The following is a 56,748-nucleotide window of genomic DNA, read 5'->3' on the forward strand; positions in this document are numbered from 1 at the left end:
CTGCAGGGCCCATCCTGGGCCCCAGCGCTTGACGGGCATCCATGCCCGTCACCTCCCTCCGCAAGGCCTGCGTTCGGCCTCCTGAAGTCGCGAAGTTACGAGCGGCGCCTGGGCTGACGCAGCTGTCGCTAGCGGGCTATGGCGCTAGGCTCTTGATCGGCAACGGCAACGGCAACGGCAACGGCAACGGCAACGGCACAGCGCCGAGCTTGCCTCGTGGGGACGCCGGCGCGTCTCAAGCCACCTTGCGTAACGCCTCGATCAATTCTCCCTTGCGCATGGTCGAGCGCCCGGCAATGTGCCGCTTGCGCGCACGGTCCATCAGTTCGGCCTTGGTCATGTCCTCCAGCCGCTGGCCGGGGCGAGGCACGCCATGCTTGGTCGCCACCGCGCGCCGGGCCGATGAAGCCCGCGCCTTGGCCTTGGCCGCCGGGCTTTTCTTCTGCCCGGAACCGCCTTTGCGCTCGCCGCCCCCGGACTGCTTGTTGACCGTGGCCCAGGCGCGGGCCTCAGCTTCGTCCTTGGACACGCCCTTGTCCTCGTAGCTCTGTTCGATATGCTCGGCCTTGCGTTTCTGCTTGTCTGTGTACTTGTCTTTGTCTCCACGTGGCATGGTCGTTCTCCTCTGCGTCAGTGAGTCTGCCAGACCCCATTGTTGCGCTCGCAATCGCTGCGTGCCTGGCCCAGGCTCGGGGTGTCGTAGTAATAGGTGATGATCCGCGCATCCTTGGGCACGGCTGGGCGGGTGGAGGGCTCGTCACGCCCTGCGGAATCGGGGTTGGCCAGGGTCTCCTGGGTCAGCGGCGCGATGCAGCTGCCGACGCTGCCATCGGCGCAACGCTCGACCCGGCGTTTCTGGCTGTTGAGCATTTCCTTGCTTTCGTTGCTGCACGACCAGGCGATCGCTTCGGCCGGCATGTTGCCGTAGCTGTAGCAGGTGTGCTGCTGCACCGGCTTGACCGCCTCGCTGGATGAGCGGGTGACCACATCGCAGCCTTCGGCCAGCACCTGCCCGCTGGCCAAGGTGCCCAGCAGTGCCATACACAGAATGAACCGCATGATGTACCTCCCGGGCCCGACGGCCCATCAGCGCTTGTCGAGGGCCGGACCGGTCTGTTGGCGCAAGGCCTTGGCCCGCTTTTCGAGGATCAGGTAGGTGACCACCGCCAACAGCAGCGGAATCAGGTAGTACAACGTTCGATAACCCAGCAGCGCGGCGACCAGCGTGCCCTGGCCGAGCTGGCCATGGAGCAGGGCGAGGAACACGGCCTCCAGCACGCCGAGCCCGGCGGGTATATGCGCGACCACGCCCGCCACGCAGCTGATCAGCAATACCCCCAGCACCGAGGGGTAGAGCAGTTCCGGCGGCAGCAGCAGGTGGATCAGCGCCGCCATCAGCGCCCAGTTACTGGCCCCCAAGGCCACCTGGCACAACGCCAGGCGCAGGCTCGGCAGGGTGACCTCATGCCCTCGCAGGTCCCATGTGCGCCGCTTGGCGAAGGCGCAGGCGAACAGGTAAGCCAACGCGACCGCCACCATCAGTACGCCGATCAGTCGCAGGCCGCTGGCGCCCACCGCCCAGCTATCCGGCAGCTTGACCAGGCCCAAGGCGAAGACCGTGCCGGCCAGCAGCAGGTAGCCCATCCAGTTGGTCAACAGGCCCAGGGTGAGGATGCGAGTGATGGTCGGGGTATCAAGACCCAGCCTGCCGTACAGGCGATAACGCAAGGCCACGCCACCGACCCAGGTGGTGAAGTTGAGGTTGAACGCATAACACACGAATGCCACCGGCAGCACCTGGCGGGCCGGCAGGCGATGGCCGGTGTAGGCGCGGGCGAGCAGGTCGTAGCTGGCGAACACCAGGTAGCTGCACAGGGCCAGCAGCAACCCCAGGGCCAGGGTCGAGGGTCGGTAGGCCAGCAGCGACTGGCGGACTTCGTTCCAGTCCAGGTTACGCGCCAGGGTGAACAGCAGCACCGGGATCAGCACCAGGAACAGCACGGTCAGCAGGCGTTTGCCCCAGGTCTTCCAGCGTGGCGTGGCCATCAGGTCTTGCCCCCGTGGTAGCCGGCCGGGGCCTCGCTGTCGGCTTGCAGCGACTGCAGGCGTTGCCGGTGCGCCGGGAACCAGCCGGCGATGCGCGGGAAATAGCGGGTGATGTGGAAGCCCAGGAAGATCAAGGGTGCGCGCCACCAGTAGCCACGCACCATGCGCTCCAGCGTCACGGTCTTGCAGTGCTCGCGGGTCAGTTCGCTCAAGTGCTGGAACAGATGTTCGTTGAACGCACGGTCGCGGATCAGCAGGTTGGCCTCGAGGTTGAATGACAGGCTCAGCGGGTCGAGATTGCTCGAACCCACGGTGGACCAGTCGTCGTCCACCAACGCCACCTTGCCGTGCAGCGGGCGCTGGCAGTACTCGTGGATGTGCACGTCGTCACGCAGCAGGTAGTTGTAGAGCAGTCGCGAGAGGGCGCGTACCCAGCGCATGTCCGGCTGCCCCTGGAGGATCAGGGTCACCTCGACCCCGCGCCGGGCGGCGTTGCGCAGTTCGCGCAGCAGGCGATAGCCGGGGAAGAAGTAGGCGTTGGCCACGACGATACGTTGCCTGGCTTCACGGAAGACCTGCAGGTAGCAGACCTCGATATCGTTGCGATGGCGGCGGTTGTCGCGTTCCACCAGCACGGCGCTGGCCGTGCCTGCGGTGGTGCAGGTCGGCTGGACCTGGCTGGCGACGTCCAGCACCGCTGCGAGCATACGGCACGAGGAAGTGTGCACCTGGGCCACCACCGGGCCGACGACCTCCACGGCGTAGTCCTGCTTGGCCTGCGGACCGAAATCGCCGAGGTGGTCGGCGCTGTAGTTGATGCCGCCGATGAACGCGCGCTGCCCGTCGATCACCAGGATCTTGCGATGCAGACGGCGGAACAGGTTGGTGCGCATGCCGGCCAGCCGGGGTTGCGGATCGAACGAATGGAAGCGCACCCCGGCCTCGGTCATCGAGGCGATGAAATCGTCGGGCAGGTCCGCGGTGCCGTAGCCGTCCACCGCCACCTCGACCCGCACCCCTCGCCGCGCGGCATCGATCAGGGCCTGGCGCAAGGGTTGGCCGACCTTGTCGTCATAGATGATGAAGGTCTCCAGGAGGATCTCCTCCCGTGCCTGGGCCATGGCTTCGAACACGCGCGGGTAGTACTGCTCGCCGTTGATCAACAGTTCGACGTGGTTGCCGTCGCTCCAGGACTGCTTCATAGCGTCACCTGCGCCACCAGCGGGGCATGGTCGGAGAGGTGTGACCACGGGTATCGGGACAACACCTGCGCTTCGCAGGCTTGTGCATTGCGCAGGTAGATGCGGTCCAGGCGTAGCAGCGGCAGGCGCGCGGGAAAGCTGCGCGCCGGCTTGCCAAAGGCTTCGCGCAGATGCCCCGAAAGTCGCGCATCGGCTTTCAGGCGCCAGTCGTTGAAGTCGCCGGCGACGATGACCGGCTCGTCCGGCGGCAGGCTGTCGAGCAACGCCAGCAGCAGGCCGACCTGGCGCTGACGATGGTTTTCGCGCAGCCCCAGGTGCACGCAGATCGCGTGCACTTGCTCATGGCCGGGCACTTCGAGGAGGCAGTGCAATAGACCGCGCTCCTCGTTGCCGTGGATCGTGACGTCGAGGTTGTCGTGGGCGCGGATCGGAAACTTGGACAGCAGGGCGTTGCCATGGTCGCCATGGGGATAGACCGCGTTGCGCCCGTAGGCGAACTGCGGCCACATGCTGTCGGCGAGGAATTCGTATTGAGGTGCCGTCGGCCAGGTCGGATGGCGTTCGGCATGCCGCTGGTGGCTGCCGTGCACTTCCTGCAGGAACACCAGGTCGGCTCCGCTGGCACGGACCGCCTCGCGCAGCTCCGGCAGGATGAAGCGGCGGTTGAACAGGGTGAAGCCCTTGTGCACGTTGAGGGTCAGCACCGTCAGGCGGTGCACGGCGGTCACTTTGTCGATGATGCAGCGGGGGGCAGGCAGGGTCCCGTTCATAGCGCCTCCTGCGGCTCGACGCCAGGCTCGGTCACCAGCTCGCCGTCAAGGCCGAGCTTGGCCAGCAGGCGGCGGGCATCGTAGGGGGCATGCACTTTCTGGTCGTTGTCGAAGTAACAGTACACGTCACGAGAGGCGCGTTTTGCCGGAGCGCGGGCTACCACGCGCTGGGCATCCTCCGGCTGGCCGCCGGCAGCCCAGGCCTGGATGCGCAGACGCCAGCGGCGTAGTGCGCTGGCGGTATAGCCGCTGCTATAGAGTTCGACATCGCCATGCAGGCGCAGGTACACGAAATCGGCCGTGACCTCCTCGACATATGGCCATTTGCCCGCGCTGTCAGCAACCACCAAGGCAATCTTGTGCTTGCGCAGCAGGCTGATGAAAGTGTCGCAGAGGAAGCTGGGGTGGCGAATCTCCACGGCGTGGCGCAGGCGTGCGTTACCTCGGATGGCAGTGCCGCCGTTGCCTTGCAGGCGCTCGGCCGCCTGGCGGGCGAGGAGGCGGGCGGCGTTGCGGTCACGCGGCAGCTTGGCCAGGAAGTCGCTGAAGCGTTGCGCGTCGAACTTCAGGTTCGGCGGAAACTGCCAGAGAAATGGCCCCAGCTTGTCGCCCAGCAGCAATGGGCCCGATGCGAAAAAGTTGGCAAGCGCTTCATCGATCTCGCGAAGCCTGCGCACATGGGTGATGTAACGCGGAGCCTTGACCGAGAACACGAAACCCTGCGGTGTCTGGTCACGCCAATGACCATAGCGTTCCGGTGTCTGCAGCGCGTAGAACGAACCATTGATCTCGATGCTGTTGACCGCCCGCGAGGCGAACGCCAGCTCGTCGTCCTGGCGCAGTCCCTTGGGGTAGAAGTCCGTGCGCCATGGGCCATAGCGCCAACCGGAAATGCCAATGCGGATCTCGCTCACGAGAGCCCCCTGCGTTCGAGTACTCATCAGTAGCGACTGGTAGCGGGGCGGTAGGGTTCAGCAGGATTGACGAGTGGCGCTGGCGGGAATGCCCTGGCCGAGCCTGGCGAAGCTTTGTTCGCGACAAAGCACCGCGGTTTGGATCTTTCTATGACTGATAAGTCAGCGAAAAGTCGCCCAACGTTTTGAAAGGGTTCCAAAAAATCGATCGGTGGTCAGCCTAGTTTCCGACAATGTGTCTTACTTAGATCTCACCGTGGGAGAACGTGATGAGAGAAAGAGGTCAGACGTATTGGGATTGGATGGATGCGCAGCTACATTGCCGTACGCACACTGAAATACTTGATACCGGCTGGACTATCGATGTCCAGGTGCGCCTTTCACGTGTCGGAACCACACAGTTGTTCATGGGCATCTATCGCCAGGACGGTGCATTGATCCACGAAGAAGCCTATGGGACGCGCCCGGGGCAGTCCATGACGACCGCCCTGCTATGGGGTGTTGCCAGGGCGCGTGAGCTGGCCTGTTCTCAATCCTCTTCCGATGCCGCTTCCCACTGACGGAACGAAGGACTGCCTAGCTACTGGCCAGCGCCTTGATCAACTGCTCGTTGAAGGCCGGAATATCGTCTGGCTGGCGACTGGTAATCAGATTGCCGTCCACCACCACTGCTTCATCTACCCAGTTGCCGCCGGCGTTGCGAATATCATCCTGCAAGGTCTTGTAGCTGGTCATCCGTCTGCCTTTGGCCAGATCACTCGATACCAGCAGCCAAGCGCCATGGCAAATGACCGCCAGGGGTCTGCTTGCCGAGTCGTGGCTTTTCACCAATTTCTGCGCTGCGGGTATCAGGCGAATGGTATCGGAGTTCTGTACGCCCCCCGGCACCACGATGGCATCGTAAAGATCAAGGTGGGCGCTCTCGAAGGTGGCGTCCACCGCAAACTCATCGGCAGGCTTGTCGTGGTTCCAGCCGCGAACGGTTCCCTCCTTGTCACTCAGAATGTCGATTACCGCTCCATTTGTTTCGAGCGCTTCGCGAGGCCCCGTCAATTCCACCTGTTCAAAACCATCAGTGACCAGGAAGGCGACGCGCTTGCCATTCAGTTGAGCAGTCATTTTTCGATCTCCGTTTTCGATGGACCCTGGGAGGCGAAGGGCTGTGCTCCTGCCGCCCAAGGTCAAGGTGCGGTCATCCGTCGGATTGTTCCTCGGGTGCCACTTGGCCTTCCGGCCAGTCGGATGCCTCGTGTTCCGGATCGGGCGGCGGTACCTTGTCGCCGGGGTCGTGCGGTATTTCATCGACATAAGGATCTGGATGATCGGGGCCTATCATGGGCTTTACCTCGTCAGCTAAAGCGCGGCCTTGCTTCGTGCTTGTGCCGCAACTGTCCAATACCTCCCCAGGGCGAACGCTGTCGCCCTGGGGAACGCCTTTGCAATCAGCGTTCCTTGTCCATGCGTTGGCCTGGGTCACGTTGTTGGCCGCCGACTGTTCCGGTGTCGGAGAGGTTTTCCTTGTCCTCAGGCTGCTCCAGCGATTGCCCGCCTTGTCGCCCGGTGTCCTGGGATTGCGCCCACTCCTTGTCGGTCTTGTCTTCAGGTCGTTGGCCACCTTTCTGCCGGTCGGTCATGTCGCCCGCCGAGCCGTGGCCCCCTTGCTGGCCGGCGTTGCCCACGTTGGTGTCGGCGCCATGGTCGCCGCCCTTGTCTTGATTGTTGGCCATGATGGCTTACCTCTGGTCGAACACAGGAAGGTCTGTGTTCAGTTATGACTGGGCCGTGAGTCATCGCACTGCAAAGATTCTCCGTTTTTCGGACCGGTTGCCTGAAGGACTGCGAGGCAAACATTTAGCGGGTGAACAACCGCGGTACAGCGCGTGGTTGGCGAGAAAAACTGGAACTTTGCTCGCCTTGCGAGCCTCCACCGCATGCCGGCGCGCAAACCGAGGTGAGTCATGAACAGCGAAAACGCTTTCGACGACGATCAACCGCAAGCCACGGCGAAACCGGGCAAGCGGCCTGCAGGAGACCCAACGCATGAAATTCGACCGGTTTGCCCAATGGCTGGCCAACCACAGTGGACGCCCGGTGACCTTCGTCATCGCATTGATGCTGATCATTGCCTGGGGCGTCAGCGGGCCATTGTTCCACTTCAACGACACCTGGCAACTGGTGATCAATACCTCGACCACGATCATCACCTTCCTCATGGTGTTTCTGATCCAGAACACCCAGAACCGCGACAACGATGAGCTGCACATCAAGATCGACGAGCTGCTGCTCACCACCAAGCGGGCGCACAAGGCCCTGCTCGACCTCGAGGACATGGGGCCGGCCGAACTGCACGCGCTGCGCAAGCATTACCAGCAGATCGGCGAGCACGACCTGGCGGCGCCGGGCAGCGACCCTGCGCAAAAGCACACGCCTGACTGACCTTGGAGGACGACATGGCCAGACATATCATCCACTACACCGGCCCGATCAACTCCGCGACCTGCGGCAACCTGATCAATACCTGCTCCAAGGCCCTGCAGCAGGGCGCCGAGCTGTTGCAGGTGAACATCGCCACCATGGGCGGCGAATGCAGCTACGGCTTCACCCTGTACAACTTCCTGCGCGCCTTGCCGGTGCCGGTGCATACCCACAACCTGGGCACGGTCGAATCGATGGGCAACATACTGTTTCTGGCCGGTGTTCACCGTACCGCCTGTGCCTTCAGCAAGTTCCTGTTCCATCCGTTCCACTGGACCTTGCACGGCTCGGTGGACCATGCGCGCATGGCCGAATATGCCATGAGCCTGGACTACGACCTGCGCCTGTATGCGCAGATCGTCGCCGAACGGACCGAAGGCGCCAGCGACGTGCTGGACGTGCCGCGTTACTTGATGGCCTATCCGCGTATCCTGGGGCCGGAGGAAGCGCTGGCCAGTGGGATGATCCATGCCATCGACGAATTGCCCATCGCTGCGGATGCGGTGCAATGGAGCGTGCATGCGTGAGTGGGGCAGGGGGCGATGGAATGCGTCTTGACGACACTGTGCCAGCTCAATAGGGCTCCGATCCGCACAATGTCTCTATGGCCTCGACCAGGTCGTCGTACCCCACCGGTTTGCTCAGGTGCCGGTCGAAGCCTGATTGGCGTGAGCGGTACTGGTCGGCGCTGGCACCATAGCCGGTCAGGGCAATGGCCGGCGTGTAGCGCAGGTGTTCCAGGGCACGCAGCGCCTTGATCAGGGCGTGGCCGTCCATCACCGGCATGCCGATATCGGACAGGATGATATCGTAGCGCCCGCTGGCAGCGGCCTCCAGCGCCGCTTGCGGATAGCTATAGGCCTCGACTTGCGCGCCTTCCATCTCCAGCAACTGCTGCATGACCTCGAGAATTTCCACCGAGTCGTCCACCAGCAGCACCTTGACACCGTCCAGGCGGCCGTCGCTGGTCTGCCCGGATGCCTCTGTCGGGGCCTGACGTCCGGGCGCGCACAGTGGCAGGCAGACCGTGAAGGTCGTGCCGCAACCCAGCCCCGGGGAATACGCCGCCACCGTCCCGCCATGGGCCTCGACCAGCTGGCGTACCAGTGACAGGCCGATACCCAGGCCGTCGCGGTTGCCGGACAGCTGTGGGGCGGCCTGGGTGAACAGGTCGAAAACGCTCTCCAGGCTGTCCTCGGTCAGGCCGACACCCTGATCGATCACCTCCAGGCGGGCATGGGCGTCCTGTCTGGCGAGTACCACGCGAATCTCGCTGCCTGCGGGGCTGAATTTCAATGCGTTGTTCAGCAGATTCCAGATGATCTGCTCGAGCCGCGTGCCATCGGCCTCAACGTGAACAGGCGCGCCATCCGCAGGCAGTGCCAGGCGCACGGCGCAAGGATGCTGTTCGTTAAGCACCACGGCATGGATCCCCTGAAGCACCGCGCCCAGGTCGATCACCTGGGTCTTGAGCTTGAGTTTGCCGGTGCGGATGCGAGCGACATCAAGCAGATCGTCGATGATCCGCGCTTGACTGGAGACCGCGTCGCAGATGACGCCGATGGCCTTGCTGGCAGCGCTGGCGGCTTTCACCGACGGCGACCGCCGCAGGATCTCGGCGTTGAGCTGGATCAGGTTCAGCGGGTGCTTGAGTTCATGGGACATGACGGCGAAAAACTCGTCCTTCATGTGACTGGTGCTCTGCGACTCGGCCAGTTGCTTGCTCTGCTCGTCGTGCAGGCGCTTGTGGCCGGTGAGGTCGCGGGCGATCTTGACGTAGCCCCGCAAGCTGCTGCCCTTGAGGCGCGACACCTCGCCGCTGCAATAGAAACGGCTGCCATCCTTGCGTACGTGCCAGCGCTCGTCCTGACCACGACCATGGAGGCGGGCGCTGCGCAGTTCACGCTCCGGCACGCCGCTGGCCTGGTCCTGCTCGGTGAAGATCAGCTGGTAGTGGCGGCCGAGAACCTCGTCCTTGCCATAGCCGAAAATCAGCGCGGCCCCCGTGTTCCAGTCGGTGATCAGGCCTTGCTCGTCAAGCAGGATGATGGCGAAGTCATGGGTGCTTTCCGCCACCAGGCGCATGCGTTCCTCGCCCTGGCGCAGGCGTTCCTCCGCGGCGCGGCTCTGGCTGATGTCGATGAAGGTCAGTACGGTGCCGTCGACGTTGCGCTCGCTGGCCCGGTAGGGCAGCAGGCGGGCAAGGTACCAGTGCTGGTTGTGGCCGAGCACTTCGCGTTCGATGGTGGTCTCGCGCTCGACCACCGCACGGGCATCGTCAGCCAGGCCTGGGTAGTCCAGGCGATGGGTGATGTCGAGCAGCGAACGGCCTGTGTCCACCGGCAACATGCTGAAGATGTCGGTGGCTCGGGGGGTGAACCAGCGGATGCACAGGTTGCGGTCGACGAACACCGTGGCGATGTCGGTCGAGGCGATCAGGTTGCTCAGGTAGTCGTTGACCTTGTCGGTCTCCTCGACCTTGGTCTTGAGCTCGTAGTTGACCGTCAGCAGCTCTTCGTTGATCGACTGCAGCTCTTCCTTGCTGGTTTCCAGCTCCTCGCTGGCCGAGCGCAGCTCCTCGTTGATCGCCTGCATTTCCTCGTTGGAAGCGGTCAGCTCCTGGCTGGAAAACTCCGATTGCTCGATGGTTTCCTGCAGTTGCAGCCGTGTGCGATGCAGTTCGCGCTCCAGGTTGGTCAACAACATGCCTTCGCTCTGCTCGAGAGCAGGGCTGGGGCCTGTATTGCCGTCGACTTCGCTGCTCTGGAACACCACCAGAAGGCAGTCGGTGCCACTGGGGTCATCCTGGTGGGGTTGGATCAGGATCTGCACCGAGGTCGAGCATTCGTCGAGGTTGACCTCGACCCTGCGCGAGGTCACCGCCTGGCCGCTGCCTTGCGCTTGCAGCAAGGTGCTGCGCAGGGCGGGCCGTAACGGGGCGATGACCAGGTTGAGCAGGTTGTGGCTGAGCTCGCCACCCGCGTGACGCAGGAAGCGTCCGACGCCTTCGCTCATGTGCAGGATATTGCCCTCGGTATCGACCACCAGGCTGGGCGGCGTGCAGCGGGCGAGGGCGCGGTGATGGATCTCGGCGTAGGACAAGCGGCGACTGCTACGTGCCCGGGCAGGTGACGCGAGCGCAGGTTCCGGGGCCTGCAAGCGCGCCGGATGGCTGGTGGTCTGCACCTCCCGGGCGCGGAAGATGCGGTTGCGTTTGTCCACGGCGACGAACAGGTCGGCCGCAAGGTCCGTCGACTCGGAGCTGCCCAGGAACAGATGGCCGCCTGGACGCAGGGCGAAATGGAACAGGCGCAGGATGTCGCGTTGCACATCGCGGTCCAGGTAGATCAGCAGGTTGCGGCAAACGATCAGGTCGAGTTGGGAGAACGGTGGATCGGATAGCAGGTTATGACGGGCGAACAGAACCTTTTCCCGGATTTCCTTGCGCACCCGGAAGTGCTGATCCTCCTTGATGAAGAACTGGCGCAGGCGCGCCGCCGACACGTCGGTGGCGATGGCGTCCGGATACTGCCCGGCACGGCCGAGGCCGATGGCGCGTTCGTCGAGGTCGGTCGCGAATACCTGCACCTGGACGCTACGCTGCTCCACCGCCAACTGTTCGGCCACCAGCATCGCCAAACTGTAGGCCTCCTCGCCGGTGGAGCAGCCCGCCGACCAGATGCGCACTTCGTGCGCCGACTCTTCACTGGCATCCGTGTTGACCAGGCCGGGCATCACATGGCGCTGCAACGCTTCGAACGCCTCGCGGTCGCGGAAGAAGTTGGTCACCCCGATCAGCATGTCGGCCAGCAGCGCCCGCGATTCCTCTGGGTGGCGTTGCAGGAAGTCGAGATAGCCGGCCAGGTCTGTCTGGCCGGTCACATGCAGGCGGCGCTCCAGGCGACGCAGCACGGTGGCACGCTTGTAATGGCTGAAGTCGTGCCCGGTCTCGCCTTGCAACGTCAGCAGGATCTCATCCAGCAACGGGTCACTCGCCGCCGGGTCGCCCTCTCGCTCTCCCAGTGGCGGCGGCAGGCTGTCGTCTTCGATTTCCGGTAACTTCACCTGGCGCGCCGTACGCCACAACTCGACCAGGCGCGCAGGCATTTCATCCACCGGCAGCAGCAGGTCGACCATGCCGGTGGCCAGCGCCGCACGGGGCATGTCGGGGTACTCGGCATCCTCGGGTGCCTGCACCAGGGTCAGGCCACCTTGCTCCTTGATGCGCGACAGGCCTACGGCGCCGTCGCTGCCGGTTCCCGAGAGCACCACGCAGAAAGCGTGATCCTTGTGCACGTCGGCCAGGTCGCGGAAGAACAGGTCGATGGCCACATGATCGCCGCGGTTGCGCTTGGCCGGGCTGACCCGCAGGTAGCCGTCGTTGGTCGACAGGCGATTGGCCGGCGAGATCACGTAGACATGGTTGCGTTCGATCGGCACCGGCTCGCTGACCTGGCGCACCGGCATGCGGGTGACGGCCTGGATGATCCGGTCGGCCTGGCTCTGGTGGTCCGGGGACAGGTGCAGCACGACGACGAACGCCATGCCGGAATTGTCCGGGGTGTGCTGGAAGAACCGGCGGATCGCCTCCAGGCCGCCGGCCGAGGCACCGATGCCGACCACGGGGAAGTCCAGGTGGCTGGGGCTGAGCGCCGGATTGTGCGGCGAGGCGAGGGGCGATTTGCTGGACGACTTCATGGCATCAGCCTTGTACGGACCTGGAAATGGCCCAGGGTGAATCGCCGGGCACTGGGCGCAGATTATAGGCTGCCGCTCACTTTGGCGACGAGCGGGTACCTTGAATCAGTGCCAGGTGTTCGATGGTTTCCTGATAGCGCACGGCAGCCCTGCTCCTACGAGCAGGACAATGGCGGCATGATCGAGTTGGTAGGCGCTGGCGAACAGCCGGCGATTCTGCTCAAGCGCGAGCGCGTGGCAGCCGTGTGTCATGGGCATGAAAACTCCGTTGTGCGAAGTGGGCATTCAGCGTTGTGACCGCAGGCTACGCGAATAAGTGCAAATGATTTGCCCGGTGTCGAGCCCATGCACCCTGCACGCTGGTTACCGTTTGTCAGGCACGGCAAGAATGGGTGGGATGTGGCGGATCGAGACGGCTCAAAACGGTTGCACGGTGGCACGGCTGCCACCTCCAACCCAGCCATGGGGCGGCAGCGATGTGTAATGGGCTGGCCCTTCCTTCACCGTGCCTGGCAATTTTTTTGAATTTTCATGATGCACCACGATCAGTCAAAGAGTCATCCATGGAGAAGAGGAGGGCCTGCGGCGATGCCTAGTCCCCAGCTGTACACCATTGAATACCGGCTGCACGGAGAGCCACGGCGGTTCATCATCCGCCAGGAACACATGGACAATGCCGAAGCCTGGCACTGGGCCAGTTGCGACGCGGGGTTGGGGATCATTCCGAAGTTCGGGCGGGAAAAGATCAAAAAGGTCAGCCGACCGCTGGCCGAGCGGCATGGCATCACCGATGTGCACTGGCGGGGCTGATTCACGCCCTTGACAGTGCGCAGGCCCTTGGCCAGCGGGCAAGTCCGCGCCAGGCCCTAGGCCCCGGATTCCGGATCGCTGGCCGGCACGCCGGGGCGGTTTTCTTCCTCGGTAAGGTCAGGGGCGGCATCCGCATCATCGGGCTGGTCGTTGCGTCGGTCTGGCTCCAGTTCCGGCCAGTCGCTCTGCACGTCACCACCACCCATCCGGTGTTTCTCGTTCATGCCGGCATCCTCCTTCAACGCGTGCGGCGGAACATTCGCTGCTCATGCATTGGGATCGTGCAGGGGGTGGGAAGGTCTATCTCACCCCTTTCTTGGCGACAAGCGGTCGTTCAGTTTCCGGAATACTTCACGGCCGCCGCCGTGCGGGTCGGTACGTTGAGGGTCTTGAGCAGGGACGACACATGGATGCGTACGGTAAACGGCGAGATATCCAGCGCCCGTGCGATCTCCTTGTTGGTCTTGCCCTGGGCAATCAGGCGCAGCACGTCCTGCTGGCGTTCGGTGAGCTGTTCCAGTTCGCTGGAGGCCTCCCGTTGCGGCAGCAGGCCGCTGGGCACATAGTTGACCACCACCTCGCCGGCGCGAATGGCGAGGATGGCCGCGCCGATTTCCCCAGGGCTTACGCTCTTGCCGATGAAGCCATCGACACCCGCAGCCATGACTTCGCAGATGACCTGCGGGTCATCGACCATCGACACCACGATCAGCGTGGTGCGCGGCAACTGCCGGCGCAGCTCGGCGAGGCGACCGATGCAGGTAAGGCCGGGAAAGCGCAGGTCGAGGATCAGGGTGTCGGGCGTCTCGCCCAGTGTGGCCAGGCGCAGCACATCGGCCAGGCTGCCGGCTTCCTCCAACCGGGCGTCGGGCAGGATGCGCCGCACGGTGTTGACCATGGCTTCCCTGAACAGCGGATGGTCATCCGCCACGATGATGCGGCAACTCACGTCGAGGAACTCCCTGTAGTCCTGCACATGCTAATTTAGCAGTCAACTGCGGCATTTTCTTATGATGCATGCCGCAAATGCCGACTGGCGCACAAGGACGTTACCCCATGAGGTTCGAGAAGAACAACGAACTGGACCAGGCCAACCTGCGCATCATCGTCGCCTCCTGCGCGATCAGCTATGTGGCGCTGCTGGGCTTCCTGCCGGGACGCTCGCCGACCACCTACCTGCCGGTACTGCTCTACTACGCAGGTTTTGTAGTGGTGTCGATCGGCATGCGCCAAGCCATCAAGCGCTGGCCGGGGCATTACCCGGCGCGGCGGATCTTCGGCATGCTCGGCGACTACACCGGTACCTGCTTCGGCCTGGTGGTCGGCGGCGAGACCGCATTGCCGCTGTATGCGGTGATGGTATGGATCAACCTGGGCAATGGCATGCGCTTCGGCTCGCGCTACCTGGCCATCGCCACGGTGCTGGCCCTGGCCGCGCTGCTGGTGGTGTGGCGGCTGACGCCTTACTGGCAGGAACAGCCGTTCCTGCTGCCGATGCTGCTGACCACCAGCACCTTGATCCCGTTCTACGCCCACCTGCTACTGGAGCGCACGCGCAAGGCCACGGCCCTGGCCGAGGCCGCGACCCGCGAGAAATCCCGCTTCCTGGCCCAGGCCAGCCATGACCTGCGCCAGCCGATCCACTCCATCGGCCTGTTCACCGCCTGCCTGCGCGAGGCGCGCCTGGGCGAGGAGGAGCGGCGCCTGGTGGACAGCATCGACCGTTCGCTGCTCAATGTCTCGCAGCTGTTCCGCTCGATCCTCGACCTGTACACCCTGGACAACGGCCGGGTGCAGCCGAAGTGGGAGGCTTTCGCGGTGGACGGCTTCCTGCGCGAACTGCTGCGCCAGAACAGCGAGGCGGCGCGCTGGGCCGGGGTCGAGATGCGCCTGGTGCCCAGCCGTCACTGGATTCGCGCCGACCCGGGCATGCTGGCGACCATGATGCAGAACGTGCTGTCCAACAGCTTCAAGTACGCCTCCGGGCGCCCGCTGCTGATCGGCGTGCGGCCTCGCGGCCAGGGCCTGGCCATTGTCGTCTGCGACCAGGGCAGAGGGATCGCCGAGGAGCACCAGGGCCGAGTGTTCGAGGAGTTCTACCGGGTGCGCGAAGTGCGCGACAAGGATGTCGAGGGCGTAGGCCTCGGCCTGGCCATCGTCAAACGGCTGGGGCGGTTGATGGGCCTGGAGGTCAGCCTGCGCTCGCGCCTGGGGCATGGCACCTGCGTGACCTTGAAGGGGCTGTGCAGAGCCCCCGCGCAGGTGTTGCGGGCCACGGTCGACCAGGCCGTGCAGGCGGGCCTGCTCACGGGGCTGCGGGTGTGCCTGGTGGAGGATGACGACAACGTGCTGCAAGCCACCAGCGCCTTGCTGCAGCGCTGGGGATGCGAGGTGCAGGCCGAGCCTTCGCCCTTTGGCCTGGTCAGTGACTGCGATGTGATCGTCGCCGACTACGACCTGGGCCCGCAGGCCACCGGCATCGACTGTATCGACCAGCTGCGCGCGCAGCGCGGCGCCGATGTGCCGGCGCTGATCATGACCGGTCACGACATCGACAGGCTGCAGGGCGCCTTGCAGGCACGGGGCATCGCGGTGCTGGCCAAGCCGGTGCGACCTGCCGAGTTGCGCGCGGCGTTGCGCGCCCTGCGCGAGAGGGGAACGGCGCCCGTGGTTCAGGCCGAGGCCTGAGGGGGTCACTGGAAGACGGGGGCCTGGCCTTCTTTCCAGCAGGTCGGTGATGGGGTGATAAGGCCCATGCCAGCGACCGCGACCAGGCCTCCGCTGGCCACCTGGCAGTCATACTGGCCCTTGGCGGTGCTGGCGCTGAAGTAGGTGGTGTTGGAGTCGCTGCGCAGGTTGCTGACCTTGTTCACCGGCACGCCAAGGGTGACTTCGGCGCGCTGCTTGAGGGTGTCGGCGCTGGGGCTGGCGGTCTGGCAACCGGTCAGGGCGGCGAGGCCGGCGAGCAGGAACAGGGACTTGAAGGGGAGGGACATGGGGATCATCGCGTTGCTTCCTTGGCATTGTTCTCGGTACGGCGCACCCACCGCCAGGAAGGGGCTGGCGGTGGGGCGGTGGGGCGACTATAGCGCCGAGGGGCGTTGCACGATGTAGGGCGGATGTGCGAAGTGGCATATTGCCTTTAGTGTCGCGTCTTTCAATGTGTTGAGTAGTGACGTCAGGCTTGGACATGCCGGGGCTGCTTTGCAGCCCTTTCCGACCGGTCCGGCGCCCCGGCAAGGCCGCTCAGGGGGCGCGAATCGCCACCCAATCGCGCTTACCGCTTCACCACCAATGTCAAGATGTCATAACTGGCCACCAGCTCGCCCAACTGGTTGGTTACTTCCACATCCCAGGCCACCACCCCTTGAGCCTGCCCTTGCGGGCTGGTCTTGCCCTGGTCGATCTTGCGCTTGCAGGTCAAGCGCGCCTGGATGGTGTCGCCGATCCCCACCGGTGTGATGAAGCGCAGCGTGTCCAGGCCATAGTTGGCCAGCACCGGCCCTTCGCCAGGGCTGACGAACAACCCGGCCGCCGCCGACAGCACGAAGTAACCGTGTGCGATGCGCTTGCCGAACTGCGACTGCTTCGCCGCGATCTCGTCGAAGTGCATGTAGAAGTGATCGCCCGACAGGCAGCCGAAGTTGACCAGGTCGGCCTCGGTCACGGTGCGACGGTGGGTCAGCAGCGATTCGCCGATGTGCAGGTCGTCGAAATGGCGACGGAACGGGTGCACCTCGGTTTCGATCACCTCGGCGCCGCGCACGTATTCACCGGTCACCGCCATCAGCATGCTTGGCGAGCCTTGCACGGCGGCACGTTGCAGATAGTGCTTGACCGCGCGCAGCCCCCCCAGCTCCTCGCCGCCGCCGGCACGGCCGGGGCCGCCATGCTTGAGCTGCGGCAATGGCGAGCCATGGCCGGTGGATTCCTTGGCCGCCTCGCTGTCGAGCACCAGCAGCCGCCCGTGCCAGGCCGCCGCCACCGGGATGGCCTTGGCCGCTACACAGCGGTCAGCGGTCACCAGCGATGCCACCAGGCTGCCCTTGCCACGCGCGGCCAGGGCCAGGGCCTCGTCGAGGTCGTCGTAGGCCATCAGCGTGCTCACCGGGCCGAACGCCTCGATGTCATGGGCGCCGCCCTCGGCATGCGGGTCGCGGGCCAACAGCAGGGTCGGGGCGAAGAACGCGCCCTCGGCCACGCCATCGCCGACCGGGGAGAAGCCGTCACTGGCGCCCAGCAACTGGTCGCAGCTGTCCAGCAACTGGCGCACGCGCTCGGCGACATCGCGCTGCTGGTCGTGGGAGGCCAGCGCGCCCATGCGCACGCCCTCGACCGCAGGGTCGCCCACCACCACCTTGCGCAGGCGCTCGCGCAAGCGGCTGGCCACCGCGTCGAGGTGTCTGGCCGGGACGATGGCGCGGCGGATCGCCGTGCATTTCTGCCCGGCCTTGGTGGTCATCTCCCGCGCCACTTCCTTGATGTACAGCTCGAACTCCTCGCTGTCGGGGCTGACGTCCGGGCCGAGGATGGCGCAGTTCAGCGAGTCGGCCTCGGCGGTGAAGGGCACCGAATGGCGGATCAGGTTCGGGGTCACGCGCAGCTTGGCCGCCGTGTCGGCGGAGCCGGTAAAGGTCACCACGTCCTGGCCCTGCAGGCGCTCGAGCAGATCGCCCGTGCTGCCGATCACCAGTTGCAGGCTGCCGGCCGGCAACAGGCCCGATTCGTTCATCAGGCGCACCACGGCTTCGGTCAGGTAGCTGGTGGCGGTGGCGGGCTTGACGATGCACGGCATGCCGGCGAGGAAGGTCGGGGCGAACTTCTCCAGCATGCCCCAGATCGGGAAGTTGAAGGCGTTGATATGCACGGCCACCCCGGTGCGTGGCACGAGGATATGGCTGCCGGCGAAATGGCCTTGCTTGCCCAACGGGATCGCCGGCCCTTCATGCACCAGGTTGCCCGACGGCAGTTCGCGCCGGCCCATGCTGGAATAAGCGAACAGCGTGGCGTTGCCGCCCTCGATGTCGATCCAGCTGTCGGCGCGGGTGGCGCCGGAATGGTGGGACAGGGCGTAGAGCTGCTCCTTGCGCTCGGCCAGGTACAGCGCCAGGGCCTTGAGGCGGGCGGCACGCTGCTGGAAATCCATGGCCAGCAACTGCTTGAGGCCCTGGGCCCGGGCGAAATCCACGGCCTCGGCGAAATCCGGGCGCTCTTCGTGGCTGTAGGCCAGGACGTGGCCATCGAGGGCGCTGCGCAGGGCCTGGGCGCCATGCTGGCCGATCCAGCGGCCGGCGATGAAGCTTTGCAGGGTAGGGGCGGCGGACATGCTGTTCTCCTTTAAGGGGCGCGGTTACCAGAGCGCCAGGGTGTAGCCGATGATCAGGCGGTTCTCGTCCACGGCGTTGGTCAGGCCGTTGCCGGAACGGAAGGTGACGTTGCGCCAGCGCAGGCTGACGTCCTTGAACGGGCCGCTCTGGATGACGTAGGTGATGTCGGTGTCGCGCTCGCGCTCGCGGCCGTTGCTGAGCGTGGCGGTTTCGGCGTGGCGGCCGTCGGTGTAGCGGGTCATGAAGCTCAGCCCGGGGATGCCCATCGCCACGAAGTCGTAGTCGTAGCGCACCTGCCAGGAGTCGAGCCCGGCGCGGGTGAAGGTGTTGTAGGTGACCAGGTTGACGGTGTAGGGATCGCCGCCATTGAGGAACGGGAAGGCGCTGTCACCGGACATCTGCTGCCAGGTGGCGGTGAACTTGTGGGCCTTCACGCCCAGGGTAAACATGGCGTTGAAGTTGCGGTTGTCGATGCGCCCGGCGCGCTCGGCGCCGTCGCCGCGGCTGTCGAAGTAGCGCAGGTCGCTGCGCAGGCTGACACCTTCGGCCAAGGGTTGGGTATGCAGAAAACCGAGGTATTGCTGGCGGTAGATGTCCTCGAGCTTGGCGTAGTAGTAGCTGACGCTGGCCTGCGGGGTGATGGCGTAGCTGCCGCCGCCGAAATCGAAGTGGTCGCTGCTGGCGGCGCCGTAGCCGATGTCGTCGCGCCCGGAAGAGTCGCGCAGATTGGCCTTGGTCAGGCGGCCGCCGTTGAAGGTCAGCCCGTCCAGCTCCTGGCTGGTCAGCAGGCCGCCCTGGAAGGTCGAGGCCAGCAGGCGGGTGTCGTTGTACACCACCACCGGCAAAACCGGCTGCAAGGTGCCCAGGCGCAGGGTGCTCTTGGACACCCTCAGTTTACCGGTCAGGCCCAGTTCGCTGTAGTCGTCCACCGGCTCCAGGCTGCGCGGCCCGTAAGGCAGCAGGCCGGTGTTGCGTCGGTCGCGGCTGGAGTCGAGCTTGATGCCCAGTTGGCCCATGGCGTCCACCCCGACACCGACCGGCCCCTCGGTGAAACCCGATTCGAAGCGCGCGGTGAAGCCCTGGCCCCATTCCTCGGCCTTGCTCTGCGGGGCGCTGCCCTGGCGGAAGTCGCGGTTGATGTAGTGGTTGCGCAGTTCCAGGCGTGCGTGGCTGTCAGCGATCAAGTCCGCCATGGCCGGCAAGGGCAGGGCGAGGGTGGCCAGCCAGGCGGCTGACTTGAGGTGCGTGCGGTTCATTGTTGTTGTACCCGACATTGTTATTGTTCTTTAGGTCAGTGCTTGCTGGCGCCGGCGGCGCCGATACCGGTCATGGAGCGGATGAACTGGGCCAGGTAGCGCCCACGCTCTTCGCGCGCCCGCTCCGAGCTGTCTGTGACCGAGAAGGCCCAGGCCGCGAGGAAGGCCAGCGACATGGAGAACAGCGCCGGGTTGCTGTAGGGGAACAGCGCCCGCTCGTTGTGCAGCACGTTGACCCACACCGCCGGGCCCAGCACCACCAGGACGATCGCCGAGACCAGCCCGGCCAGGCTGCCGCCCACCGCGCCGCGGGTGGTCAGGCCTTTCCAGAACATCGAGAGCAGCAGCACCGGGAAGTTGACCGAGGCAGCCACCGCCAGCACCAGGCCGGAAAGGAAGGCGATGTTCTGCGACTCGAACAGCAACCCCAGCAGCACCGCGAACAGGCCGATCCCCAGCGTGGCCAGGCGCGACACGCGCATCTCTTGCTGCTCGCTGGCCTGGCCCTTGCGCACCACGCAGGCGTACAGGTCGTGGGATACCGCCGAGGCGCCGGACAGCGCCAGGCCCGCCACAACGGCGAGGATGGTGGCGAAGGCCACCGCCGAGATGAAGCCGAGGAACAGGTTGCCGCCCACGGCCTGGGCCAGGTGCACCGCGACCATGTTGCCGCCGCCGATGATCGCACCGCTGGCGTCGCGGTAGGACGGCTCGGTGCCGACCATGACGATGGCGCCGAAGCCGATGACGATCAGCAGCAGGTAGAAGTAGCCGATGAAACCGGTGGCGTAGAACACGCTCTTGCGCGCTTCCTTGGCGTCGCTGACGGTGAAGAAACGCATGAGGATATGCGGCAGGCCGGCCGTGCCGAACATCATGCCCAGGCCCAGGGAGATGGCGTCCACCGGGTTGGACAGCAGCGCCCCCGGCGCCATGATCGCCTGGCCCTTGGCATGCACGGCCACGGCGCTGGCGAACATCGCCTCGGTGCTGAAACCGAAGTGCCTGAGCACCATGAAGGCCATGAAGGTGGTGCCCGACAGCAGCATCACCGCTTTGATGATCTGCACCCAGGTGGTGGCGAGCATGCCGCCGAAGGTGACGTACAGCACCATCAGCACGCCCACCAGCATCACCGCGTACAGGTAGCTGATGCCGAACAGCAGTTCGATCAGCTTGCCGGCGCCGACCATCTGCGCCACCAGGTACATCAGCGCCACGGCCAGGGTGCCGAAGGCCGATGTCAGGCGCACCGGTGCCTGGGCCAGGCGGTAGGACACCACGTCGGCGAAGGTGTACTTGCCCAGGTTGCGCAGGCGCTCGGCGATCAGGAACAGGATGATCGGCCAGCCGGCCAGCACGCCCAGGGCGTAGAGCAGGCCGTCGTAGCCGTTCATGAACATCATCGCCGAGATGCCGAGGAAGGACGCGGCGCTGATCATGTCGCCGGCGATCGCCAGGCCGTTCTGCATGCCGGTCAGGCCGCCGCCGGCGGTGTAGAAGTCGCTGGCCGAACGGGTGCGCAGGGCGGCCCAGCGGGTCACCAGCAGGGTGAAACAGACAAATACCAGGAACATCGAGATGGCGGTCCAGTTCATCGCGCGCACTCCTGCTTGACCACTTCGTTGAGCGGGTCGATGACGCGGTTGGCGCGGTGCATGTAGACGCCGGTGAGGGCGAAGGACAGCAGCACCATCAGCACGCCCACCAGCATGCCGACGCTGGTCACCCCGCCGCTGAGGGACTGGCCGAGCACACCGGGGGCGAAGGCCACCAGCAGGACGAAGCCGTAGTAGGCGACAAGCATGGTCAGGGTCAGCGAGCCGTTGAGACGGCGCTTGCGCTGGATCAGTTGCACGAAGGCGGGGTGCTTGCTGATGGATTCGAGGTGTTCGGGTGTCATGGGGAGCGTTCTCTCTGGCTGTTGTAATTGTTTTTTCAGGTCACGCGGTATTGCTGCTTGCACCGTCCCTGCAGGAGCGGCCTTGTGTCGCGAAAGGGCTGCGCAGCAGCCCCGGCAATCTTTGCAATGTTGCAGATCCCGGAGACCGCTTTGCGGTCCTTTCGCGACGCAAGGCCGCTCCTACAGGGATGCAGGCGCCTCGATCTCAAAGCTGATCGAAATCGAGCACCACCTTGTCGCTCAGCGGGTAGGTCTGGCACGACAGCACATACCCGGCCGCCACTTCGTAGTCCTCCAGGGCATGGTTGCTGTCCATCTCCACTTCACCCTCGATCACCTTGCACTTGCAGGTCGAGCACACCCCGGCCTTGCACGAAAAGGGCAGTTCGGCGCCGATGGCATTGCCGGCCTCTAGTACGCTGCGGGTGTTGCGCGGCAGGTCGAAGGCCAGGGCGCGGCCGTCGCTGATCACGGTGACGTGGCTGACCGCCGAATCCACCTGGCGCGCCGCCTCGCGAGCTTCGCGACGGGCCTCGCCACCGGCGGCGGCAAACAGCTCGAAGTGGATGCGCTCCCTGGCCAGGCCGTTGGCCTGCAGGCTGTCGCGCACGGTCTCGGTCATCGCCTGCGGGCCGCAGATGAACGCCGCGTCGAGTGACTGCACGTCGAGCCAGCGAGCGAACAGCTGCCCGCACTTGTCGGCGTCGATGCGGCCGTTGTACAGGTCGACATCCTGCTGCTCGCGGCTGAACACGAAGATCAGGTTGAGGCGGTCGAGGTACTGGTTCTTCAGGTCTTCCAGGCGATCGCGAAACAACGCGCTGTTGCTGGCGCGGTTGCCGTACAGCAAGGTGAAGCGGCTGTGGGGCTCGCAGGCCAGGGTGGTGGCGACCAGCGACAGGATGGGAGTGATGCCGCTGCCGGCGGCCACGCCCAGGTAATGACCCCGGCGCGCCGGGTCCAGCGGCACGAAGAAGCTGCCCGACGGCGGCATCACCTCCAACTGCTGGCCGGCCTTGAGCACTTCGTTGGCGAAGGCCGAGAAACGACCGCCCGGCACGCGTTTGACCGCCACGCGCAATTCGCCGTCCTGCACCGCGCTGCAGATCGAGTAGGAGCGGCGCACCTCTTCGTCATCCAGTCGGGTGCGCATGACCAGGTACTGGCCCTGGGTGAAGCGGAACTCTTCGCGCAGGTGCGCGGGCACGTCGAAGGCGATGGACACCGCGTCGCGGGTCTCCTGGCGCACCTGCCGGACGGTCAGGCTGTGAAACTGGCTCATGGCGTTCTCCACGGCTCAAAGGCATTTGAAATAGTCGAACGGTTCCAGGCACGCACGGCAGCGGTACAGGGCCTTGCAGGCGGTGGAGCCGAACTGGCTGAGCAGTTCGGTATCGCGGCTTGCACATTGCGGGCAGCACACCGTGGGCGGGGCCCCGCCCAGGCTGGCACTGCCGGCGGGCGGTGCGATGCCGTAGGCGCGCAGGCGCTCGCGGCCCTGGTCGCTGATCCAGTCGGTGCTCCAGGCCGGGGTAAGCCTGCGCTCCAGCGCGGGTTCGGCGAACCCTGCCTGCTCCAGGGCCTGGCGGATGTCGCCCTCGATCACCTCGGTGGCCGGGCAGCCGGAGTAGGTTGGAGTGATCACCAGGTGCAGGTGGCCGGCGCGCCAGTCGAGGTCGCGGACGACACCCAAGTCGACCACGCTGACCACCGGCACCTCCGGATCCATCACCTCGGCCAGCACCGCCCAGGCCTGGGCCAGGTCGCCGTCGCGCAGGGCGCGCGCGCCGCGGTCACCCGCGATCAGCTCACCAGGTCGCATCGGGGTAGGCTCGCGGCAAGAACTGCATCTCGGCCAGCAGCAGGCCCAGGTGCTCGGTGTGCAGGCCCTTGCGCCCGTCCAGGTAGAAGTGGCTGGCGGCGTTGGGCAGCGGCAGCTCGACCGAGGCGAAGATTGCCTCCACAGCGGCGTGCCAGCGCTGGGCGACCTGCGTCGGGTCGGCGGCAATGCCAGCTTGGACCAGCTGTCCTTCGCTGTCGCTGGCGACCGTCAGCTCGACGGTGAAGCGCCACAGCATCGGAATGGCCTCGAGCATGCGTCGGCGGCTTTCCTCGGTGCCGCCACCCAGGCGCTGCACCCACTCGCCGGAACGGCGCAGGTGGTAGGTCACCTCCTTCAGGGCCTTGGCGGCGATGCCGGCGATACGCTCATCGCCCGAGGCACTCAAGCCATCGAGCATGGCGTGGTGCCAGGCGTCGTAGAGGAACTGCTTGAGCATCGTCACGGCATAGTCGCCGTTGGGCTGCTCGACCAGCAGCAGGTTGCGGTAGGCGCGCTCGTCGCGACGGAAGGCCAGGGCGTCTGCATCGCGGCCGTCGTCCTGCAATTCGGCGGCATAGTCCAGCCAGTTGCGGGCCTGGCCGACCAGGTCGAGGCCGACGTTCATCAGCGCCAGTTCTTCCTCCAGCGCCGGGGCCTTGCCGCACCACTCGCACAGGCGCTGGCCCTGGACCAGGGCGCTGTCGCCGAGCAGCAGCAGGTATTGAATCAGTGCTTGCTTGTGCATGGTGCGCCTCACATGTGTCCGACTTCGGCCGGCAGCTCGTAGAAGCTGGCGTGGCGGTAGACCTTGTCATCGGCCGGGGCGAACAGCGGGTCCTTCTCGTCGGGGGAGGAGGCGGTGATCAGCGCCGAGGGCACTACCCACAGGCTCACTCCCTCGCTGCGGCGGGTGTACAGCTCGCGGGCGTTCTCGATGGCCATGGCGGCGTCGGCGGCGTGCACGCTGCCAACGTGCTTGTGGTTCAGGCCGTGCTTGCTGCGCACGAAGACTTCGAACAGGGTCCAGACAGACATTGGGGGTATCTCCGCATCATTCGCCGCTTCAGGCGGCGTTCTTGTTCTGTTGCTTGCGGGCATAGGCCACGGCGGCCTCGCGCACCCAGGCACCGCTTTCGATGGCGTTGCGCCGGGTGGCCAGGCGTTCCTGGTTGCACGGGCCGTTGCCCTTGAGCACTTCGTAGAACTCGTCCCACTGGATCTGGCCGAAGTCGTAGTGGCCACGGGCCTCGTTCCACTTGAGCGCCGGATCCGGCGCGGTGCAGCCGAGCAGTTCGAGCTGGGGCACGGTCTGGTCGATGAAGCGCTGGCGCAGTTCGTCGTTGGTCTGGCGCTTGATCTTCCAGGCCATGGACTGGGCGCTGTTGGGCGAGTGCTCGTCGCTGGGGCCGAACATCATCAGCGCCGGCCACCACAGGCGGTCGATGGCGTCCTGGACCATGTCCCTCTGCGCCTGGGTGCCGTGGCGCATCATGGTCAGCAGCAGTTCGTAGCCCTGGCGCTGGTGGAAGCTCTCTTCCTTGCAGATGCGGATCATGGCGCGGGAGTAGGGGCCGTAGGAGGTGCGCTGCAGCACCACCTGGTTGACGATCGCCGCGCCGTCCACCAGCCAGCCCACCGCACCCATGTCGGCCCAGCTCAGGGTCGGGTAGTTGAAGATGCTCGAGTACTTGGCCTTGCCACTGTGCAGCTTGGCGATCTCTTCGTCGCGGTCGGCGCCGAGGGTTTCCATGGCGCTGTACAGGTACAGGCCATGGCCGGCTTCGTCCTGGATCTTGGCCATCAGTTGCAGCTTGCGCTTGAGCGACGGGGCGCGGGTGACCCAGTTGCCTTCCGGGAGCATGCCGACGATTTCCGAGTGGGCGTGCTGGGAGATCTGGCGGATGAGGGTCTGGCGGTAGGCCTCGGGCATCCAGTTCTTGGCTTCGATCTTGATCTCGGCGTCGATCTTCTCCTGGAAGGCGCGCTCTTCGGGCGACATCTCCTCCAGGGACTTGAGGCGCTTGACGCCGGTTTCTACGAGCTGTGCGTACATGTTCAGGCTCCCGGTTGTGGGCTGCGTGGGGCGTGGATCATTTATAAGCGATACAAAACACAACATCAAACAGTATCTGATGTATCAAATACGATTTGTGTATCGCATTGGGGTTGCTCGGGGCTGCTGCGCAGCCCTATCCGACCGGTCCGACGCCTCGGCAAGGCCGCTCCTACAGGGGAACGCGAACCCCTGTAGGAGCGGCCTTGCGTCGCGAAAGGGGCGCAAAGCGCCCCCGGCTTTCTCGAGGCAAAAAAAAGCCCCGGACCATGCCGGGGCTCCATTCTCAGCGCTTGCCGTCAGCCAGCAAGTCGCTTGTCATACACATGACAAGCCTTGCCCTCCGAACGCTTCAGCGTGCCGCATGGCTGCAACTGGATCTGCGTGCTGATACCGATATAGGTCTTGATCTGCCGCGCCAGCTCGCCCACCACCTGCTTGCGCTGGCCCTCGTCGAGGTACTGGCTGTCGTTGCGCAGTTCCACATGCACCTCGACGCTATCGAGGTTGCCATTGCGATACAGATGAATCTCATACAGCTCTGAAAGCTGTTTAATCTTAAGCACCTGCTCCTCGATCTGCGTCGGGAACACATTGACCCCGCGAATGATCAGCATGTCGTCGCTGCGCCCGGTGATCTTGCCGATGCGCCGCATCGGCCGCGCCGTGCCGGGCAGCAGGCGGGTCAGGTCACGGGTGCGGTAGCGCACCATGGGCAAGGCCTCCTTGCTCAACGAAGTGAACACCAGCTCGCCAAGCTGGCCGTCCGGCAGCACGTCGCCGCTGACCGGGTCGATGATCTCGGGGTAGAAGTGGTCCTCCCAGATGGTCGGGCCGTCCTTGGTCTCGAGGCATTCCATGGCCACGCCCGGGCCCATGATTTCCGACAGCCCGTAGATGTCCAGCGCATCGATGCCCAGGCGCTGCTCGATGGATCGGCGCAGTTCGTCGGTCCAGGGTTCGGCGCCGAAGATGCCCAGGCGCAGCTTGAGGTCGTGCGGGTCGATGCCCTGGCGCTCGATCTCGTCGGCCAGGTTGAGCATGTACGAGGGCGTGACCATGATGATGTCTGGCTGGAAGTCGCGGATCAGTTGCACCTGCTTTTCGGTCTGGCCCCCGGACATGGGGATCACCGTGCAGCCCAGGCGCTCGGCGCCGTAGTGCGCGCCCAGGCCGCCGGTGAACAGGCCGTAGCCATAGGACACGTGCACCTTGTCGCCGCGGCGCCCGCCGGCGGCGCGGATCGAGCGCGCCACCACGTTGGCCCAGGTGTCGATGTCGTTCTGGGTGTAGCCGACTACAGTCGGCTTGCCGGTGGTGCCACTGGAGGCGTGCAGGCGCACCACCTGGTCCTGGGGCACGGCGAACATGCCGTAGGGGTAGTTGTCGCGCAGGTCGTTCTTGCCGGTGAAGGGGAACTTCGCCAGGTCGTCCAGCGACTTCAGGTCATCGGGGTGGGCGCCGCACGCATCGAAGCGCTGGCGATAGAGCGGCACGTTGGCGTAGGCGTGGTTCAGGCTCCAGCGCAGGCGTTCCAGCTGGTGCTGGCGCAGCGCGTCGAGGCTGGCGGTTTCCATCGGGTCGAGCAGGGCGCGGTCGGCATCGTGGTAGAGATTCATGGTTTCACTCGAGTTGTTCTTGTCGTGGGCCGAAGCCCTGAGTGTCATGGCAGGCAGCATACTGCCCGCGTCGCGTGGCGTCTCTGGCGGCTGATCAGAGGCGTTCGAGCACCAGGGCGATGCCCTGGCCGACGCCGATGCACATCGTGCACAGGGCGTAGCGGCCGCCGGTCTGCTCCAGCTGGTACAGGGCGGTGGTGACCAGCCGCGCGCCGCTCATGCCCAGCGGGTGACCCAGGGCGATGGCGCCGCCGTTGGGGTTGACCCGGGGATCGTCGTCGGCCAGGCCCAGCTCGCGGAGCACGGCCAGGCCCTGGGCGGCGAAGGCTTCGTTGAGTTCGATCACGTCCATGTCGGCCAGGGACAGGCCGGTCAGTTCCAGCACCTTGCGGGTGGCCGGTACTGGGCCGATGCCCATCAGTCGCGGCTCGACGCCCGCCACGGCGAGGCCAAGGACCCGGCCGCGAGCCTTGAGGCCATGTAGCCGGGCTGCCGCGGGGCTGGCCAGGAGCAGGGCACAGGCACCGTCGTTGACCCCCGAGGCATTGCCGGCGGTGACGCTGCCACCGTCGCGGAACGGCGTGCCCAGGCGCGCCAGTTGCTCAAGGGTGGTGTCGCCCCGTGGATGTTCGTCGTGCTCGACGCGTTTGGCCGGGCCTTTGCGCTGGGGGATCTCCACCGCGACGATCTCCCGGGCCAGGCGGCCATTGGCCTGGGCGGCGGCGGCCTTGAGCTGGCTGCGCAGGGCAAAGGCGTCCTGGTCCTCGCGGGAGATGGCGAAGCGCTCGGCGACGTTCTCGGCGGTCTCGGGCATCGAGTCGATGCCGTATTGCGCCTGCATCAGCGGGTTGACGAAGCGCCAGCCGATGGTGGTGTCGAACAGCTGCGCGCTGCGACCGAAGGCCTGTTCCGACTTGCCCATGACGAAGGGCGCCCGCGACATCGATTCGACGCCGCCGGCCAGCATCAGCCCGGCCTCTCCGCAGCGCAGGGCGCGGGCGGCGTTGCCGATGGCGTCCAGGCCCGAGCCGCACAGGCGGTTGATCGTGGTGCCGGGCACCTCGATCGGCAACCCGGCCAGCAGGCCGGCCATGCGCGCGACGTTGCGGTTGTCTTCGCCGGCCTGGTTGGCGCAGCCGAGGATCACATCGTCTACGGCCGTCCAGTCCAGCTCGGGATGGCGCGCTATCAGCGCCTTGATCGGTACCGCGGCGAGGTCGTCGGGGCGCACGCTCGCCAGGGCGCCGCCATAGCGACCGATGGGCGTGCGCACGGCATCGATGATCAGCGCGTGGGGCAGGGTGGCATCAGTCATGGGAGGTCTCCGGCGACAGCACGGTGCCGCGTACTTTGTAGGATTTGCCGTGAAACAGGGCGATCAGCTCGCCCTGCTGGTTCTCGATGCGCACGTCGTAGTTGCCGGTGCGGCCCTTGCGGCTCTGCTCGCCGGCGGTGGCCAGCAACTGATCGCCCAGGCGTGCCGGCGCCACATAGTCGATGCTGCAACCCAGGGCCACGGCGGCTTCATCGTAGCTGTTGCAGGCAAAAGCGAAGGCCGAGTCGGCCAGGGCGAACAGGTAGCCGCCGTGGCAGGTGCCGTGGCCCTGGATCATGTCGGCGCGCACGCGCATGCCCAGTCGGGCGCTGCCGGGGCCGGCGTCGAGCAGCTCGATGCCCAGGCCCTGGCTGGCGGCGTCGCGGGCGAACATGGCCTGGGCACAGGCGCGGGCCAGGGTGTGTGCGGATTGTTCAGCCATGCAGATGGCCTCCTTCGGCGTGGGTGCGGCGCAGCAGCAGGGACGGGCGGTAACGCTCCTCGCCGTAGCTGCGTTGCAGGTTGTCGAGTACGTCCAGGGTGAAACCGACCCCCAGGTCGTCGGCCCAGGCCAGCGGGCCGCGTGGGTAGTTGACCCCGGCGCACATGGCCAGGTCGATATCGCCGGGCGTGCCGACGCCCTGCAGCACGGCGTCGGCGGCCTCGTTGGCGAGCATCGCCACGGTGCGCAGCACCACCAGGCCGGGCAGGTCGGCCACCGGGCAGATGCTCAGCCCGGCCTGGGCGAGCAGGGCGACGGCCTGGCCAAGGGCCTCGGCACTGCACTCGGCGCCGTGACTGATGGCCAGGCGCGTGGCGCTGGCGTAGTCCAGGGCCAGGTCCAGCAGCACCAGGTTGCGCAAACCGTCCTCGCGGGCGCGCTGGCTGGCCAGGCGGCCATCGGACAGCGCCAGGGTGGCATCCCCCACCCGCAGCACGCCGCTGCCAGCGCGCTCGGTGACGCCGATACCCTTGGCGCGCAGGCGCTCGACCAGGGGCTGCAGGACGCCCAGGTCACCTTCCACGGTGCAGCACTCGACAGGCGCCTGGCTGGTGATTGCCGCGGCCTGTGGCCGCTCGGCGCCTTCGGCATAGCTATAGAAGCCCTGGCCAGACTTGCGCCCGAGGCGCCCGGCATCGACCAGCTCTTTTTGCACCAGCGATGGCTGGAAGCGGAAGTCGCCATAGAACGCCTCGAACACCGAGCAGGTCACTGCGTAGTTGACGTCGTGGCCGATCAGGTCGGTCAGCTCGAACGCGCCCATGCGAAAGCCCCCGGCGTCGCGCAGCAGGGCATCGAGGGTGGCGCAGTCGGCGGCGCCCTCCTGCAGCAGGCGCAGGCTTTCGGCGTAGAAGGGCCGAGCCACGCGGTTGACGATAAAGCCCGGCGTCGAACGGGTGTGCACCGGTTGCTTGCCCCAGTTCCGGGCGGTGTCGTACAGGGTGGTCGCCAGTGTCGGCGCCGTGGCCAGCCCGGACACGACCTCCACCAGCGCCATCAGCGGTGCCGGGTTGAAGAAGTGCATGCCGATCACCCGTTGCGGGTGCCGGAGCCCGGCGGCAAGGCTGGTGATCGACAGCGAAGAGGTGTTGCTGGCCAGGATGCAGTCGTCGGCGCACCGGGCTTCAAGTTGGCGCAGCAGTTCTTGCTTGATCGGCAGGCTTTCGACGATGGCCTCGATCACCAGGCGGGCATCGGCCAGGTCGTCGAGGCTGTCGATCGGTTGCAGGCGAGCGCGGATGGCGCTGCGGTTGTCAGGGCTGAGCCTGCCTTTCTCGACCAGCCGGCCGAGCTGCCGGTCGATACCTTCGATGGCCTGCGCGGCGGCGCCGGGGCGGTTGTCATAAAGGCATACCGGGTGGCCGGCCTGGGCCGCCACCTGGGCGATGCCGGCACCCATGGCGCCAGCGCCGATCACCGCCACCAGGGCATGATTGTCGAGTGCGGCCATGGTCAGCGCCCCTTGAACACAGGTGTGCGTTTGTTCATGAAGGCTCCGACGCCCTCGCGGTAGTCCTCGCTGCGCCCGGCCAGGCGTTGCAGGTCCCGCTCCAGTTCCAGCTGTTCGTCGAAGCGATTGTCGAAGCTCTGGTTGAGGGCGCGCTTGATCAGGGCCAGGCCATAGGTGGGCTGGGTCGCCAGGTGGCGGGCGAGCTTGAGCGCCTCGTCGCGCAACGCGGCATCGTCCACCACCCGGTGGATCAGCCCCCATTGCTCGGCCTGCTCGGCGCTCAGCCGCTCGCCCAGCATGGCCAGCGCCTTGGCCCGGGCCATGCCGATCAAGCGCGGCAGTAGCCAGGTGCCGCCGGAGTCCGGCACCAGGCCGATCTTGCAGAACGCCTGGATGAAGCTTGCCGAGCGCGCCGCCAGCACCAGGTCGCAGGCCAGCGGCAGGTTGGCGCCAGCACCGGCGGCCACGCCGTTGACCGCGCAGATCACCGGCAGCGGCAGGTCGCGCAGGCTGCGCACCAGCGGGTTGTAGAACTGTTCGATGGACTGACCGAGGTCAGGCAGCTCGGCGTCGGGCGCGACGTTGCGGTCGGCCAGGTCCTGGCCTGCGCAGAAGCCACGGCCTTCGCCGGTCAGCAGCAGTACCCGGGCGGTTTCGCTCTGGCGCACCTGCTTCAGCGCCTCGCGCACTTCCAGGTGCATGGCGCTGTTGAAGCTGTTGAGCTGCTCGGGCCGGTTCAGCGAAAGCAGGGCGACGCCGTCGTCGCCAATGGAAAACAGGATGTGCTGGAAGGACATGACTGGCTCGCTCCGTCAGTCGGTGGAAGGCTTACAGCCCTTGGAATCGGGCCGGGCGTTTGGCCTGGAAGGCGCGGATACCCTCGTCGCGGTCGGCGGTGCCGGCCAGCAGGGTGAAGGCGTGGCGTTCGAAGCGCAGGCCGCAGGCCAGGTCCATGTCCTGGGCCTTGAGCAGCGCCTCCTTGGCCAGGCGCACCGCCAGCGGTGCCTTGGCGGCGATGGCGGCGGCCACCTGCAGGGCGCGCTCTACGGTGAGTTCGGGCTGGGTGACTTCGCCGACCAGGCCTGCCTGCAGGGCATGACGGGCATCAATGGCTTCGCCACCGAGGACCATCTGCATGGCCAGCGGCTTGCCCACGGCGCGCAGCAGGCGCTGGGTGCCGCCGGCGCCGGGGATGATGCCGAGGTTGATTTCCGGCTGGCCAAAACGGGCGTCGCTGCCGGCGATGACGATGTCGGCGCACATCACCAGTTCGCAGCCGCCGCCCAGGGCAAAGCCGTTGACGGCGGCGATCAGGGGTTTGCCAAAGGCGGCAATGCGCTGCCAGTGGGTCACGCGCGGATCGTTGAGGATGCCGACCAGGTCGCGCTGGGCCATTTCATTGATATCGGCGCCGGCGGCGAAGGCCTTGCGGTTGCCGGTGAGGACCACGGCGCGGATCTCTGGATCATGGTCGGCGGCGTCCAATTCTGCGGCCAGCTCTTCCAGCAGCGCCGTGTTCAAGGCGTTGAGGGCTTGCGGGCGGTGCAGGGTGATCAGGCGGACGCCGTCCGCCGGGGCCTGCACGATGAGGTTGCTTGGCATGGGGGTACCTCAGGCTGCACGTTCGGCGCCGGCTGGGGCCGGCTTTTCTTGGAATTGTTCGTGGTGCTGGGGCAAGTATATGTACAAAGCGATACGTAAAATCAACATTGAAATTGTAATTGCGTATCTGTATTTGAGGCGAGTGACGCTATCGCGGGGCAAGCCCGCTCCCACGCTGTCTCGCTGCTATAGCCATTTGTTGGAGCTAGCTTGCCCAGCAATTAGGTCATTACTGTCCTGAAGCTTTGTGAAGAAAGCGATACATCAGGTTGGCATTGACTAAGTGATTTGATCTGATACAGGATCATTTGGTCTTCTGAATCATATCGAGCCCCAGCCCATGCCCTGCTATCGCCTCGAAGGCCTCACCCCAGTGGTTCATCCCAGCGCCTATGTACACCCCAGCGCCGTGCTGATCGGCGACGTGCTGGTCGGCCCCAACTGCTACATCGGCCCTTTGGCCTCGTTGCGCGGCGATTTCGGGCGAATCATCCTGGAAGAGGGCGCGAACCTGCAGGACACCTGCGTGATGCACGGTTTCCCCGGCGGCGACACGCTGGTCGAGCGCAACGGCCATATTGGCCATGGCGCGGTGCTGCACGGCTGTCGGATAGGCGAGGACGCCCTGGTCGGCATGAACGCGGTGGTCATGGACGGCGCGCATATCGCCCCACGCTGCATCGTCGCCGCCACGGCCTTCGTCAAGGCGGGGTTCACCTGCCCGGAGCAAAGCCTGGTGGTTGGCGCGCCGGCCGAGTTCAAGCGCCCGCTCAGCGACCAGGAGCTGGCCTGGAAACAGCGCGGCACCGCCGAATACCACAGCCTGGCCCGGCGCTGCATGACCGCGCTGGTGGAGTGCCCGCCGCTGACCGCGCCCGAAGCCGACCGCCCACGCATGGGCGACTCCGGCTTCAGGCCCAAGGCCGAGGGCGGTGCATGAGCCTTGCGCGGTCGCGGCAGGCAGGTATAGTCGAGGCTTTAGCCGCGCCTCGTTCCCCCATGAGCAGCCTTGCCCCCCTGAATCACCTGATCACCCGTTTCCAGGAGCAGACGCCGATCCGCGCCAGCTCCCTGATCATCACCCTCTATGGCGATGCCATCGAACCCCATGGCGGCACGGTCTGGCTGGGCAGCCTGATCAACCTGCTGGAACCGATGGGCATCAATGAACGGCTGATCCGTACCTCGATCTTCCGCCTGACCAAGGAAGGCTGGCTGACCGCCGAGAAGGTCGGCCGGCGCAGCTACTACAGCCTTACCGGCACCGGCCGGCGGCGTTTCGAGAAAGCCTTCAAGCGCGTCTACAGCGCCAGCCTACCGGCCTGGAACGGCGCCTGGACCCTGGTGCTGCTGTCGCAACTCGACGCCGGCAAGCGCAAGGCCGTGCGCGAGGAACTCGAATGGCAGGGCTTTGGCGCCATGGGCACGAACCTGCTGGGCTGTCCGCGCACCGACCGTGCCGACCTCGCCGCGACACTGCGCGAGCAGGACGCCGAGGACGACTGCATCGTCTTCGAAACCCACGCCCAGGAAGTGCTGGCCTCCAAGGCCCTGCGCGCCCAGGTACGGGAAAGCTGGAACATCGAGGAACTGGGCCAGCACTACAGCGAGTTCATCCGCCTGTTCCGCCCACTGTGGCAAGCCATGAAGGACCTCGAGGCGCCGAGCCCGCAGGATTGTTTCCTGGCGCGCACGCTGCTGATCCACGAATACCGCCGCCTGTTGTTGCGTGATCCGCAACTGCCGGACGAGTTGTTGCCGGGGGATTGGGAAGGGCGCGCGGCCCGGCAGCTGTGCCGCAACCTGTACCGGCTGGTGCAGGGCAGGGCGGAGGAGTACCTGGCCAGCGCGCTGGAGACGGCGGATGGGCCTTTGCCGGATGCCAATGAGAGCTACTTCAAGCGCTTTGGTGGGCTTGGTTGAATTGAGGGCGTTGGCGACCTGGCAATTCTGCCAGTTGCCGGCATTGCGATCCGTTGCAAGGATTACCTGCGTATTCATGGCAGGCGGCATTTCTAATATGAGTCGGGCACGGTGGCGGCACCCCCATAGCATCTCCTCGACTCTGGCCACAGATCGGCAAGGTTCGATCCTGCTCTCCAATGACCAGCCAAATCGATACACCGGCTATGGCGACAATAGTCAGAGCGCCGCCCGGCTCGGCTTCACCGGCCAGTATTGTGAGACGAATGCGGGTGTCTATTTGCTAGGTAACGGCTATAGGCATTACAACCCTCGGCTCATGCGCTTTGGCTCACCTGACAGCTTCAGCCCGTTTGGTGCCGGTGGAGTCAATGCCTATGCGTACTGTGGTGGGGATCCAGTCAATCGGATCGATCCGAGCGGTCATGTGCCTGGCTCCTACAGCCTGTACGCAGGAGGGGGAGCAGTTAGCGGAAAACTGAAAGTACTTTCACATGGCAAGCGGGTGGCTGGTCCCATGGCGTCAGGCTACCAAGCACCTGCAAATTTCGTAGCTCCGTGGAATGCCGAGATCAATTTCTTTACCCAAAATGGATTCACTGCCGTGGTTAATAATGATCCGGCGAGTGTGAAATCGATACCATCGTTCATAAAAGGTAATCGGCCCGTAGTTCAGAGCTACCAATCAGGAAAACGTGTTGGAAACTACGAGTTGCTTGAACTGGTGCCGAACAAGGGCTCTGCCGAGCCTATCAAGGATTATGAAAGAGTACCTTTCAGAATGTCGGTAGAGCGTATGGCCAAGGCGTCGGGAGTGGACGTTGCGCTTATCAACAAACCAATAGCTCTGAGCGAACTCTTGGATGAACTCGATGCCTCCGGGCATGTTTACACGTCTGTCGATTGCCTGCATTGCCGCGGCACCATTTCCTCCAGCAGGCCTTCAGTTTTCAAAAACATGTACGGGGCCGTCCTGACCCAATTGGACATTCGTTTGTAATTGGCAGCATTCTCTCGTGAATAGCTGAGTGCGGGGCGTAGTGCTTCCAGCAGGGGCGCCTGCCGGCGATGCACCGGGCGGGCGGCGCTCGATCTCACAGCCACTGCCCTTACACCTTCGAGCACCTTGAACGCAATGCTTCCCCCATAGAGAGGCGATCACGTCAACCCCGCTGATCGAAGAAATGCCCCATCAGCTGCAGCAACGGCCGTCGCCGGTTCTTCACCGCGAACGCCCACTCGTGGGTCTGCGACGACGCATGGCCAACCTCATGTTCGCTCAGCAGCTTCTGCACCTGGGCCAACCGGTACCACGGCACCGAGGGGAAGGCGTGGTGGACGATGTGCAGGTTGAAGTTGAGGATCACATAGCGCGACCACAGCGGCAGGTCCTTGCAGTCGTGGGACACCCCATCCTGCTCCCAGAACTGCAGGCGGTCGGCGTCCCTTGGCAGCAACGGCGCCTCGGCGTGGTGGGGCAGGTTGAGCAGCTCGACCATGAAGAACAGGAACACCCAGGTGATCCCGTAGAACAGCACCAGGTCCAGCAGGTGCCCAAGGCTCCAGGCCAGCACGGCCGCCGCCAGGTAACCGGCCAGGTACAGGCGGGCGAAGCGGATCTCCTTGAGAATCCTCGGCGAACTGTCGCCCTTGGCCCGGGCAATGAACGGCGCGCGCCAGTTGAGCAGGAAATGGTTGGCGGCGATCATCGGGATCCAGTGCTTCCAGACAAACTCCAGGGTGCGCTCCTGTTTTTTCGTCATCACCGAGAAGCGCTCGATCATGCCGCGGTTCTCCGGGTCGTTCACCGGGTGCGCGGTCCAGGTGTGGTGGGCCATGTGGAAGCGCCGGCGGACCAGGAACGGCAAGGCGATCAGCCAGCCGTCGCAGTGGCCGATGAAATCGTTGAGCCGGCGGTTGGCCGAGGCGGCGCCGTGGGTCGCCTCGTGCATGATCAGGTAGAGCTGCACGGTGGCAAGGCCTGCCAGCGCCAGGCCCAGCAACTGCAAGGCGGTGGAGTCGGCGAGCCACAGGTTCCAGGCCACCGCCAACAACAGCAGGTCGGCGACCCAGAGCATCACGGTCCAGGGTTCCCGGGCGCCGTCGGGGATCTGTTTTCTTACACTAAGCCATTGGTCCTTGGTCACTTGCAAAAACTCCGATCGGTTAGCTGGCGGCCCGGGAAGCCGGGGCCGCGGGAAGGCTGCAAAGGTTGTTGGCCAGGTGCGCGTAGGCCAGGTCGAATCGGGCGATGTCGTCGTCGAAGCCGTGGCTGCACGGGGGCACGGCGAAGTCCTGGAGCACCAGCTGGATGCAGTCGTAGCGCGCGCCGTTCTCCAGATGCCAGGCCGGCAGGTAGGCGGTGATGGCAAAACCCAGGCGGCGCAGGCTGGCCAGCAGCTCCAGCTTGTCTGCCAGGATCACCAGGCTGACGTACTCCGCCTGCGCATGTTGGCGCAGCAGCGCGCCCAGCTCCGCCAGCACAGCTTGGCTTGACAGGTAGCGACCGCACTGGCCCGACAGCATCAGCGCGCCGGCCTTGGGGTCGTGGGTGTAGCTGAGCTGGCCATGGCGTTCGGCGCCGGTGGGACCGCTCAGAAAGGTGTCCGGGTAGCTGCCGGGAGTGACGCCGAGCCGCAGGGCGGGGTAAAGCAGGCGGCGGACGAATTCGGCGGCGCGGGTGGTCACGTACCAGGGCGCCACATGGACAAAGCCGGCCTGGAGCACCGGCTGGATGGCGGTCAGGTGATATTCGCGCAGGCCGTCGACCGTGTCCGGGCCGCCGTCATGCCCCACCAGCACGGCGGGGCGGATCTTGTTCATGACGCTGTGGCTTGCGATGTTGCGGGTGATGTAGAAGCCCAGCTCCATGGGTTCGGCCCGGTGGGTCTCGAAACCGAGGCGGATCAGGCTGGAGATGGCGCCGGTCCTGCGTGCATCGGGATGGATCACCCCGTGGCAGACTTCCCACGAGCGGTTCCAGGGGCGGCGGGCGATGCAACAGCATCCGAGCAGTCGGCCCTGGGCCTGGGCGACAAACCACTGCTGTTGGCCGCTGGCCAGCGAGTGGCGGATATAGGCCGGGCTCTGGCAAGGGTGGGTGGTCTGCCCATAGACCTGCTGGAACAGCGCGGCGAGGGCTTCGATATCGGCGGGGCTGGCCGGGCGATAGCGCAGTGTTTCGGTTTCCGGCAACGGCGCAACGGCCGTTTGCGGCGAACGGGTCGCAGTCATGACGCACCTTTTGTCTTTATTGAAGGCGAACGAAGGCAGTGACCGCCCAGGGCAGGTCACGGGCACGTGGCGGGGCTGGGGTCAGTGACGGAGATGTCGTCGCAGGTCGGCGCGGCTGGGTGATGGGTTTGAAGGGTGAGGCGAGAGTGCGTCATCCGTGAGCATGGCCATCATGCGACTCCTGTACGGGTTCTTGTCCAAGGCCAGCGCAAATCCTTTGCGCTGGCAGGAAAGGGACTATAGAGCCACGCAGGGGGCCGTCAAACGGGCATCGGCAAGAAGTGGCAACGCGCTCCTTGGGCAAGGTGGCGAGGCGGCGGGCAGGCCCGCCCCCTGTTTTTCGGCACGCCAGGTCCCGGAGCAGTACGCCGTAGGAAATGGCTTACATGTAAATAGTTGTAAAGACGACCAGGTATTCAGATTTCGCTGTCCTTCAGGCGGGCAAGGCCGCTGTCGCGTGCGGGTCTGGCATGGTCCGGCAGCGGCTCTGGCCGGGGTTGTCCTGCCGTGCTGTAGACCCGGGTACGACTGCCCAGGCCCTCCACCAGGGGCGCCTGCAGCGGGTATCGGGTGCGGGCCTTGAGGTCGGCGATCAGCTCGTCGAGCAGCGCGTCGATCTGCGTGCTGTCCTGGTGGTGGGCGGTGGTGATCAGGTGCGCGGTGTCGCCCGAGGTGGCCAGGCAATGGCGTTTCCACACGCTGGCCGAGGGGCAGGGGAACACCACGGTGATCGAGTTGGGGTTGCGCCAGGCCTCGATGCCGGCCGCCCGCAGCCGGTCCACCGCATGCTGGGCCAGGTCCAGGCAGCGCTGGATGCGTGCGCGCCAGTCCTCCCGCGACCGGCTGCACAGGGCGGCCCACATCATCAGTGGCGTGTGGCCGTTGCGCGAGCCGCTGATGGTCTGGTCGCGGGCGCTGATGTAGTCGATTTCCACCGAGATGCGCTCGACGTTGTGGCGCCGGGCCACGACGATGCCGCAGGGCATCGGCGAGCCGATCATCTTGTGCCCGGAGACGCAGATCGAGTCGATGCCGTCGGCAAACGAATAGGGCTCGGGGGCGTCGACGAAGGGCAGGATCATGCCGCTGAGGGCCGCGTCGGCGTGCAGGTAGTAGTCCTCGCGGCGGATGCCGGCCTGGGCCAGGCGCTGCTGGATGACGGCGATGTTGTCGGTGGCACCGCGCAGGGTGGTGCCGATATTGGCGAAGATGATCGGGTGTCGTTCGCCGTCGGCCGCAATCCGCGCGACCAGGTCGTCGTAGTCCATTTCGCCGTTGGCCTGGGATTCCACCACCTGGGCCTTGATGCGCAGCAGGCGGACGATCTTGGCCACCGAGTAGTGGGTGTCCTTGGAGTAGTAGAGGGTGGCGTCGGGAAACAGCTCGCGGGCCAGGTAGCAGCCGAACATGTTGCCTTCGGTGCCGCCGTTGGTGACATAGCCCCAGCTGTCCTCGAACGGGATGTGGAACAGCTCGGCGAAGAAGCGCATCACCTCGCGCTCGAAGTCGAAGGAGTTGAGCAGGTAGTTGCTGGGCTCGTTCCAGTCGCCGCAGTTGTTGATGGAAAAGCGCATGAAACGATGCAGCAGGCTGTAGTCGAAGTCGGCCGACTCGGGGTAGCCGACATTGAAGTACTGGTGGGTAAGGCAGTACTTCCAGAAGGCCTCGAGACGCTTGTGGTCGGCGGGTGAGAATGTCATGTCCAGCTCCATGGTGCGCGCTCGGCCGGCCAGGGCCGAGCGCGGTGCGGGTGAAAGTCCTTGTCAGTGCCGCATCAGGCTCAGGCGGCCAGGGTGGCGCCGCCGTCGACCACGATATCCTGCAGGGTCACGTGCCCGGCCTGCTCCGAGGCCAGGAACAGCACTACATTGGCGATGTCGTCGGGCGTGGCGATCTTGCCCAGCGGCACGCCGAGCTTGTACTGCCCGGGCAGGCCGTCGACCAGCTGGCGTTCGCCCGCCGGGTCGCCGAGCATGCCGGCGAGCATCGGCGTGCGCGTCGAGCCTGGAGAAACCACGTTGCAGCGCACGCCGTAGGGCGCCAGCTCCAGGCCCACGCAGTGGCTCAGGCTGACCAGTGCGGCCTTGGAGGTGCAGTAGGCGGCCATGTTCAGGCGCGGCACGTGGGCGGCGTTGGAGGCGACGTTGACGATGGCGCCGCGGCGCTGGCGGCGGAACACCGGGGTCCACTGGCGCATCAGGTAGAACGGCGCGCTCACGTTGACATCAAGGCACCGCTGCCAGTCTTCGCAGGACACCTCGTCGCTGCGCCCCAGGCGCAGCACGCCGGCGACATTGACCAGCACGTCGAGGTACTGCGCCTGCTCCTTGAGGCGGTCGCAGACCCGTTGCACGTCGGCCGGATCGGTCAGGTCGACATGCAGCAGCGCGAAGGGCACGTCGGCCTCCTCGCAGTCCAGGCCGATGACCTCGGCGCCTTCCTCGAGAAACTGCTGCGCCACGCAGCGACCGATGCCGCTGGCGGCGCCGGTGACCAGCACGCGCCGGCCGGTGAAGCGGGCCATGGCCATCAGGCGGCCCCCCGCGCTTGCATTAGCGACCACCAGCCATCCAGGGTCGGCGCGTTGGCCAGCTCCTCGAAGCTGACGGCGATGCCGCGCTGCTTGAGCTCGGCGGCCAGCTTCATCACCTGCAGCGAGTCCAGGCCGTAGAAGATCAGGCTTTCCTGCGGGTCGAGGTCGCTGTCGTCCTCGATCATCTGGCGCACCCGGCCATGCAGCCAGTCGCGTGTGGTCTCGCCCGCGGGTTGGGTCAACAGGGCGGTGGTGTCGGTGACATGGCCGCAGCGGGTGGCGACGTACTTCAGGGCCAGGCGGTGCTCCTCCTCGGAGAAGTCGGCCACCGCATCGCCCACCAGGAACGCCTGGATATCGTTCATGAAGGCGTCGGCGGCGGTGATCATGCAGCCGATATGGGCGTACACGCCGCCGATCAGCAGCTGGTCGCGTTGCCAGGTGCGCATGCGCTCGAGCAGGTCGGAGCGCTGGAAGGCGCTGTAGCGCCACTTGGTCAGCACCGTGTCGCCCGCTTGCGGCGCCAGGGCGTCGATGATCAGTTGCTGCTCGGGGCTGGCCGCCGGCAGGCCCGGGCCCCACATGGCGTTGAGCAGGGCGCGGTCCTCGGGTGGCTGTTCATGGGGCTGGGCGGTGTAGACCACCGGGATGCCCTGCTCGCGGGCCCAGTGGATCAGCCGCGACAGGTTGTCCACCAGGGCGGTGAGCAGGGCGCCGTCGGGCTGGTAGAAGCGCAGGAAGTAGCGCTGCATGTCGTGGATCAGCAGAACGGCGCGGGCCGGGTCGGGTTGCCATTGGGTCTTGTTGGCCGGGTAGCTGGCCCGCTGCGGCATGGCATAGTCGTGGATGGTTGGAATGGTCATGTCGGGTCCTTGGACGGTCAGGCGGTCTGGGCGACGGCGAGCAGCGCGCGCAGTTGCTTCTTGTCGATCTTGCCCACCGCGGTCAGCGGCATGGCGTCGATCAGCCGGATCCGGTCCGGGAGCTTGTATTCGGCGATGCCCAGGCCCATCAGGTGGCGGCGCAGGGCGATCGGCTTGAGCTGCGGGTTGCGCGAGACGATGAAGGCGCAGCTCTTTTCGCCGAGCAGGTCGTCGGGCAGCGCCACCAGGGCGGCGTGGGTCACGTCCGGGTGCATGACTATCAGGTTCTCGATCTCCTCCGAAGCGACCTTCTCGCCGCCGCGGTTGATCTGGTCCTTGACCCGCCCGACTACCCGCAGGTTGCCATCGGCGCTGCGCTGGACGATGTCGCCGGAGTGGTAGAAGCCGTCCTGGTCGAACACCTGGGCGTTGTGCTCGGGGCTTTGGTAGTAGCCGCAGAAGGTGTAGGGGCCCCGGGTGGCGAGCATGCCTGGCTCGCCGTCGGCGACCGGCTGGCCCTGTTCGTCGAGGATGCGCACTTCGTCCAGCTCGCTGATCGGCCGGCCCTGGGTGGTGAACACCTGCTCGTCGCTATCGTCCAGGCGGGTGTAGTTGACCAGGCCCTCGGCCATGCCGAACACCTGTTGCAGGCGGCAGCCCAATACCTCGGGGACCTGGCGCGCCAGGGCCTCGGCGAAGCTCGCACCGCCGACCTGCAGCAGGCGCAGGCTGCGCAGCTTGGCCGCGTGCCCGGGGGCGGCCTGCAGCCACAGGGCCACGGCGCTGGGCACCAGGGCGGCCATGGTCACGGCGTGGCGTTCGATCAGGGCGAAGCAGTTGAGCGGCTCCGGGTTGGCCGCCATGACGATGCACCCGCCGGCGTGCAGCACGCCCAGGCCGCCGGGGGAGCTGAGGGTGTAGTTGTGCGCGGCGGGCAGGGCGCAGAGAAAGCGCGTGGCGCTGTCCAGGGCGCAGATCTGCGCGCTGGCCCGCACGCTGTAGGCGTAGTCGTTGTGGGTGCGCGGGATCAGCTTGGGGGTGCCGGTGCTGCCGCCGGACAGCTGGAACAGCGCCACTTCGCCGGCCGGGCTGGGCGCGTAGTGGGTGCCACGCACATCGGCGCTGGCGCTCCATTCTTCGAGGGCATCGAGCATCAACGTCAGCTTCGGACGCAGGCCTTCCTTGGCCAGGTCGTCGAGGAACGCGTCGTTGCGGAACACCTCATGCTCGGCCGAGGCAATCAGCAAGGCGGGGTGGATCTGCCGGGCGAAGGCGCCCAGCTCGTGCTGGCGGTGGCTGTAGAGCGCGTTGACCGGGGCGATGCCGGCCTTGAACAGGGCAAACAGCACGATGTAGAACTCGGCGACGTTGGGCAACTGCACCAGTGCCGTGTCGCCCTGGCCGAGGCCGTGGGCGGCCAGGCGCGAGGCCAGGTTGGAAGCGCGCCGGTCCAGTTCGCCGTAGCTGATGCAGCGTTCGCCGCAGAGGATCGCCGGGGCCTGTGGCTGCGCGGCGGCGCGCTCGATCAGCAGTTGGCTGAGCGGCTGGTCGTTCCAGTAGCCGGCGGCGCGATAGCGCTGCGCCCGGTCCGCGGGCCAGGGGGTGAATTCGATGGTCATGGGCATCTCGGAAAGCGGGTTTGAGGTCAATGGTCCAGGCCGCAGGCACGCAGCATGGTGCCGAGCTTGGTCTGCACTTCGTTCCATTCGGTATCGGGGCTGGAGGCCTCGACGATGCCGGCGCCGGCGAACAGGCGCACGCGCTGGCCGCTGAAGGTGCCGCAGCGGATGGTCACCACCCACTCGCCGTTGCCCTGGGCGTCGCACCACCCGACCATGCCGGTGAACAGGCCGCGCTCGAAGGGCTCGACGAAGCGGATCAGTTGCCGAGCCCGCTCGGTGGGGTAGCCGCACACGGCGGGAGTCGGGTGCAGGCGGCAGGCCAGTTGCAGGGCGTCGATATCGGCCGTGGCCAGTTCGCCCTCGATGCGGGTGGACAGGTGCCACAGCGCGGCGGTGCTGATCAGCGACGGCCGCTCGGGGACCTGCAGGCGGCTGCACAGTTCGCCGACGCGCTGGGCGATGTCCTCGGTGACCAGGCGGTGCTCGTAGTGATCCTTCTCGGATGCTGCCAGCCATTGCGCACTGGCGCGATCCGCCTCGGGGTCGGCCATGCGCCGCACCGAGCCGGCCAGCGGGTTGCTGACGAAGGCCGTGCCTTGCTTGTGCACCAGCAGCTCCGGGCTCACCCCCAGCAAGGTGCCGCCATCGGCCAGGGGCACGCGGAAGTGGTAGCCCTCGCGGTTCAGCGCCTTGAGGTTGGCCTGCACCTGTGCCGGGTCCACGGGCGCGGCGAAGTGCAGTTCGCGCTGCACCGAAAGCACGGCCTTGCGCACATCGCTGTGCTGGAAGTTGACGATGGCATGGCGCACGGCGCGCTTGAAACCGTGTTCGTCGGGAATGTTGGACTGGCTGAGCAGCGCCGGCAGCGCGCCGGCCTGGGCGGGCGCCGCGGTGCGTTGCTGCCAGGCATAGGCCTGGGGAACGTACAGACTGGATGCCTGGGTGGTGTCGAAGGGGATGGCGCCGACCACGATCGGGTTGTCCTGCCCGGCCTGGCGGGCGCGCTCGAAGGCCTGGTCGATGCTGCGCCGCAGCGCGCCGCCAGCCAGGTGGCTGCCGTGGGCCGGGGTGTCGATCCGTTCGCGCAGGCCGCTGACGCTCAGCTCGCGGTCGCCAGATGTGAATGAAAAGCTCGAGTCCTCTTGGCTGAGCGGCACGGTGTCCCTGTCTTGCAAACGCAGGGTGCCTGTCTTCATGGGTAGCCTCCTTGGCCGATGGGTGAGAAAGAAAACCTTGAAATATAATCATTCTCGTTAGTAAATATGAGGACGCGAAACACATGGATTTGTCAACTACGCGGGTAAGCGATGAGAGAGTTAACTTCGATGCAGGCCGCCTGTTGGATCGGGCGGGATGCACATGCGGCACTGGGTGGCGTCAGCGCCCACCTGTATGCCGAGTTCGTTGGCCTGGCCATCGATGTGGCGCGCCTGGAGGGCGCACTTGAGGGGCTGTACCGGGCACATCCGATGCTCAGGTTGCGCATCGACGCGCAGGGGCGGCAGAGCATCGACGAGACGCTGCGCGCCCCTCTGGAGCTGGAGGATTTCAGCGATCTGGACGGGCCCACCGTGGAACGGCGCCTGCTGGAGAAACGTCGCCAGTGGAGCCACCAGCGCCTGGACCTGGGCGCTGGCCAGGGTGCGCGCTTCGGCCTGAGCCTGCTGCCTGGCAATGTCACCCGGCTGCACGTGGACACCGACATGGCCGCGGTGGACCCGTCGAGCTTCCGGGTGCTGATGGAAGACCTGGCCCGGCTGTACGACACCCCTGAAACCGTGCTGCCGACCACGCCGAGCTACTTCGACTGGCTGGACCAGGTGCGTGCCGATGCCGACCTGCGCGACGCTCGCAGCCGCGACCGCGCCTGGTGGCGGGCACGCCTGGCGCAGATCGCCCCGGCACCGACGTTGCCCTTGCTTGCCCCGGGCCCGGCGCGCAGCGAGCGCTTTGCCGCCCGGCTCGAACCCGAGCAGTACCGCGCCTTGCAACAGGCGGCGCGGGCGCAGCGGATCACTTCGTCGGCGTTGCTGCTCGGGCTGTTCGCCAGCGCCCTGGGCGAACACACCGGGGATCGCCGCCTACGCCTGAACGTGCCGGTGTTCTGGCGCGAGCCCGTGCTGGAGCCGGTGCAACGGATCGTCGGCGAGTTCGCCAACCTGGTGCTGGTCGATGTCGACTTCACCGGCGTCGCCAGCCTTGCCGCGCTGTGCCAGGACCTGCACCGACAACTGGTGGAGCGCCTGGCGCACAGCGCCTATCCAGGCGTGGACCTGATGCGCGACCTGTCGCGCCATCACGGCACGCCGCAACTGGCGCCGGTGGTGTTCACCGCAGGGCTGGACCTGCCCGGTGGTGAGCTGTTCTCCGAGCGCGTGGGCCGGGTGTTCGGGCCGATGGACTGGGTGATCTCCCAAGGCCCGCAGGTGGCGCTGGACGCGCAGGTGGCCCAGGTCGATGGCGGCCTGCTGGTCAACTGGGATGTGCGCCTGGACGCACTGCCGGCGGATTGGGTCCAGGCACTGTTCGAGCGCTTCATTGCCCTGGCCGTCGCGGTGGCTGCCGACACGGACGCGCTGCACCAGCCTTTGACGATTGCGGCCAGCCGGGATCGCCCTTTGAACGCCCTGCAGCAGGCCTACCTGCTGGGGCGTGGCGAGCATCTGCCGCTGGGCGGCGTGGCCATGCAGGAGTTTCGCGAATACCGCGGGCACATGGACCTGGCGCTGCTGCGCAGCCGCCTCACGGACATGGTGCGCCGCCACGACAGCCTGCGCACCCGCATCGATGCCCAGGCACTGACCCAGTCGTTGAGCGACCAGGTGCAGGTCAACCTGGAGGTGGTCGACCTGCGCGCGTTGACGGGTGAGCAAGCCCAGGCGCAGCTCGAGGTCCGTCGCGAGGCCTATGCCCACGCGCTGTTCGACCTGGCTGGACCGCCCTGGAATGTCACCGCCTTCCAGCTGCCGCGGGGCGATCTGGTGGTGTTCGTGCGCTTCGATGCGCTGATCCTCGATGGACGCTCCATCGCCGCCCTGATGGTCGAGCTATTTGACGGGCACTGCCAGCCGCTGACCGCCAGCGAGCCGATGGCGGCTGTCGTCGACCAGAGCGAGCTGCGCAAGGCCGATACCGAGTATTGGAAGTCAAAGCTGGCCGAGGTCGATGGCGCACCACGGCTACCGTGGCGCTGCGCCCTGGACAAGGTCGGCGTGGCCCGATACGCACGCCAGCGTCAAGTGATCCCGGCCCCGGCGTTCAAGGCATTGAGCCGCGCCGGCGCACGCGAGGGGTTGTTCAAGAACTCGACGATCATGGCCGTGGTACTGGAAGTGCTCGGCCACTGGCTCGACGAGGGCAGCCTGTGCGTGGCGGTGCCGGTGGCGCCGCCCCAGGACGGCGCGTTCGCCAACCGTTCCAGCTTCATCGCCCTCGACTGGCAACACAAACTCCCCACGCTCGCCGAGCGCGCCAAGCGCCTGCAGGCCGATGTGCTGGAGGGCCTGCAGCACCTGGCGTTCTCCGGGGTGGACCTGGCCCGCCTGCTGTACGACAGCAACGGCCCGGGCCCGGCACTGCCGGTGGTGTTGACCAATGGCCTGTCCTGGCCGGTGGGCGCGCTCGAGGGTCCGATGACCTTTAGCGCGGGCCTGACCCAGACGCCCCAGGTGGCCATGGACATCCGTTTCTGCAACACCGCCGAGGGCGGCCTGGCGTTCGAGATCGACTATGCCCGCGAAGCGGTCGATGGCCGCTGGGTCGGGCAGTTGCTCACAGCCTTTGGCCAGGCGGTGACGCAACTGGCCGGGCAGGGCGCGTTCGAAGTCCAGGCACGGCAGTTCATCGACCTTGGCCACTACCGCCTCAACAGCAGCGAGGCGCAGGCCGCACCTGTCGATTTCCTCGGCCGCATCGCCCACAACCTGTTCGGCCCGGACAGCGGACGCATCGCCTTGCTGCACGGCGAGCGGCGGATCAGCTACGCCGAACTGGGCGAGGGCGTCGCCCGCATCGCCCAGGCTTTCAAGGCCCGGGGCCTGCAGCCTGGCCAGGTGGTCGCGATCTGCCTGCCGCGCGGCCCCGAGCACAGCATGACGACCCTGGCCTGCGCCCTGGGCGGGCTGGTCTGGGTGCCGATCGACGCGGCGGCGCCCGAAGAGCGCCTGCGCTACCTGCTGGACAACTGCCAGCCGGCGCTGGTGGTCGACAGCGCCGCGCCACTGCTGGCGAGTCCGCCGGCCGCCCTGGACCTGACTGGCCTGGCGGCGTTGTCGGCCAGCACCGCGCCGGCCTACTACCTCTACACCTCCGGCACCACCGGCAAGCCCAAGTGCGTGGTGCTGAACAACCGCGCCACGGCCAACGTCATCGGCAGCACCCTGGCGCAGTGGCAGGTCAGCCGCGATGACGTGTTCATCTCGGTGACCCCGCTGCATCACGACATGTCGGTGTTCGACGTGTTCGGCAGCCTCTGCGCCGGGGCGGCGCTGGTACTGCCCGAGCCCGGCGAGGAAAAGGACGCGCTGCGCTGGAACCAGCTGGTCAGGCGGCACGGCGTGAGCCTGTGGTGCTCGGTGCCGGCCATCCTCGAAATGCTCCTGGCCTGCCGCCAGGGCGATGGCTTGCGCAGCCTGCGCCTGCTGGCCCAGGGCGGCGACTACATCAAGCCGGCGGTGATCGCCGAATTGCGCGAGCTGTTGCCGGCGGCGCGGCTGGTGTCCCTGGGCGGGCCGACCGAGACCACCATCTGGAGCATCTGGCACGAGATCGGCGACCAGGACCGCGCCAGGGTGCCCTATGGACGCCCATTGCCGGGCAACCGCTACTGGCTGCTGGACGAACACGGCGAGCATTGCCCGCAGGGCGTCGCCGGGCGTATCCACACCAGTGGCGTGGGCTTGGCCCTGGGCTACCTGCAGGAGGGTGAGCTGGTGCAGAACGACTTCGTCAGCGTGCGCGACGAGCACGGTACATCGGTAAGGGCCTTCCGTACCGGCGATCGAGGTCGCTACCGCGAGGACGGCGTGCTGCTGTTCGACAGCCGGGTCAATGGCTATGTGAAGGTGCGCGGCGTGCGCGTATCGCTGCCGGACGTCGAGATCGAGCTGATCCGCCATCCGGCGGTGCAGCAGGTGCTGGTGGTGGACTATGGCGACACACAACAGGGCGAGGCTTGCATCGGCGCGCTCTATGTGCGGCGCCACGACGCGCCACCCGGCGCCGTGGCGCTACGCGAGCATGCCCGGGCGTTGCTGGCGCAATCCCATGTGCCCACGCGCTTCGTCGAGGTAGCCGAGTTGCCGTTGACGGCCAATGGCAAGCCGGACCGCCGCCGCGCCCGCACGTTGCTGGAAGGCGAAACCGAGCAGCCGCCGGCAGCGACGCCCAGTGACCCGCAGCGTTGCGCCCAGGTGCTGGCGATCTACCAGCAGGTGCTCGGCGCCACGCAGCCGGCCCGGGACTTCCTCGCCATGGGCCTGCGGCCGCAGCACCTCAAGCCCCTGGCGGCACGCCTGGGCGAAGCCTTCGCGGTGCGCTTGTCGCCCGCACAGTTGTTGGCGTGCCGCACGGTCGAAGACGTCGAGCGCCTGCTTGCCGCCACACCTGCCTGAATCAACCGCCCTGGGCCCGGCCCGGGGCGCCATCCGTAGTTTTTGGGAAATCATCGAGCATATGGACATAGCAACCGTAGACATCGCCGGCATCGGCATCGGACCGTTCAACCTGGGCTTGGCCGCGCTGCTGTCGCGCCACCCGGACCTGCGCTGCGCGTTCCTTGAGCGCAAGGCGGAATTTCGCTGGCACGAGGGCCTGCTGCTGCCGGGCACCACCTTGCAGGTGCCGTTCCTCGCTGACCTGGTGACCCTGGCCGATCCGTGCCACCCGTTGAGCTACCTCAACTACCTGCACCAGCACGACCGCTTGTTCCAGTTCTACTACTACGACCACTTCCAGGTGCCCCGGCGTGAATACGATCACTATTGCCGCTGGGCCGCGCGCCAGCTGCCGGCCTGCCACTTCGGCGAAGAGGTCACCGGCGTGCGCTACGATGGCGGCAGCGAGCGCTTCATCATCGACAGCGTGTCGGTGTCGGGCCTGGAGCGGCGCTACAGCAGCCGGGACCTGGCCATCGGCCTCGGCACCCGGCCGTGGCTGCCGGCCTGGGCGCGCACCCGCAGCCAGGCGCCGGTGCTGCACTCGGCGGAGTTCGGCAAGCGCCAGGGCGAACTGGAGCAGTGCCGGCGCGTGGTGGTGGTCGGCTCCGGGCAGAGCGCGGCGGAGTGCGTACTGGCCTTGTTCAATGCGTTGACGCCGGAGCAGGTGGAGGCGGGGGCTTCGATCCACTGGATCACCCGTTCAGGGGGCTTCCATCCCATGGAGTACTCCAAGCTCGGCCAGGAATGCTTCACCCCGGCCTATATGAACTACTTCCACACCCTCGACCGGGACAAGCGCCGCGAGATCGTGGCCGAGCAGGGCCTGCTGTACAAAGGCATCAGTTTCTCCACCATCGGCGCGATCTACGACCTGATCTACGAACGCTCCATCGGCGGGCGCGAACCGGGGCTGACGCTGCTGTCCAGCTGCGAGGTGGAGACGGTCGAGGACCTGGGCTCGGCGGGCTTGCGCATGACTTTCCACCACCGTCAGCTGGACCAGCGGGCGTCCCTGGAAACCGATGCGATCGTCGCGGCGACCGGCTATGCCCATGCCTGGCCGCAGTGGTTCGAGCAGCTCAAGGGCACGGTGCTGGCCACCGACGCGCACGGCGACTGCATCGTCGGCGAGGATTTCACCGCGCAGCGCTGCGATGGCGGCAGTGGCCGGGTGTTCGTGCAGAATGCGGAGATCTTCCAGCATGGCGTCGGCTCGCCGGACTTGGGGCTGGGGCCGGTGCGCAATGCGGTGATCCTCAACCAGTTGCTGGGCCGGGCGCAGTATCGTGTGCCGCAGCGGTCATCGTTCCAGCGGTATGGGTTGCCGCAGGGGTGATGGGCGTTGGGTCTGCAAAGTTTTCGCCGTGAGGAATGTTGCGCCTATGAGATCGAGCGCCGCCCGCGCGGCGCTCGATCTCACAAGCACCGCCCACGTTGAACTATAAAACCACCTCAGCCAGCGCCCGCCGGCCGGCATCCACCTCGGCAAATACCCCAAACGCCGCGGAAATCATCGCGCACAGGCGTTCGACCTGGGCGGCGCTGTAGCGATCGCTGCGGTAGGTGACCACCAGGCGCAGCGAGCGCTGGCCGTCGAACACATCCTCCATGATCTCGAACTGCAGGCCGAACATCGACTCGCTCTTGTCCGGGTCGATCTGCTTGTAGCGGATCGCCTGGCCCTCGGGCGTGTGCAGGGCGCCATTGAGGGCATTGTTGGCATGGATCTGCACGTACACATCGAACATCAGGCCCTCGGCGGGCGTCATGCCCAGCGCCTGCTGGATGGTCTCCATGGGCACGTCGGCATAGGCCATAGAGTCGTTGATCATCCGCGTCACATCGCCCAGCAGCTCGCCCAGCGACTGTTGCGGGACGAACTGCACGCGGTGGGCGACCATGGTGGTGAAGTACCCAACGGTGTCGAAGAACGCCGGATCCGTACGCCCCGAGGCCGAGGTGCCGATTACCAGGTCCGACAGGTTGCCGAGCTTGTGCAGCGACAGGGCGATGGCGGTGTAGATCACGCTGAACAGCGATGACTGGTGCTGCCGGGCACTGGCGCCGAGTTGCTCCAGCACGCCGGGCTCAGGGCGCAGCTCCAGCCAGCGCGCACGGGTGGTCGCCTGGTCGGCGGGCGGCAGCGTGGCGTCAGCGGGCAGGGCAAGGCCACGGGTGGCGTCGCGCAGCAGTTCGGTCCAGTACGCCAGGTGGCGCGGGTTCGGGCCCTGGGCACTCTGGGCGAGGGCGAATTCGTGGAAGGTGCGCGCCGGCGCCGACCATTGCGGCGCCCGGTCCTGGGCGCGGGCCAGGTAAGCCTCGGCCAGTTCGGCCATGATCACGTTCAGCGACCACTCGTCGATGGCCATGTGGTGGACCAGGAACGACAGCACCTGGTGGCCGCTGTGCGGGTCACGCAGCAGGCGCAGCCTCAGTGGCAGTTCGCGGGCCAGGTCGAAGCGGTGCTTCGCCTCGCTGGCCAGGCTCGCGCCGGTGCTCTCGGCGCTGGTCCAGAACCACTTGTAGCGGCCCAGTTCGGCCAGCGGCACGATGCGCTGGCAGGCGCTGTCGCCTTCGCCATGGTAGGTGGTGCGCAGGCTGGCGTGGCGCTCCAGCAGGTCGCTGAACGCTTGCTGCAGCAGCGCTTCGTCCACCGGGTCGTGGAAGTCCAGGGCAAAGGGCAGGTTGAAAATGGTGCCGTAGTCGAACGCCGCGCAGGCGCGCCACAACGACGCCTGGGCCAGGGCCATCGGTGCCTGCTGGATCTCACCGGGCTGGTCGCTGGCCTGACTGGCTTGCCCTTGGCTCAGCTTGGCACGGGTAGCGAGCGCCGATGCGCTGGGCGAAGCGAAGAAGTCGCTGAAGCGCAGTTCGATGCCGTGCTCGCCCTGCAGGCGCCCGATGATCCGGGTGGCCAGCAGCGAGTGGCCGCCCATGTCGAAGAAATCATCCTCCAGGGTCATGCCAGGCTCCGCCAGGGCCTGGCGGAACGCGTCGAGAATGCGTTGCGCGATGTCCGTCGAGGGCGCCTGGGACAGCGGCTCGAGCTGCAGTGGCTGGTCGCCGGCCAGGGCGTCGTATTCGGCGCGGATGCGTTCGAGCAGGGCTTGCGGCGACTGGCGCAGCACCGCATGGCAGAGCAGGCCGAGGGCGGCCTGCTTGTCGCCGGCCAGCAGCAGGGCCTCGAACGGCGGCTGTGTGGTGGAATCCCAGGGCGCCGCCTGGCGCGCCCGCAGCAGGGCGTCCATGCCCTCGGCGGCGCTGTGCTCGATGCGCAGGCACGGGTACCAGCCGGGTGCCAAGGTCTTGTACAGGTCGCCGTCGTCGCTGAAGTGGTAGCGGCTGTTCAGGCCCGGCGTGGCCTCGACCACCGCCTGCACGGCCAGGGCCAGCAACGACAGGTTGGCCTGGGGGCCAAGGCGCCAGGCGCCCAGTTGCCGGTGCAGCTGCTCGGGTTGCTGCTGCTGGGCGAACCAGGCGAGTTCCTCGTGTTCGTCCAGGGCCTGGGGCGAGGGTGGGGTGGTGTTGCGTTCCAACATAGCTAGCTTCCTGCTGTTCGATCGTTCAAGGCCCGCGTCGGCCTTCACTGCCATCCATGGATCGCGGTGAGTGGCCGCGCAGAGGGGGGGGCACCACCGGGGTGCATTGCGTGAATCCAAGGGATTCGTTATGGTGTAAAAGATGCAAATAATTATCATCTAGATTGGCGTACGTCAAAGCAAGCCGTCTGGAATGCACCACGCTCAGGGAGAGGTACCGTGGACAACGGAACGTTCGCGCTTCGTCAGCAGCTGCACCAGCTGTATCAGGATCATCACGGCTGGTTGTGCGACCTGCTGCGGCGCAAGCTCGGCAACTCAGTGGATGCGGCGGACCTGGCCCACGACATCTACCTGCACCTGATGAACAAGGGCCAGGTGCCCAGCGCCGAGCAGTCGCGCTGCCACCTCACGCAGATCGCCAACGGCAAGGTCATCGACCTGTACCGCCGTCGCCAGCGCGAAACACGCTACCTCGAAGACCATGGCCAGCAGCCCGAGCCGTGGGTGCCCTCTGAGGAGGCGCGGGCGTTGGTGATCGAGGCCCTGGGGGCGATCGACAGGGCCCTGCAGCGGCACTCGCCCAAGGCGCGCCAGGCCCTGTTGCTGTGCCGCCTCGACGGCATGGCCCACCGCGCCATCGCTGACGAGCTGCGGGTCTCGGTGTCCTCGGTGGAAAAGTACATCGCCGCCGGCCTGCGCACCTGCAGGCGCTATCGGCTGGGCGGCGCCTGAGGGCGCGCAGATTTTCTTGCGGGTTTGCCCGCCTCGTGCGGAATACAGGTTGAGAAGGACATGCGGGCAGGGCGCCCCTGGGACGGCCCGGCCCGCGCCTCGTGCTGAAAAGGAGCATTCATGAGTGTTGAACAAGGGGTGGCGGACCCGTCCGCCCGTGGACCGGTCGCCGCGGTGCTTGCGCCGATACGCGGCCGATTGATCGTTGCCGGGCTGCTCGCCGCCCTGGGCGCCATGCTGACCCTGGCGCCGCTGGCGGCCATCGCCGAAGTCGCCGGCCTGGCCCTGGCCGGCGGGCAGGGCCTCGACCAGGCCTGGCCGGTCATCGCCATGGGGCTGGGTTGCCTGTTCGCCGGCATGGCGCTGATCTCGCTGGGCGATCTGGTCGCGCACCTGGCCGACAACCACATCACCGGCACGCTGCGCCTGGCGATCATCCGCCGCCTGGCGCGGGTGCCGCTGGGCTGGTTCACCAGCCGCGCCTCGGGCGAGGTCAAGCAGGCCATGCAGGACGATATCGGCATCCTGCACAGCCTCACAGCGCACTTCTATACCACCCTGGGGCGCAGCGCCGGGGCGGTGCTGGCTTCGATCGTCTACCTGTTCGCCATGGACTGGCGCATGGCGATCGTGTCGATGCTGCCGTTCCCGCTGTTCTTCCTGTTCTTCGCCCGCGCCCACCAGGCCAGCGCCCGCAACATGCAGGCCTTCGGCGCCGGCATGGGGCGGATCAACCAGGCGGTGGTCGAGTTCGTCAACGGCATCCCGGTGGTCAAGGCCTTCGGTGGCCAGCGCAAGGCCCATGGCAGCTACCGCGAGGCGGTGGACGCCTTCGCCGCGGCCTTCACCGACTTCACCCGGCCGCTGGTCAGCGCCATGGCCAACGCCAATGCGATGATCGCCCCGGTGTCGGTGCTCGGCGTGGTGCTGGCGTTCGGCACGCTGTTCGTCGGCCTGGGCTGGATCACCCCGGTGCAGGTGCTGCCGTTCGCCCTGGTGGCGCCGGGCATCTGCGCGCCGCTGCTGTTGTTGGCCTACATCACCCACGACCTGAACAACGCCACCGGCGCCGCCCAGCGCGTGCAGGCGCTGCTGCGCACGCCGGTGCTGGAGACCGACGGCCAGGGCGCCGGCAAGCTGCCGGTCGATGCGCGGATCGAAGTGCAGGGCCTGGGCTATCACTATGATCCGCGCAATCCGGTGCTGAGCGAGGTGTCGTTCACCCTCGAGCCCGGCACGGTAACCGCGGTGGTGGGCGCCTCGGGCGCTGGCAAGTCGACCCTGGCGCGCCTGCTGCTGCGCTTCTTCGACCCCAGCGCCGGGCGCATTACCCTGGGCGGCGTCGACCTGCGCCAGATCGACAGCGCCCAGCTGTACCGGCGTATCGGCTTCGTCCTGCAGGACGTGCGGCTGATCCATGCCAGCGTGCGCGAGAACATTGCCCTGGGCCGGCCTTCGGCGAGCCAGGAGCAGATCGAGGCGGCGGCACGGATCGCCAATATCCACGAGCGCATCCTTGCCCAACCGCGTGGCTACGACGCGGTAATCGGCGACGACGTGCAGTTCTCCGGCGGCGAGCTGCAACGGCTGAGCATCGCCCGCGCGGTGCTGCTCGACCCGCCGGTGCTGGTGCTCGACGAAGCCACCGCGGCGGCCGACGCCGAGAACGAAGTCAAGCTGCAACAGGCACTGTCGCGCTTCGCCCAGGGCCGCACGCTGCTGGTGATCGCCCACCGCCTGGACACGGTCATGCATGCCGACCAGATCCTGGTGCTGGACCAGGGCACGGTCGCCGAGCGCGGCAATCACGACGAACTGCTGGCTCGGCGCGGCCTGTACGCCCGCTTGTGGGCTGCCGGGGGTTATGCGAAGGCGCGGGCGACCGCGCAGGTGGAGGAGCACTGATCATGCTGGGGATATTCGTTCGACTGCTCGGCGCCGACGCCGTGTTCCTGCGCCGGTACCTGCGCCTGGCGCTGGTGTATGGCGTGCTCTGCGGGCTGACCATCGTCACCCTGGTGCCGATCCTGCGCCACCTGCTGGGCAACCAGCTGGGAGCCGCCGGCCAGTGGCTGGCCCTGCTGGCCCTGGGCGTGGTGGTGTGCTGGTACCTGCGCCGGCGGGTGGAAAAGGCCGGCATCGCCGTCGGCATCGCGGTGCTGCGCGGTGGCCGCCAGCGCCTGGGCGAGCATGTCGGCACGCTGCCGGTGGGCTGGTTCAGCGCCGCCAACACCGCGCGCCTGAGCCACGTCACCACCCAAGGCATGATGGAGATCGCGCAACTGCCGGCCCATGTGTTCACGCCGCTGTTCACCGGGGTGGTGACGCCGCTGGTGATCCTCGTCGCGCTGTTGCTGGTCGACCTGCGCCTGGGCCTGGTGGCCCTGGTCAGCCTGCCGCTGCTGGCGCTGGTGATGCTGGCGACCATGCACCTGGGCCAGCGCGCCGACCAGCGCTACCAGCGCGACACCGCGCAGACCAGCCAGCGCATGGTCGAGTTCGCCCAGGCGCAGTCGGTGCTGCGCGCCTTCAATGGCGAGCAGGGCGGCACGCGCTTCCTGGAGCAGGCCGTGGCCCAGCAGCAGCAGGCCGCGCGCAAGCTGATCCAGCTTTCGGCGCTGTCGTCGGTGCTCAATGTCTGGGCGGTGCAGGCCAGCTTCGCCGCCTTGCTGGTGGTCGCCACGCTGTGGCTCGGCGAGCAGGCCGGTGCCGCCTTCGACAGCGCGGCGGTGATCGCCACCCTGGTCGCGCTGGTGCTGGCGACCCGCTTCATCGACCCGTTGCTGGATGTGGCCGGCTACAGCGAGGTGCTGCGCGGCACCCGTGGCCAGTTGCAGGCGGTGGCCGAGCTGCTGGCCGTCGAGCCGCTGCCCGAGCCCACCGCGCCGCAGGCGCCGGTCGATGGTTCGGTGCAGCTGGAGCAGGTCAGTTTCCGCTACGGCGATGATCAACCCGAAGTGCTGCGCGAGGTCAGCCTGGATATCGCGCCCGGCAGCATGACCGCGCTGGTCGGCGCGTCGGGGTCGGGCAAGACCACCCTGGTACGCCTTATCGCCCGCTTCTTCGATGTCACCCAGGGCCGGGTCAAGGTTGGCGGGGTGGATGTGCGGCAGATGTCCGCCGAGCAACTTGCCGGGCAGATCAGCCAGATCTTCCAGGACGCCTACCTGTTCCAGGGCAGCATCGCCGACAACATCCGCCTCGGCAAACCTGACGCCAGCGAGGCCGAGGTGCTCGAGGCGGCGCGGCTGGCCGGGGTGCAGGAGATCCTCGAACGCCTGCCCGAAGGTTTGCACACGCCGGTGGGCGAGGGCGGTGCACGGCTGTCCGGCGGTGAACGCCAGCGTATCTCGATCGCCCGTGCGTTGATCAAGGACGCGCCGATCCTGCTGATCGACGAGGCCACCGCGGCGCTGGACGCCGAGAACCAGGCGGCCATCGCCGAGGCACTGGCACGGCTGCGCGGCAAGCGCACGCTGATCGTCATTGCCCACCAGCTGTCGACGGTGGCCATGGCCGACCAGATCGTGGTGCTGGACCAAGGGCGCATCCGCGAGCAGGGCGCCCATGCCCAGTTGGCCGCCAAGGGTGGGCTGTACGCGCACTTCCTCGAGCAGCGTCGGGCCGCCAAGGGCTGGCGCATCGGCGAGGCGGCAGGCGATGGAGTGACCGCTTGAGTCGGGTGCTGCTGCCAACGCTGTTGTTGCTGCTGTGTGGCGTTTCACTGATGGTCGGGGCCAGCCAGATGTCCTGGTCGGCCTTGTGGTCGGCCAGTGACGATGCCTGGCTGACCCTCACCGCCAGCCGCCTGCCACGCCTGGCGGCGCTGGTGCTGACCGGGGTCGGCCTGTCGATCTGCGGGGTGATCCTGCAGCAGATCGTGCGCAACCGCTTCGTCGAGCCGGCCACCTGCGGCGGACTCGACGCGGCCAAGCTGGGCATCCTGGTGGCCCTGACCGTGCTGCCCGGAGCCGGGGCCAGCGGACGCATGCTGTTCGCCCTGGTGTTCTGCCTGCTGGCAAGCCTGGTGTATGTGGCGATCATCCGCCGCATCCGCTTCACCAACCTGGTGCTGGTGCCGGTGATCGGCCTGATGTACGGCAGCCTGCTCAGCGCCATCGCCGAATTCTACGCCTACCGCCACAACATCCTGCAGAGCATGCAGGGCTGGCTGCTGGGCGACTTCTCGCGGGTGATCGAGGGCAACTACGAGATCATCTACCTGATCCTGCCGATCGTCGTGCTCACCTACCTGTACGCCCAGCGTTTCACCGTGCTCGGCATGGGCGAGGGCATGGCCACCAGCCTCGGGCTCAACTACGCGGCCACCGCCATCCTCGGCCTGGTGCTGGTGGCGGTGACCGTGTCGGCCACGGTCATCACCGTGGGCGCGATCCCCTTCGTCGGCCTGGTGGTGCCGAACCTGGTGGCGCTGCGCTACGGCGAGCACCTCAAGCGCACCCTGCCCATCGTTGCCATGTGCGGCGCGGCGCTGCTGCTGGCCTGCGACATCCTCGGCCGGCTGCTGATCCATCCCTACGAGGTACCCATTGGCCTGACCGCCGGCAGTGTCGGCGGCGTGCTGTTCCTGTTACTGATCCTGCGGAAGTGCAAATGATGCGCCGCGCCGCCTGGTTGTTGCTGCCGGCCCTGGCGCTGGCGTTCCTGTTGCTGGGTTCGGGCCTGGACTTCAGCTACGTGATCCCAAAGCGCCTGGTGCGCCTGGGCGCGATCGTTGTCGCCGGGGTGTGCATCGCCTTGTCCTCGGTGATCTTCCAGACCCTGGCCGGCAACCGCGTGCTGACCCCGGCGATCATGGGCTACGAAGGCATCTACCTGCTGTTCCAGGCCCTGCTGGTGCTGTGGCTGGGCACCGCC

The 56,748-nt window shown here is 66.5% G+C and carries 48 protein-coding genes and 1 pseudogene (1 of these 49 only partly in view); 14 read left to right on the forward strand and 35 right to left on the reverse strand.

Features of this window, described 5'->3' with window-relative positions:
• Positions 1-235: 235 nt before the first annotated feature.
• The 8 genes from ACVWZ5_RS22630 to ACVWZ5_RS22665 all read right to left on the reverse strand — a co-directional run bounded on the left by ACVWZ5_RS22630 (position 236) and on the right by ACVWZ5_RS22665 (position 6,659).
• Complete coding sequence (locus ACVWZ5_RS22630; RefSeq protein ID WP_457340868.1) at positions 236-613, reverse strand: Rho termination factor N-terminal domain-containing protein; 378 nt, start codon at positions 611-613, stop codon at positions 236-238.
• Positions 614-630: 17 nt separating this feature from the next.
• A complete protein-coding gene (locus ACVWZ5_RS22635; protein WP_457340869.1) occupies positions 631-1,059 on the reverse strand; it encodes a hypothetical protein in 429 nt (142 codons plus the stop codon).
• A gap of 27 nt (positions 1,060-1,086) precedes the next feature.
• Positions 1,087-2,046, reverse strand: coding sequence for a lysylphosphatidylglycerol synthase domain-containing protein (locus ACVWZ5_RS22640; protein ID WP_457340870.1), 960 nt, complete (start codon positions 2,044-2,046; stop codon positions 1,087-1,089).
• Complete coding sequence (clsB, locus tag ACVWZ5_RS22645) at positions 2,046-3,248, reverse strand: cardiolipin synthase ClsB (RefSeq protein ID WP_457340871.1); 1,203 nt, start codon at positions 3,246-3,248, stop codon at positions 2,046-2,048. Before clsB ends, ACVWZ5_RS22640 begins: the two co-directional genes overlap by 1 nt.
• The gene (locus tag ACVWZ5_RS22650) at positions 3,245-4,018 is read right to left on the reverse strand and encodes an endonuclease/exonuclease/phosphatase family protein (protein ID WP_457340872.1); all 774 of its coding nucleotides are present in this window, start codon (positions 4,016-4,018) and stop codon (positions 3,245-3,247) included. Before ACVWZ5_RS22650 ends, clsB begins: the two co-directional genes overlap by 4 nt.
• Positions 4,015-4,959 carry a DUF72 domain-containing protein gene (locus tag ACVWZ5_RS22655; protein ID WP_457340873.1) on the reverse strand — a complete coding sequence of 315 codons (945 nt, stop codon included), beginning with the start codon at positions 4,957-4,959 and terminating at the stop codon, positions 4,015-4,017. Before ACVWZ5_RS22655 ends, ACVWZ5_RS22650 begins: the two co-directional genes overlap by 4 nt.
• A gap of 549 nt (positions 4,960-5,508) precedes the next feature.
• Positions 5,509-6,051 (reverse strand): type 1 glutamine amidotransferase domain-containing protein, encoded by a 543-nt coding sequence (locus ACVWZ5_RS22660; RefSeq protein WP_062574107.1) that lies wholly within the window; start codon positions 6,049-6,051, stop codon positions 5,509-5,511.
• 323 nt (positions 6,052-6,374) lie between these two features.
• Positions 6,375-6,659, reverse strand: a complete 285-nt coding sequence (locus tag ACVWZ5_RS22665) for a hypothetical protein (RefSeq protein ID WP_084942254.1) — start codon at positions 6,657-6,659, stop codon at positions 6,375-6,377.
• A gap of 313 nt (positions 6,660-6,972) precedes the next feature.
• Here ACVWZ5_RS22665 and ACVWZ5_RS22670 point away from each other — a divergent pair, with 313 nt between their 5' ends.
• Both ACVWZ5_RS22670 and ACVWZ5_RS22675 read left to right on the forward strand, forming a co-directional pair.
• Positions 6,973-7,368 (forward strand): low affinity iron permease family protein, encoded by a 396-nt coding sequence (locus ACVWZ5_RS22670; RefSeq protein ID WP_062574104.1) that lies wholly within the window; start codon positions 6,973-6,975, stop codon positions 7,366-7,368.
• 14 nt (positions 7,369-7,382) lie between these two features.
• Entirely contained in the window at positions 7,383-7,934 is a 552-nt protein-coding gene (locus ACVWZ5_RS22675; protein ID WP_062574103.1) for an ATP-dependent Clp protease proteolytic subunit, read from the forward strand.
• 46 nt (positions 7,935-7,980) lie between these two features.
• Here the strand turns inward: ACVWZ5_RS22675 and ACVWZ5_RS22680 are convergent, their stop codons facing one another.
• Complete coding sequence (locus ACVWZ5_RS22680) at positions 7,981-12,105, reverse strand: CheR family methyltransferase (RefSeq protein ID WP_062574102.1); 4,125 nt, start codon at positions 12,103-12,105, stop codon at positions 7,981-7,983.
• 588 nt (positions 12,106-12,693) lie between these two features.
• Between ACVWZ5_RS22680 and ACVWZ5_RS22685 the strand changes: the two genes are divergently transcribed.
• Complete coding sequence (locus ACVWZ5_RS22685) at positions 12,694-12,915, forward strand: DUF6555 family protein (protein ID WP_062574101.1); 222 nt, start codon at positions 12,694-12,696, stop codon at positions 12,913-12,915.
• Positions 12,916-12,971: 56 nt separating this feature from the next.
• Here the strand turns inward: ACVWZ5_RS22685 and ACVWZ5_RS22690 are convergent, their stop codons facing one another.
• Entirely contained in the window at positions 12,972-13,139 is a 168-nt protein-coding gene (locus ACVWZ5_RS22690) for a hypothetical protein (RefSeq protein ID WP_155721656.1), read from the reverse strand.
• Between the two features lie 110 nt (positions 13,140-13,249).
• Entirely contained in the window at positions 13,250-13,864 is a 615-nt protein-coding gene (locus tag ACVWZ5_RS22695; protein WP_062574100.1) for a LuxR C-terminal-related transcriptional regulator, read from the reverse strand.
• 107 nt (positions 13,865-13,971) lie between these two features.
• On the opposite strand from ACVWZ5_RS22695, the gene ACVWZ5_RS22700 reads away from it, so the two are divergent.
• Positions 13,972-15,603, forward strand: coding sequence for an ATP-binding response regulator (locus ACVWZ5_RS22700; RefSeq protein ID WP_096050100.1), 1,632 nt, complete (start codon positions 13,972-13,974; stop codon positions 15,601-15,603).
• Positions 15,604-15,608: 5 nt separating this feature from the next.
• Here the strand turns inward: ACVWZ5_RS22700 and ACVWZ5_RS22705 are convergent, their stop codons facing one another.
• The 16 genes and pseudogenes from ACVWZ5_RS22705 to paaF form a co-directional block, all read right to left on the reverse strand.
• Complete coding sequence (locus ACVWZ5_RS22705) at positions 15,609-15,911, reverse strand: hypothetical protein (protein WP_036985759.1); 303 nt, start codon at positions 15,909-15,911, stop codon at positions 15,609-15,611.
• 281 nt (positions 15,912-16,192) lie between these two features.
• Positions 16,193-18,241 (reverse strand): phenylacetic acid degradation bifunctional protein PaaZ, encoded by a 2,049-nt coding sequence (gene paaZ / locus ACVWZ5_RS22710; protein ID WP_062574097.1) that lies wholly within the window; start codon positions 18,239-18,241, stop codon positions 16,193-16,195.
• A gap of 24 nt (positions 18,242-18,265) precedes the next feature.
• Positions 18,266-19,498: an OprD family porin gene (locus ACVWZ5_RS22715; protein ID WP_301141909.1), complete on the reverse strand. Its 1,233-nt coding sequence runs from the start codon at positions 19,496-19,498 to the stop codon at positions 18,266-18,268.
• 35 nt (positions 19,499-19,533) lie between these two features.
• Positions 19,534-21,102, reverse strand: a pseudogene (locus tag ACVWZ5_RS22720) (cation acetate symporter); the annotation flags it as partial.
• On the reverse strand, positions 21,093-21,401 hold the full coding sequence (locus ACVWZ5_RS22725; RefSeq protein WP_028688889.1) for a DUF485 domain-containing protein: 309 nt from the start codon (positions 21,399-21,401) through the stop codon (positions 21,093-21,095). The gene ACVWZ5_RS22725 and the pseudogene ACVWZ5_RS22720, both read right to left, overlap by 10 nt.
• A 205-nt stretch (positions 21,402-21,606) precedes the next feature.
• Positions 21,607-22,683 carry a 1,2-phenylacetyl-CoA epoxidase subunit PaaE gene (gene paaE, locus ACVWZ5_RS22730; protein WP_457340874.1) on the reverse strand — a complete coding sequence of 359 codons (1,077 nt, stop codon included), beginning with the start codon at positions 22,681-22,683 and terminating at the stop codon, positions 21,607-21,609.
• A gap of 15 nt (positions 22,684-22,698) precedes the next feature.
• Positions 22,699-23,223, reverse strand: coding sequence for a 1,2-phenylacetyl-CoA epoxidase subunit PaaD (gene paaD, locus ACVWZ5_RS22735; protein ID WP_062574094.1), 525 nt, complete (start codon positions 23,221-23,223; stop codon positions 22,699-22,701).
• Positions 23,210-23,968, reverse strand: a complete 759-nt coding sequence (gene paaC / locus ACVWZ5_RS22740) for a 1,2-phenylacetyl-CoA epoxidase subunit PaaC (protein WP_062574093.1) — start codon at positions 23,966-23,968, stop codon at positions 23,210-23,212. Before paaC ends, paaD begins: the two co-directional genes overlap by 14 nt.
• An 8-nt stretch (positions 23,969-23,976) precedes the next feature.
• Positions 23,977-24,258 (reverse strand): 1,2-phenylacetyl-CoA epoxidase subunit PaaB, encoded by a 282-nt coding sequence (gene paaB, locus ACVWZ5_RS22745; protein ID WP_011533969.1) that lies wholly within the window; start codon positions 24,256-24,258, stop codon positions 23,977-23,979.
• A gap of 28 nt (positions 24,259-24,286) precedes the next feature.
• The gene (gene paaA / locus ACVWZ5_RS22750) at positions 24,287-25,276 is read right to left on the reverse strand and encodes a 1,2-phenylacetyl-CoA epoxidase subunit PaaA (RefSeq protein ID WP_186600011.1); all 990 of its coding nucleotides are present in this window, start codon (positions 25,274-25,276) and stop codon (positions 24,287-24,289) included.
• Between the two features lie 299 nt (positions 25,277-25,575).
• Positions 25,576-26,895, reverse strand: coding sequence for a phenylacetate--CoA ligase PaaK (gene paaK / locus ACVWZ5_RS22755; protein WP_260269523.1), 1,320 nt, complete (start codon positions 26,893-26,895; stop codon positions 25,576-25,578).
• A gap of 94 nt (positions 26,896-26,989) precedes the next feature.
• The gene (gene pcaF / locus ACVWZ5_RS22760; RefSeq protein WP_062574090.1) at positions 26,990-28,210 is read right to left on the reverse strand and encodes a 3-oxoadipyl-CoA thiolase; all 1,221 of its coding nucleotides are present in this window, start codon (positions 28,208-28,210) and stop codon (positions 26,990-26,992) included.
• The gene (gene paaI, locus ACVWZ5_RS22765; protein WP_062574089.1) at positions 28,203-28,652 is read right to left on the reverse strand and encodes a hydroxyphenylacetyl-CoA thioesterase PaaI; all 450 of its coding nucleotides are present in this window, start codon (positions 28,650-28,652) and stop codon (positions 28,203-28,205) included. The genes pcaF and paaI overlap by 8 nt, the downstream gene beginning before the upstream one ends.
• Positions 28,645-30,162 carry a 3-hydroxyacyl-CoA dehydrogenase PaaH gene (gene paaH, locus ACVWZ5_RS22770; protein ID WP_280071148.1) on the reverse strand — a complete coding sequence of 506 codons (1,518 nt, stop codon included), beginning with the start codon at positions 30,160-30,162 and terminating at the stop codon, positions 28,645-28,647. The genes paaI and paaH overlap by 8 nt, the downstream gene beginning before the upstream one ends.
• 2 nt (positions 30,163-30,164) lie before the next feature.
• Positions 30,165-30,959 carry a 2-(1,2-epoxy-1,2-dihydrophenyl)acetyl-CoA isomerase PaaG gene (gene paaG / locus ACVWZ5_RS22775; RefSeq protein WP_096050107.1) on the reverse strand — a complete coding sequence of 265 codons (795 nt, stop codon included), beginning with the start codon at positions 30,957-30,959 and terminating at the stop codon, positions 30,165-30,167.
• Positions 30,960-30,990: 31 nt separating this feature from the next.
• Positions 30,991-31,764: a 2,3-dehydroadipyl-CoA hydratase PaaF gene (paaF, locus tag ACVWZ5_RS22780; RefSeq protein WP_096050108.1), complete on the reverse strand. Its 774-nt coding sequence runs from the start codon at positions 31,762-31,764 to the stop codon at positions 30,991-30,993.
• Between the two features lie 340 nt (positions 31,765-32,104).
• Here paaF and paaY point away from each other — a divergent pair, with 340 nt between their 5' ends.
• Genes paaY through ACVWZ5_RS22795 form a run of 3 tightly spaced genes read left to right on the forward strand, consistent with a single transcriptional unit; the run spans position 32,105 to position 34,687 of the window.
• Complete coding sequence (gene paaY / locus ACVWZ5_RS22785) at positions 32,105-32,704, forward strand: phenylacetic acid degradation protein PaaY (RefSeq protein WP_343580226.1); 600 nt, start codon at positions 32,105-32,107, stop codon at positions 32,702-32,704.
• Between the two features lie 59 nt (positions 32,705-32,763).
• Positions 32,764-33,687, forward strand: coding sequence for a phenylacetic acid degradation operon negative regulatory protein PaaX (paaX, locus tag ACVWZ5_RS22790; protein WP_088852804.1), 924 nt, complete (start codon positions 32,764-32,766; stop codon positions 33,685-33,687).
• Positions 33,650-34,687, forward strand: a complete 1,038-nt coding sequence (locus tag ACVWZ5_RS22795; protein ID WP_457340875.1) for an RHS repeat-associated core domain-containing protein — start codon at positions 33,650-33,652, stop codon at positions 34,685-34,687. Before paaX ends, ACVWZ5_RS22795 begins: the two co-directional genes overlap by 38 nt.
• A gap of 163 nt (positions 34,688-34,850) precedes the next feature.
• Here ACVWZ5_RS22795 and ACVWZ5_RS22800 read toward each other — a convergent pair whose 3' ends face one another.
• The 7 genes from ACVWZ5_RS22800 to ACVWZ5_RS22830 all read right to left on the reverse strand — a co-directional run bounded on the left by ACVWZ5_RS22800 (position 34,851) and on the right by ACVWZ5_RS22830 (position 43,135).
• A complete protein-coding gene (locus tag ACVWZ5_RS22800) occupies positions 34,851-35,765 on the reverse strand; it encodes a fatty acid desaturase family protein (RefSeq protein WP_253249256.1) in 915 nt (304 codons plus the stop codon).
• Positions 35,766-35,853: 88 nt separating this feature from the next.
• On the reverse strand, positions 35,854-36,921 hold the full coding sequence (locus tag ACVWZ5_RS22805) for a GNAT family N-acetyltransferase (RefSeq protein WP_280071150.1): 1,068 nt from the start codon (positions 36,919-36,921) through the stop codon (positions 35,854-35,856).
• Positions 36,922-37,337: 416 nt separating this feature from the next.
• The gene (locus tag ACVWZ5_RS22810) at positions 37,338-38,621 is read right to left on the reverse strand and encodes a histidine decarboxylase (RefSeq protein ID WP_457340876.1); all 1,284 of its coding nucleotides are present in this window, start codon (positions 38,619-38,621) and stop codon (positions 37,338-37,340) included.
• Between the two features lie 80 nt (positions 38,622-38,701).
• Positions 38,702-39,484 (reverse strand): 2,3-dihydro-2,3-dihydroxybenzoate dehydrogenase, encoded by a 783-nt coding sequence (dhbA, locus tag ACVWZ5_RS22815; protein ID WP_356948732.1) that lies wholly within the window; start codon positions 39,482-39,484, stop codon positions 38,702-38,704.
• The gene (locus ACVWZ5_RS22820) at positions 39,451-40,317 is read right to left on the reverse strand and encodes an isochorismatase (RefSeq protein ID WP_186599995.1); all 867 of its coding nucleotides are present in this window, start codon (positions 40,315-40,317) and stop codon (positions 39,451-39,453) included. The genes dhbA and ACVWZ5_RS22820 overlap by 34 nt, the downstream gene beginning before the upstream one ends.
• Positions 40,318-40,334: 17 nt before the next feature.
• Complete coding sequence (locus tag ACVWZ5_RS22825; protein WP_062574081.1) at positions 40,335-41,936, reverse strand: (2,3-dihydroxybenzoyl)adenylate synthase; 1,602 nt, start codon at positions 41,934-41,936, stop codon at positions 40,335-40,337.
• Positions 41,937-41,962: 26 nt separating this feature from the next.
• On the reverse strand, positions 41,963-43,135 hold the full coding sequence (locus ACVWZ5_RS22830; protein WP_186599994.1) for an isochorismate synthase: 1,173 nt from the start codon (positions 43,133-43,135) through the stop codon (positions 41,963-41,965).
• A 129-nt stretch (positions 43,136-43,264) separates the two neighbouring features.
• Here ACVWZ5_RS22830 and ACVWZ5_RS22835 point away from each other — a divergent pair, with 129 nt between their 5' ends.
• The gene (locus ACVWZ5_RS22835; RefSeq protein WP_457340877.1) at positions 43,265-47,551 is read left to right on the forward strand and encodes an amino acid adenylation domain-containing protein; all 4,287 of its coding nucleotides are present in this window, start codon (positions 43,265-43,267) and stop codon (positions 47,549-47,551) included.
• 61 nt (positions 47,552-47,612) lie between these two features.
• Entirely contained in the window at positions 47,613-48,932 is a 1,320-nt protein-coding gene (gene basC, locus ACVWZ5_RS22840) for a putative histamine N-monooxygenase (protein ID WP_457340878.1), read from the forward strand.
• A 103-nt stretch (positions 48,933-49,035) separates the two neighbouring features.
• Here basC and ACVWZ5_RS22845 read toward each other — a convergent pair whose 3' ends face one another.
• The gene (locus ACVWZ5_RS22845) at positions 49,036-51,135 is read right to left on the reverse strand and encodes a condensation domain-containing protein (RefSeq protein WP_457340879.1); all 2,100 of its coding nucleotides are present in this window, start codon (positions 51,133-51,135) and stop codon (positions 49,036-49,038) included.
• Positions 51,136-51,354: 219 nt separating this feature from the next.
• Between ACVWZ5_RS22845 and ACVWZ5_RS22850 the strand changes: the two genes are divergently transcribed.
• The 5 genes from ACVWZ5_RS22850 to ACVWZ5_RS22870 form a co-directional block, all read left to right on the forward strand.
• Positions 51,355-51,870 (forward strand): sigma-70 family RNA polymerase sigma factor, encoded by a 516-nt coding sequence (locus tag ACVWZ5_RS22850; protein ID WP_062574076.1) that lies wholly within the window; start codon positions 51,355-51,357, stop codon positions 51,868-51,870.
• Positions 51,871-51,990: 120 nt separating this feature from the next.
• Positions 51,991-53,775 (forward strand): ABC transporter ATP-binding protein, encoded by a 1,785-nt coding sequence (locus ACVWZ5_RS22855; protein ID WP_457340880.1) that lies wholly within the window; start codon positions 51,991-51,993, stop codon positions 53,773-53,775.
• Positions 53,776-53,777: 2 nt separating this feature from the next.
• Complete coding sequence (locus ACVWZ5_RS22860; RefSeq protein WP_280070634.1) at positions 53,778-55,547, forward strand: ABC transporter ATP-binding protein; 1,770 nt, start codon at positions 53,778-53,780, stop codon at positions 55,545-55,547.
• Complete coding sequence (locus ACVWZ5_RS22865; protein WP_081100292.1) at positions 55,544-56,488, forward strand: ABC transporter permease; 945 nt, start codon at positions 55,544-55,546, stop codon at positions 56,486-56,488. Before ACVWZ5_RS22860 ends, ACVWZ5_RS22865 begins: the two co-directional genes overlap by 4 nt.
• Positions 56,488-56,748, forward strand: the 5' end (the start) of a protein-coding gene (locus ACVWZ5_RS22870) for an iron chelate uptake ABC transporter family permease subunit (protein ID WP_050705788.1). It continues 675 nt past the right edge of the window; 261 of the gene's 936 nt are visible here — the first part of the coding sequence; the start codon lies at positions 56,488-56,490; its stop codon lies off the right edge, out of view. Before ACVWZ5_RS22865 ends, ACVWZ5_RS22870 begins: the two co-directional genes overlap by 1 nt.

The sequence above is a fragment of the Pseudomonas sp. TE6283 genome, from assembly GCF_054060555.1.

Coding starts and splice junctions, on each gene's coding strand:
- ACVWZ5_RS22630 (WP_457340868.1), bottom strand. CDS start 613: ATGCCACGTGGAGACAAAGACAAGTACACAGACAAGCAGAAACGCAAG.
- ACVWZ5_RS22635 (WP_457340869.1), bottom strand. CDS start 1,059: ATGCGGTTCATTCTGTGTATGGCACTGCTGGGCACCTTGGCCAGCGGG.
- ACVWZ5_RS22640 (WP_457340870.1), bottom strand. CDS start 2,046: ATGGCCACGCCACGCTGGAAGACCTGGGGCAAACGCCTGCTGACCGTG.
- clsB (WP_457340871.1), bottom strand. CDS start 3,248: ATGAAGCAGTCCTGGAGCGACGGCAACCACGTCGAACTGTTGATCAAC.
- ACVWZ5_RS22650 (WP_457340872.1), bottom strand. CDS start 4,018: ATGAACGGGACCCTGCCTGCCCCCCGCTGCATCATCGACAAAGTGACC.
- ACVWZ5_RS22655 (WP_457340873.1), bottom strand. CDS start 4,959: ATGAGTACTCGAACGCAGGGGGCTCTCGTGAGCGAGATCCGCATTGGC.
- ACVWZ5_RS22660 (WP_062574107.1), bottom strand. CDS start 6,051: ATGACTGCTCAACTGAATGGCAAGCGCGTCGCCTTCCTGGTCACTGAT.
- ACVWZ5_RS22665 (WP_084942254.1), bottom strand. CDS start 6,659: ATGGCCAACAATCAAGACAAGGGCGGCGACCATGGCGCCGACACCAAC.
- ACVWZ5_RS22670 (WP_062574104.1), top strand. CDS start 6,973: ATGAAATTCGACCGGTTTGCCCAATGGCTGGCCAACCACAGTGGACGC.
- ACVWZ5_RS22675 (WP_062574103.1), top strand. CDS start 7,383: ATGGCCAGACATATCATCCACTACACCGGCCCGATCAACTCCGCGACC.
- ACVWZ5_RS22680 (WP_062574102.1), bottom strand. CDS start 12,105: ATGAAGTCGTCCAGCAAATCGCCCCTCGCCTCGCCGCACAATCCGGCG.
- ACVWZ5_RS22685 (WP_062574101.1), top strand. CDS start 12,694: ATGCCTAGTCCCCAGCTGTACACCATTGAATACCGGCTGCACGGAGAG.
- ACVWZ5_RS22690 (WP_155721656.1), bottom strand. CDS start 13,139: ATGAACGAGAAACACCGGATGGGTGGTGGTGACGTGCAGAGCGACTGG.
- ACVWZ5_RS22700 (WP_096050100.1), top strand. CDS start 13,972: ATGAGGTTCGAGAAGAACAACGAACTGGACCAGGCCAACCTGCGCATC.
- ACVWZ5_RS22705 (WP_036985759.1), bottom strand. CDS start 15,911: ATGTCCCTCCCCTTCAAGTCCCTGTTCCTGCTCGCCGGCCTCGCCGCC.
- paaZ (WP_062574097.1), bottom strand. CDS start 18,241: ATGTCCGCCGCCCCTACCCTGCAAAGCTTCATCGCCGGCCGCTGGATC.
- ACVWZ5_RS22715 (WP_301141909.1), bottom strand. CDS start 19,498: ATGAACCGCACGCACCTCAAGTCAGCCGCCTGGCTGGCCACCCTCGCC.
- ACVWZ5_RS22725 (WP_028688889.1), bottom strand. CDS start 21,401: ATGACACCCGAACACCTCGAATCCATCAGCAAGCACCCCGCCTTCGTG.
- paaE (WP_457340874.1), bottom strand. CDS start 22,683: ATGAGCCAGTTTCACAGCCTGACCGTCCGGCAGGTGCGCCAGGAGACC.
- paaD (WP_062574094.1), bottom strand. CDS start 23,223: ATGCGACCTGGTGAGCTGATCGCGGGTGACCGCGGCGCGCGCGCCCTG.
- paaC (WP_062574093.1), bottom strand. CDS start 23,968: ATGCACAAGCAAGCACTGATTCAATACCTGCTGCTGCTCGGCGACAGC.
- paaB (WP_011533969.1), bottom strand. CDS start 24,258: ATGTCTGTCTGGACCCTGTTCGAAGTCTTCGTGCGCAGCAAGCACGGC.
- paaA (WP_186600011.1), bottom strand. CDS start 25,276: ATGTACGCACAGCTCGTAGAAACCGGCGTCAAGCGCCTCAAGTCCCTG.
- paaK (WP_260269523.1), bottom strand. CDS start 26,895: ATGAATCTCTACCACGATGCCGACCGCGCCCTGCTCGACCCGATGGAA.
- pcaF (WP_062574090.1), bottom strand. CDS start 28,210: ATGACTGATGCCACCCTGCCCCACGCGCTGATCATCGATGCCGTGCGC.
- paaI (WP_062574089.1), bottom strand. CDS start 28,652: ATGGCTGAACAATCCGCACACACCCTGGCCCGCGCCTGTGCCCAGGCC.
- paaH (WP_280071148.1), bottom strand. CDS start 30,162: ATGGCCGCACTCGACAATCATGCCCTGGTGGCGGTGATCGGCGCTGGC.
- paaG (WP_096050107.1), bottom strand. CDS start 30,959: ATGTCCTTCCAGCACATCCTGTTTTCCATTGGCGACGACGGCGTCGCC.
- paaF (WP_096050108.1), bottom strand. CDS start 31,764: ATGCCAAGCAACCTCATCGTGCAGGCCCCGGCGGACGGCGTCCGCCTG.
- paaY (WP_343580226.1), top strand. CDS start 32,105: ATGCCCTGCTATCGCCTCGAAGGCCTCACCCCAGTGGTTCATCCCAGC.
- paaX (WP_088852804.1), top strand. CDS start 32,764: ATGAGCAGCCTTGCCCCCCTGAATCACCTGATCACCCGTTTCCAGGAG.
- ACVWZ5_RS22795 (WP_457340875.1), top strand. CDS start 33,650: ATGAGAGCTACTTCAAGCGCTTTGGTGGGCTTGGTTGAATTGAGGGCG.
- ACVWZ5_RS22800 (WP_253249256.1), bottom strand. CDS start 35,765: ATGCTCTGGGTCGCCGACCTGCTGTTGTTGGCGGTGGCCTGGAACCTG.
- ACVWZ5_RS22805 (WP_280071150.1), bottom strand. CDS start 36,921: ATGACTGCGACCCGTTCGCCGCAAACGGCCGTTGCGCCGTTGCCGGAA.
- ACVWZ5_RS22810 (WP_457340876.1), bottom strand. CDS start 38,621: ATGACATTCTCACCCGCCGACCACAAGCGTCTCGAGGCCTTCTGGAAG.
- ACVWZ5_RS22820 (WP_186599995.1), bottom strand. CDS start 40,317: ATGACCATTCCAACCATCCACGACTATGCCATGCCGCAGCGGGCCAGC.
- ACVWZ5_RS22825 (WP_062574081.1), bottom strand. CDS start 41,936: ATGACCATCGAATTCACCCCCTGGCCCGCGGACCGGGCGCAGCGCTAT.
- ACVWZ5_RS22830 (WP_186599994.1), bottom strand. CDS start 43,135: ATGAAGACAGGCACCCTGCGTTTGCAAGACAGGGACACCGTGCCGCTC.
- ACVWZ5_RS22835 (WP_457340877.1), top strand. CDS start 43,265: ATGCAGGCCGCCTGTTGGATCGGGCGGGATGCACATGCGGCACTGGGT.
- basC (WP_457340878.1), top strand. CDS start 47,613: ATGGACATAGCAACCGTAGACATCGCCGGCATCGGCATCGGACCGTTC.
- ACVWZ5_RS22845 (WP_457340879.1), bottom strand. CDS start 51,135: ATGTTGGAACGCAACACCACCCCACCCTCGCCCCAGGCCCTGGACGAA.
- ACVWZ5_RS22855 (WP_457340880.1), top strand. CDS start 51,991: ATGAGTGTTGAACAAGGGGTGGCGGACCCGTCCGCCCGTGGACCGGTC.
- ACVWZ5_RS22860 (WP_280070634.1), top strand. CDS start 53,778: ATGCTGGGGATATTCGTTCGACTGCTCGGCGCCGACGCCGTGTTCCTG.